We start from the raw sequence: 57671 nt of genomic DNA on the forward strand, positions 1-57671 counted from the left end.
CATTTGCTAAAACTACAAGCGAAAAAAACAACCTGGGTACTGCTGACAGAACTACTACTGAGAAAAACAATTTAGGCACTGCTGACAGAAACGGCGAAAAAAACAATTTAGGTACTGCTGACAGAAACGGCGAAAAAAACAATTTAGGTACTGCTGACAGATTCTTATCTTAACTATATAACTTAAATAAAATTAACACCATGAAAAAAATAGTAATAATAACCGGGATAGTTTTAACAACAGGATTAACTGCATTTTCATTAACCAGGAAAGAAAATAAAACAGAAGAAGTAAAAGTGAAAGTAGAAAATCTGGATAACAAAGCAACTACTCAAAGCGCCAATGTAATATTAGCTACTGCTGATTAATTACCGGGTAACTATCATTTTCTTGCTCAATAACTGCCCGCCAACCTGCATACTATATATATATATACCCGGATCAAGATTATTTAAAGAGACACTAATGGTTCTATAACCGGCATTTTGATAAGAATCATATATATTCTTAATAAGCCTCCCGGTCATATTATACAAATTTATCTGCACACGCCCCGCCTGCGATAAACTGAACCCGATAGTAGTACGGTCGATAGAAGGATTAGGGTAATTTTGGTTAAGGCCTATAACCAACAATTTATCATCAATTGCACGATTAATTGCATCAAACCACACATAACTTATTAATTTATATCCCGCAGCATTAGGATGCACATAATCCTGGTACAAGGTAAAATCACGGCCCAACGCCCGGTTTATATCTGCAAGGTAAACATGATACTCGTCCACCAATCTTTTATATAAGGCATTTATTTGGTTTACATATAAATTTGCCGTTTTATAGGTTTGATTATTTTTATCATTAAAAAACTGTATGGTACCTATTATAGGTATAAGGTTATGCTTTAATGATGTTTCTATATAATACCGCATATTCTTTTCGGTATCGCTAATTTTAAATTTCTTAGCAGCCAAACCCAACGCGTCATTCGATCCCATTAATATCAGTACAAACCCCGTACGTCCGGCAATGGCTCCCGGAAACCTTGCTAAACCCTGTGTTGTTGTTTCGCCAGCAATACCGTTTGTGGTAACACTAACAATTTCACCGGTATAACATGACTCAATATTGTTCAGTAAATCTGTCTGGAAAGAAAAACCACCTACGCCGGCTACCGTACTCGCTCCGAAAGTAGTTACATTAATACTATCCTTACCATAAAATTTAGCAGCAGCACTACAACTAGGAATTTGTGCGTAACCGGAGAAAAACAAAATGGAAAGAATAAATGAAAGAAAAATTATCTTACGATAACTCATTTATTACAATTAAAATCAACGTGTAAATATATATAAACGTTCAATCAAATACATTAACCTACGCTAAGTATTTATTAACCAAATGTATAATTGCAAAAACCTGACTTATAAGTCTAAATATCAATATCCTCCTGTTCTTATATAAACATGAGTTATATTTGTTCAAAATTGACAGCAATGCAGGATATAAAACAATATATAGAGCAACACAAACAACGTTTGTTAGATGAACTTTTTGAACTATTGCGTTTCCCATCGGTTAGTGCCGACCCCAAATATAAACCTGACGTATTAAAAACTGCCGATTATGTAGCAAAAAAACTAAGCGAAGCGGGTGCAGACCATGTTGAAATTTGCCAAACTGCAGGCTATCCTATTGTTTATGGCGAAAAAATAATTAACCCATCCAAACCAACGGTTTTAGTTTACGGTCATTATGATGTGCAGCCACCAGATCCGTTGGAACTATGGAAAACACCGCCGTTTGAACCAACAATACGCGATGGTAAAATATATGCGCGTGGTGCATGTGATGATAAGGGTCAGTTTTATATGCATGTAAAAGCTTTTGAGTTGATGATGCAAAACGGCTCACTACCTTGTAATATCAAATTTATGATAGAAGGCGAAGAGGAAGTTGGATCTAACAACCTGGGTATATTTGTAAAAGCTAATAAAGAAAAGTTGAAAGCTGATGTGGTACTGATATCTGATACCTCGATGATCAGCATGGAACACCCGTCGCTTGAAACCGGTTTGCGTGGCTTATCCTATCTCGAAGTTGAAGTTACCGGCCCTAACCGCGATCTGCATTCGGGTGTATACGGGGGGGCGGTAGCCAACCCCGCTACTATATTGGCTAAAATGATTGCTTCTTTGCATGATGAGAATAACCATGTTGCAATACCCGGCTTTTATGATGAGGTAATTGCATTGACAGATGCCGAGCGTAAAGAAATAAACGCCGCACCGTATAACGAAGAAGAATATAAAAAAGACCTTGGTGTTGCCGAGCTATGGGGCGAAAAAGGCTATACCACTTTTGAGCGCACCGGCACCCGCCCTACTTTGGAAGTGAACGGAATTTGGGGAGGATATATTGGCGAAGGTGCAAAAACCGTGTTACCATCAAAAGCCAATGCAAAAATTTCTATGCGTTTAGTACCTAACCAGGGTTCTGAGAAAATTACACAGCTTTTTACCGATCATTTTTTAAAGATAGCCCCGCCATCAGTAAAAGTAAAAGTTACACCGCACCATGGCGGCGAACCCGCTGTAACACCTACCGATAGTATTGCCTACCGTGCCGCGCAATTAGCTATAACAGAATCATTTGGTAAAACGCCAATACCTACACGAGGTGGCGGCAGCATACCTATTGTTTCTTTATTTGAAGCAGAATTAGGTATAAAAACTGTATTAATGGGTTTTGGATTAGATAGCGATGCACTGCATTCGCCTAACGAGAAGTATGATATTTTTAATTATTACAAAGGGATAGAAACCATACCGTTGTTTCATAAATATTTTGCGGAATTGAGCAAATAAAGATTAGTTATTAGAGATTAAAGATTAGGTGCATATTGGAAACTAATCTTTAATCTCTATTCTTCAATCTTTAAATCACAAATTTTTCACATTTCTCTAAAAACTTATCATCTGCGTCTGCTCCTATTCCCGGAGTATCTGCAATGTTTAAGAAATACCCATCATAAGTAGCTCCACCAACACATGGGTCTACCAAGTGGCCCAGCATGCAGGTATCCATATCATAAAATTTAATATTGGGACTACTGTAAACAAAATGCAGTTTTGAGCTTAGCGCGATACGGCTTTCCAGCATCCCCCCCATCATGCAGGGGATTCCGTTAACTGCCGCCAGGTCATGTATTTGTTTTGCTTCATATATGCCACCCGCTTTGGCCATTTTTATATTAACGTAATGGCACGAGCCACTTTCTATCTGCTTACGGGCATCATGGTGATTATAAACGCTTTCATCAGCCATAATTTTAACCGGCGACAGTTTCATCAGCTCCGGCAATTTATCATCATACCAGGTACGCATGGGTTGTTCGCAAAACTCTATATTGTATTTCACCAAAGTTTGCAGCGCAAAAACCGCATCTCCAAAGCTCCAGCCCTGGTTAGCATCAATGCGTATCTTTATTTCATCACCTACCGCTTCGCGTATTTGTTTAATGCGTTCTACATCCTCCACCGCATTTTTGCCCAATTTTACCTTTAATATAGTAGCACCGGATTTTTTAAAAAAAATCGCCTTTTCGGCCATTACTTCTGGCCTACCTATTCCAATGGTTATATCGGTCTCCACTTCGCGCTTCTCTCCGCCTAAAAATTTATAAAGTGGCAGTCCTGCATTTTTAGCGGCAATATCATAAAGTGCCATATCAAACGCACTCTTTATGGTACCGTTACCGGCAACAGCATCATGCAATTGTTGTAAGCGTTCGGGAATATTCAGCGCATCCTTACCTTTCCATAATTTAGCAAAATCTTTAGCTATAACCAGGCAGGTATCCTGTGTTTCGCCAACAATCATCGGGAAGGCAGAACACTCGCCTACCCCGTAAAACCCGGCATCGGTATGTACCCTTATAAAAGTATTTTGCGCATGATTCATCGTACCAGTAGCTATGGTAAATGGCTCCATAGGGATACTGAAACGGTATATATCTATATGTGTAATGGTTATTTGTTCTTTCAAAGCATTAAATTTATTTTTTTAATAGTACGAATAAAGTAACAATATACGTTAGTAGTTGACACATTCATACTATTGCACTATATTTGCTGTACCCAAATATATAATATTCAATTTTAGCCGCCTTTATCCTAAACATTACAGGTAAAAGTTGCCTGGCTAACTTAAAACTTTCTAAAAAAACAATGACATGGCTCTAGAAAACACGCCTGCAAATTTTGATTATAACTCGACCAGGAACAAGCTTATCCTGTCTGAATATGGCCGCAACGTACAAAATATGGTTAAATATATTGTAGCGCTACCCACAAAAGAAGAACGCAACCGCTACGCACAGGTGGTAATAGACCTGATGGGCTTTTTAAACCCGCACCTGCGCGATGTTGCCGATTTTAAACATAAGCTATGGGATCATCTGCACATTATATCTAACTTCCAGATTGATGTAGATTCGCCCTACCCTAAACCAACCGAAGAGGCTATACATATTAAGCCCGAGCCATTAAGATATCCAAACCAGCGTATCCGCTATAAACACTACGGTAAAACTATCGAAATGATGATAGAAAAAGCCAAAAGCATTGAAGAGCCCGAACGCCGTAAACACATGGTACAGGCTATTGCCAACTTCATGAAAATGGCCTATGTGCAATGGAACAAGGATTCGGTAGCTGATGAAACTATCCTGGCCGATTTGGTTGCACTGTCAAAAGGAGAATTGAAAGTTGATGAAACCATTAATTTGAACAAAGTTGAATATCGCCCGCAAACACATACACAAAACAATAATAACAATCGTGGCGGACGCACCAGCAACCAAAGCAACCGTGGTGGCAGCGGCGGTGGCGGCGGACGTACCAACAACAATCCGCGTAATAATAACAACCAAAATAACCGTAACCGTAACAGCGGTGGAGGCGGCAAAAAATATTAATAATTAAATTTATGCATAGATCATAGTTAATGGGCTCTATCTATGCACTATTAGCCTATTATTATAAACCGATCATCCTAATCATAAATTTATTTATAATCTTTGTTCAGTTCAGGATCATCCCGTGAACTATGAACCATTAACTATCAACCTATGACTCACGCTTTCGAAATACAGGGTGGCAAACGTTTAAAAGGCGAAATAACTCCTCAGGGTGCAAAAAACGAAGCTTTACAGATTTTGTCGGCAGTGTTGCTAACGGATCAAAAAATAACTGTCAGCAATATTCCGGATATAAAAGACGTAAATAAACTGATAGAGCTTTTAGGTGATATGGGCGTTAAAGTTGATCGTCTTGCTGAAGATACTTACACCTTTGAAGCTACTAATATAGACCAGGATTTTTTTTTGTCTGATGCTTTTAAAGCTCAGGGCGGTGGTCTGCGTGGCTCTATAATGATAGTTGGGCCGTTGCTGGCACGTTTTGGCAGGGCATCCATACCGAAACCCGGTGGCGACAAAATTGGCCGCAGGCGTTTGGATACCCACTTTTTAGGTTTTGAAAAGCTGGGCGCACAGTTTAACTACAACCCCGAAAATGGCTTTTTTAATGTAGACGCGTCAAATTTGAAAGGCACCTATATTTTATTAGACGAAGCTTCGGTAACCGGTACGGCCAATATTGTAATGGCGGCTGTTTTGGCTAAAGGTATCACCACAATTTATAATGCAGCCTGCGAACCTTATTTACAGCAATTATGTAAAATGCTTAACCGCATGGGTGCCAAAATAAGCGGCATTGGCTCTAATCTGTTAACTATTGAAGGTGTAACCAAATTGGGCGGCACAGAACATAGAATGTTACCCGATATGATTGAGATCGGCTCATTCATCGGCCTTGCTGCCATGACCGGATCTGAGATCACCATAAAAAATGTACACTACCCGGAATTAGGTATGATACCCGATGTGTTTAGGCGACTGGGCATCAAATTAGAGCTTAGGGGCGATGATATATATATACCCGCACAAGACCACTACGAGATAGAAACCTTTATTGACGGCTCTATCATGACCATTGCTGATGCACCATGGCCGGGCTTTACTCCTGATCTGTTAAGCATTGTATTGGTAGTTGCCATACAGGCCAAAGGTTCGGTACTGATACATCAAAAAATGTTCGAAAGCCGGCTGTTCTTTGTGGATAAATTGCTGGATATGGGCGCGCAAATTATTCTATGCGATCCGCACCGTGCTACGGTTATTGGCCTGGATAAGCAGGTTCAGTTGCGCGGCATATCCATGACCTCGCCTGATATTCGCGCTGGGGTATCCTTGTTAATCGCAGCATTATCAGCACAAGGAAAATCAACCATCTATAACATTGAGCAAATTGAACGCGGCTATCAGCATATAGATAAAAGATTACAGGCTTTAGGCGCTGATATAAAGAGAATATAATTTTTTTGAGGCTTGAAGGTTAAAGGCAAAAGGTTAAAGGTTGGCATATTGCAGTATCTTTAGCCTTTTCGCTTTTATCTACATGCGAATAACATCATATCAGAAGAAAAAGCCTTTTTACCTCCTAACCTTTCACCTCAAATTTCACCTTTCTACTTTTACCTCAATTTACTATCTTTATAAAAACCTATTATAAACTGCATGCCTTATCAGAACCGCAGATCAACCTATACCACTTTTATACTGGTATTTGTAGTTATTAAAGTAGTATTAAATCTTTTCGCAATTTCTCATTTCGGGTTTCAACGCGATGAGCTTTTGCACCTTGCTTTGGGCGATCATTTAGATTGGGGTTACAAAGAAGTACCGCCATTTATAGCGGTGCTGGCTAAGGTCACTACCGTAGTATTTGGTAGCTCGGTTTTTGCGGCGCGCATATTCAGTACCATATGCGCGGGCCTTATTGTTTGGTTAGTTGGCTTAGTAACGGTTGAGCTTGGCGGCAAAATGTTTGCTATTACGCTGGCTTGCTTAAGTTTCATTTTCGCCCCAGCATTTGTTGCCAGCGATTACTTGTTCCAGCCGGTGGTATTCGACCAATTATGGTGGATTTTAGCCGTATGGCTTATCATCAAATACATTAATCACCACTCTGTAAAATACCTTTATATATTAGGCGTGGTAATTGGCATTGGCCTGCTCACCAAATATACAATGGGCTTTTTTACTATTGCATTAATACTTGGGCTATTGCTTACCAAACAACGTAAACTATTGTTGAACCGCCATGTGTTAGGCGCAGCTGCAGTTGCTTTTTTAATATTCCTGCCCAACCTTATATGGCAATTTCAGCATCACTTGCCGATAATAACCCATATGAAAACGCTGCAAAAAAACCAGTTAAACTATATCAAGCCCGCTGATTTTATTATGCAACAAATAAGCGTTAATGGCATTGCTTTATTTTTATGGTTAATTGGGTTTGGCTTTTTGTTGTTTTCCTTCAAGCTGCGTAAATTTCAATTCCTGGCGTTTGCTTATGTGCTGATATTTATTTTCCTTATGGAAATGAGTGGTAAAAACTATTACATATTTGGCGCGTATCCTATGCTTTTTGCTGCTGGCGCTTATGCTTTTGAGCGCTGGATAAATGTTAAGCATACGGCCTTGCGTGCATTGGTAGTATGTTTATTTACTCTACCAAACTTAGTAATGTTTCCCATGCTATTACCGGTATTGCCGTTAAAGCCAACTTTATCTTTTTTTGATTTTGTTAATAAGCATACTCATTTTATGAAATTTATAACTGTTTGGGAAGATCGGAAAAACCATGCCACCAGCCAGGATTACGGCGATATGTTTGGTTGGGACGAGCTAACTCAAAAAGTAGCCAAGGTGTATTACAGTTTAACGCCCGAACAACGCAAAAACACCCAAATATTTGCAGATAATTATGGCGAAGCAGGTGCCTTACATCATTTTGGGAAACAATATAATTTACCCGAAACAGCATCATTAGGAAGCAGTTTTACTTTATGGGCGCCTGATAATTTGGATGCAAAATATATTATTTATGTAGATGACTGGGGCGGTAAAAATATAGCACGTTTAGCGCCGGTATTGGTTAGCTATAAAAAGGTAGACGAAATTGAAAATCCATTAGCCGTAGAAAAAGGCACAGGCATTTATTTTATTGAAACCAAACCCCAACTAAATATTGGTTATAAAAAGGAGCTGGCCCAGAAACGAATGGAATAAATTTGCGCATATGCAAATTTGCTGATGTGCAGACAATTTTCATTTATTTTTGCGTTTTAACTTTAATACATGCGCGGCTTAAAAACAATCCTCTTCCTCATCATATCAAACACCTTCATGACCTTTGCCTGGTACGGGCATTTAAAATTTAAAGATTACGAGTGGGGTAAAAACCTGGGGCTGATATCTGTTATCCTTATCAGCTGGGGACTGGCGTTTTTTGAATATATGTTCCAGGTACCGGCAAACCGCGCGGGTTTTAAGGGCGAGGGCGGACCCTACACCCTGGTACAGCTAAAAACCATACAGGAAGCTATAACCTTAATAGTTTTCATGCTCTTTTCCATTCTGTTCTTCAAAACAGAAAAGTTTGCCTGGAACCATTTGGTTGGTTTCGGACTAATAGTTTTGGCAGTGTTTGTGATATTTAAGAAGTGGTAGTGAATGTGTGGATTTGCAAATATGTAGATGTGCGGATGAATTGTTATATTGCTTATAATTAGTGTTACCTAAACTTATTCATTATGAGCCGCTTATTTTATTTGTTAATTCTTTGCTTATTTCTTTCCTCATGTATTGATAAACAAAAGCAGTTAGAGAATAAGAAATATATATTAGGTGATTGGATCAAAGTTAAGGCTATATCTAAACCTATAACACGTATTCAAGATAATGCTATCATTCTTATATCCCCTTCTCTCGAATTTATTACCTCTGGTTACTCATTTAATTTAGACAATACTTTTGAAAACAAAACAGGCTACTTTAAAGATAATGGCTGGAAATTTCTTTTAGGGACAAAATCTACATTTAAAATTACAGATGATAGCTTAAGTTTATTCAACTTAGACAATAAAAACTGGTATAGTTTTAAGCTCCTTAAATTATCGGCTGATTCATTGAAAATGGGAAGAGGGGAGGAATATTTCAATTTTGTACATCCACATGTTACAAGAGATCACATGCCAGATTTTGACAAAATAATTATATCTACATCCGGCTGTTTTGGCACATGTCAAATATCAAATACCATTATTCAATCTAATGGTGCAGTATTATTTGATGGCAAACACCATACAACTAAAATTGGGCTGTACAGGGGTTTGATATCTAAAGAACAGTATACAGAGATTCTTAATAATTTCAAAAAAGCTGCAATTGATTCATTGAAAACTCGCTATGAGGCAGGACATACCGACGATCAAACTATTACGGTTACTTTTGAAAAGAATGGCAAAATTTATAAAACTATTTCTGATTATGGCCGTAGTGCACCAACTCAATTTGTATGGGCATATTTACCTTTAGAATTTTTATATCAAACTATTTCTCTTAAACCACTCAAATTTCCTGAATTTTCTCAGGATACTACTTTAATAATGTCTCCCGTATTTAGCAAAGGAAAAATGGAGTTTGGTCTAACACAATCAGAAAATTTCTTACTCTATAACTATTTATTAGAAGGCAAACTATCTAATAAAGCTTTCCTGCCTCTATATAAAATAGAGGTGTTCTATCATCGTAATTCAATATTTAAACCCAATTCGTCTTATAACGCAATTACCGATGGCAGGTATTATAAATTCATTATTAAAGGGAAACCAATAACCATTGATATCGGGCTTAATTTTTATGAAGTGAATGCTACAAACATGCATTGGCGAGAAACAGAAAAGGAAAAATAATTAAAAGACGCTACAACACCTTTTACCTTTATCCTTTTACCTTAAAACCTCGATCAAGCCGATATCGCGTTAATAATATCGTACTGTGTAATGATCCCAATCTTCCCGTTATCTTCAACTAATACAGCAATATTATCATTATTTATCATGGCTGATATTCTATCTATTGATGTATTCAGATCAACAAACGGGAACGGCGCTGTAGTAATATTTTTTAATGGCTGAGATTTTAGCGATGGGTTTTCTAACAGCGCGTTCAATATATCACTCTCAGTTATTTTGCCGATAACCATACCCGCTTGTGTAACCGGTATCTGTGATATGTTTAGCGATTTTATGGTGTTGATAGCTTCCAAAACAGATTTTTCGCTATCAATAGTAACTATCTCCTGGCTTTCTTTTTTGGTGATGATATCGCGGGCGGTTAATTTCTCGTCTTTTAAGAAACCACGATCGCGCAGCCAATCGTCATTATACATCTTACCTAAATAACGTGTACCATGATCCGGGAAAATAATAACTACCACATCACCTTCTTTAAATCTATCTTTCATCTGCAATAAACCCGCAACTGCCGATCCGGTTGAATTACCTGCAAAAATACCTTCTTTACGGGCTATCTCACGAGTCATTAAAGCGGCATCTTTATCGGTCACTTTTTCAAAATGATCAATCAGGCTAAAATCTACGTTTGCAGGTAAAAAGTCCTCACCTATACCTTCGGTGATGTAAGGATATATCTCATTTTTATCGAACTCGCCTGTTTCTTTATATTTTTTAAATACCGAACCATAAGTATCAATACCTAATACCTGTATTTTCGGATTCTGCTCTTTTAAAAATTTCGCGACACCTGATATGGTACCACCTGTACCCACCCCTACAATTAAATGCGTTATTTTACCTTCGGTCTGCTCCCAAATTTCCGGGCCGGTTGATTCATAGTGCGCCTGTGTATTAGCAAGGTTATCATACTGGTTAGGTTTCCATGAATTCGGCACTTCCCGCTCCAATCGCGATGAAACCGAATAATAAGAACGCGGATCTTCCGGGTCTACATTTGTAGGGCAAACAATAACCTCGGCACCAAATGCACGCAGCGCGTCAAATTTTTCTTTTGATTGCTTATCTGTGCTGGTAAAAATACATTTGTAGCCTTTTATAACCGCGGCAATAGCCAAACCCATACCGGTATTGCCTGATGTGCCTTCTATAATAGTACCACCGGGTTTAAGCTTTCCGCTTTTTTCGGCATCCTCAATCATTTTAAGGGCCATACGGTCCTTTATAGAGTTGCCGGGATTAGTGGTTTCTATTTTAGCTAAAACCGTTGCCGGTATATCCTTTGCTACTTTGTTTAACTTAACCATGGGCGTATTGCCAATGGTTTCTAATATATTATTGTACCACATGTGTGTTGTAGTTGATTGGTGAGTAGTTGATTGTGTGACTAGTTGTCGATGCAAATTTAACTATTTACTTATTCAACCTATCAACTAACCTTAAAATCTTAAGTGTTTAACGGTAAGGCCGCCATTAATTAATTGCTTTAATGATTCTATCCCTATTTTTAAATGTGTTTCTACAAACTGCGAACTCACTTTAGAATCGCTTTCATTCGTTTTAACACCTTCCGGTATCATTGGCTGATCAGACACCAATAACAACGCTCCTGTAGGTATTTTATTAGCAAAACCAGTGGTGAAAATGGTAGCCGTTTCCATATCAACAGCCATTGCACGTAATTCTTTCAAATAGTTTTTAAATTTTTTATCATGCTCCCAAACACGGCGGTTGGTAGTATAGCAGGTACCTGTCCAGTAGTCCAACGAAAAATCACGTATAGTGGTTGATATAGCTTTCTGTAAAGCAAATGATGGCAATGCAGGCACCTCCGGGGGTAAATAATCATTTGATGTTCCCTCGCCTCTTATGGCTGCAATAGGTAATATCAGATCGCCTACATTATTTTTACGTTTTAAGCCGCCGCACTTGCCTAAAAATACAACCGCCTTTGGATGTATAGCAGTAAGCAGATCCATCACCGTTGCTGCTACCGAGCTGCCCATGCCAAAATTAATAATGGTTATACCATTTGCAGTTACGCTTTGCATTGGTTTATCCATACCCATAATCGGGGCATTATCATGCCATTCTGAAAATAGCTGGATATATTTTGAAAAATTGGTCAATATAATATAATTGCCAAATTCGTCTAACGGCCTACCCGTATAACGCGGCAACCAATTAGCCACAATTGCTTCCTTTGTTTTAAGTCCGGATTTTATGGGGCTTTGTACTTCTTTAACTTTAAGAACTGCTCCGTCTTTTTTTATATTTAATTCTTCATTCATAATAGCCCCCTCTCAATCTTCCCCGGTAGGGGAGATTTTAATTGTTTAATAGTTTATAAAATAAGTAAGCCCTCCCTACCAAGGAGGGTTGGGTGAGGCTTTTTATACAGCAAACCCCGGCGTTACACCAGGGTTTACAATCACTTATAACAAATATAGCTATTAACTATGTAGTTGTTGTTAAGCCACCTTTAATTTCTTAATGTCAGATTTTTCGAACTTTTCGTGGGCATAATCTAAAGTAATGTTCAGTTTCTTAACATCTTTTTTTGATGGGAACTCAAACATAGCATCTATCATTATAGCCTCACAGATTGAACGTAAGCCACGTGCACCTAACTTAAATTCCATTGCCTTATCAACAATAAACTCCAGCACATCGTCTTCAAAATCAAGCTTTACGCCTTCGTATTCAAACAGCTTTTTGTATTGTTTTAACAAAGAGTTTTTAGGTTCAGTTAATATATTACGGAGGGCTTCCCTATCTAACGGATTTAAATAAGTTAGCACCGGCAAACGGCCTATTAGCTCGGGTATTAAACCAAACGCTTTCAGATCCTGTGGTGTAATATACTTGTAAAGGTTTTTAAGATCAACCTCGCCATCATTACCCTTTAACTTGTAACCCACTGTTTGGGTACGCAAACGATTGGCTATCTTTTTATCAATGCCATCAAAAGCCCCACCACATATAAACAGGATATTGCTGGTATTAACGGTGATCATTTTTTGATCGGGATGTTTACGGCCACCTTGTGGTGGTACATTAACCATGGTACCTTCCAGTATTTTTAATAATGCCTGTTGTACCCCCTCGCCTGATACATCACGGGTGATAGAAGCATTATCGCTTTTACGGGCAATTTTATCAACCTCATCGATATATACAATGCCTTTTTCGGCAGTAGCTACATCATAATCTGCAGATTGCAATAAACGGGTTAAAATACTTTCCACGTCTTCGCCCACATAACCTGCTTCTGTAAGCACAGTAGCGTCGCAAATACAAAACGGAACATTTAACACTTTGGCCAGCGTTTTAGCCAGCAAAGTTTTACCTGTGCCGGTTTCACCTACCATGATGATGTTTGATTTTTCAATTTCCACCTCATCCTTATCTATGCGCTGGTTTAACCTTTTATAATGATTATAAGTAGCAACAGCTAATATTTTTTTAGCATCATCCTGGCCAATAACATATTGGTCAAGATGGCTCTTTATTTCGTACGGCTTTAATATAGCTGGCGAAGTTGGCGAGGTTTTAACCTTACGCACCTTTAACTCTTCGGCAAGTATCTCATTAGCCTGGTTAACACATTTATCACAAATATGTGCATCCAGCCCCGCTATAAGCATAAGGGAATCCTGTTTGCCTGCGCCACAGAACGAACACCTTATCTCTTTACTATTTTTATTCATTGTGATACTACTTGTTAAACAAATTTACTTAATTGGTATGATATATACAAAGTCTTAGCTTATAGTCAGTATTGAGACAAAAAATCATATACTTAAGACTTAGAACTACTAAATTACTTCTTTGTTTTATTGCCTCTTAAAATTTCGTCTATCATCCCAAATTCTTTTGCTTCATCTGCTATCATCCAATGGTCACGATCTGACGCGTCCCAAACTTTTTGGTATGGCGCACCGCTATGATCGGCAATGATCTGGTACAGCTCTTGTTTAAGCTTAGTGATCTCATGATAAGTGATCTCAATATCAGATTGCTGGCCCTGCGCACCCCCCGATGGCTGATGTATCATTACCCTCGCATGTGGCAATGCTGCTCTTTTACCTTCGGCACCGGCACATAATAATACCGCGCCCATTGACGCCGCCATACCTGTACAGATAGTAGCTACATCGTTAGATATAAATTGCATAGTATCATAAATACCCAAACCTGCGTAAACTGATCCACCAGGAGAGTTAATATAAATCTGGATATCGCGTTTTGCATCTGCAGATTGCAGGAATAGTAATTGCGCTTGTATAATGTTGGCAATGTTCTCATAAATAGCGTCGCCTAAAAAGATGATACGGTCCATCATTAAACGCGAGAACACGTCCATTTGGGCCACGTTAAGCTGACGTTCCTCTATAATATAAGGTGTCATACCGGTTATGCCGCCGGTTGCACCAACAATACCTGTTGGAGCAGTGCTTCTATTTACGCTGCCAATAAATTTATCTACATAAGTGCTGCTTATACGGTGATGTTTAACAGCGTATTTTCTGAATTCGTTTTTATCTGGATTACTGTTCATGTGTATGTATGTTTTATTTCTTGTGATGCAAGGAGTTCCCCGCTATAAATATAGTTTTTAGTTGAATATAATTTTCAATATAAAGTTTGCAAAAAGTAAAAATATTTGTCTGAAAAGAGTTAATACACCACGTCATTGCGAGTAACGAAGCAATCTTTTCACTGACAGGTATTGGCGTTTACTTTTGTTATGGCTCTTTACAACATTTTGGTGTTTCATTTGCATATGTAGAGATTATTAATGCTATAATTTTTTTTAATGGAATTAATGAACTTCCTATGGTCGGTTGTCTTCGTTCCTCGCAATGACGCGCCGGAGGGTGATAAAGGCTATATAAAACAAAAGCATCCGTATCCAGGATGCTTTTGATAAAAATATTTTAAAGATTACTTATTTCACCAACTCTTTAAATTCGTTGTAAAATATGTCTTTCTTATCTAAAGCAACTACACTCTTAATATAATCTAATGTTTTAAGGGCCTTTACTTCGTCAAATACTTTATTAGCATTCTCTTTATTTTGCAGGTATTGTACCGCATATTGCGAAAGCTGCTCATCACCGATAGGCTGCGGGCTGTACATTCTGAATTGCTGATCTAAACTTTGTTTTGCTGCCGCGAAAATTTCCTCGTATTTAATATCGATGTTATTTTCTTTTATGATCTTGTTTTCGATCAAGGTCCATTTAAGGTTTTGCGCAAAATCTTTATAGCCGCCTTCTAATTCCTCTTCGGTCAGTTTTTCATTAGTAGCCTTTAACCAACGTTTTAAAAATTCATCAGGTAAATTAAACTGAACTTTGTCTATGCTATAGTTATAGATATCGTTCTGCAATTTACGGTCAGAATCCTGGTTCATCATGGTCTCAATTTCCTCAGTAATTTTAGCTCTGAAACCTGCTTCGTCGGTTACTGCACTTTCACCAAATAATTTGTCAAAGAACTCCTGGTTTAAATCGCCTTCTTCTAAACGGTTAACGTTTTTAACGGTTAAGCGGAAGTTTGATTTTAAATCAGCTGCTATATCTTCATCAACACCTAATATGGCCGCTATTTTTGCCGCATCATTATTATATGCTTTTTGAATATCCAGTGTTAATTCATCATCTTTTTTTAAACCGATAAGAGACTTTTTAATTTTCTCATCCTGTACCTGGTCTAAACGAACCGATGTTGTATTCACAATGCCATCATCAAAAACAGAACCATCCGGCGAAAGCTGCGTTAATTGCGCATAAAGCACATCATCGTCTGCCGATACGTCAGGATTTGTCATTTTGCCATAGCTTCTGCGGATATTTTTAATACGCGAGGCTAAGGTTTCTTCATCTATCTTGATGTTATATTGAGTTATTTTATCTTTTGATGAAAAATCAATAGCAAACTCAGGAGCCAAACCAATTTCGTAGTTAAACTCAAAATTATCGGCAAAATCCCAGTTGTATTCTTGCTTATTATCAACCTTGGGTAATGGTTGCCCCAATACTTCCAGTTTTTGCTCGGTGATGTAATTGTTTAAGGTATCTGATAATAAAGTGTTCACTTCATCAACCAAAATACTTTTACCATACATCCTTTTTATATGTGCCGGAGGAACCATTCCCGGACGGAAGCCCGGCATTTTTGCTTTTTTAGCATGTTCCTTTATAGCTTTATCAACACGCGCCTGGTAATCTGCCGGGTCAATATTAATTTTTACAACTGCATTCAGGTTATCGATCTTTTCCTGTGTAATATTCATCTTTTTAATGGGTATTTTAATTTAAGTGCCTCGAAATATATGGCATAGCTCCCATAAATTTCGAGGCGCAAAAATACTAATTTATTTTTAATTCGAAGCCGTTAGGTTGGCTTGGAATTTCACTACGCTATTCTTAATAGGTTTTATAGTTTTTAAATAGGCATAGATAGATGAGAGGTCGCCCTCGCTCATTTGGCTGTATTGCCACCATGGCATTACTGTCTGAAAATCAGACTTCCCAACCTTCTGCGCTTTGCTTTTATCACTAAACGCTTTAAAGCGTGCTAAAAACACCTGTTTGTTCCAGCTACCTATGCCTGTTGTTGCATCTGAAGTAATATTTGCAGAACGCACGCTGCTACCCCCGGTTTTAAATTCCCTGCCACCGGCAAATTCCAGGCCCGGTAATAAAGTTCCTTTATCATCCTGCGAATGGCATTCTTTACATGCGGCCGACTGTACAAGGTATTCACCATATTTTAAAGTATCCCTGGTATCTGGTTTTTTGCCTAAGGTTGCTTTTTGAGGCATGGTATGTACCAATATGTTCAACGGAAAATCAAGGGTGGATTTTGGATAATCTGCACTTATAGGTTTTAATGTACGCAGGTATGCAATAATGGAGTAAATATCCTCCCTATCCATTTTTGAATAATAAGGCCATGGCATTAGTGGGAATATAGGAGTGCCATCCTTTTTAACACCGGTGGTAACCGCACGGAATATCTCACCATCTGTCCAGCTTTTTAAATTATATGGCGTTAAATTAGGTACGCTAACATTACCCGGAAAGCCTGCGCCGGCGTCAAATTTTTCACCGCCCGAGCCTAATTGGTTAGTATCAATAGGTCCGCCAAATTTTGTCCAATCGTGTGCAGAATGGCAATCCAGGCAGGAAGACACGTTGATAGCCAGGTATTTACCGCGCTCAACTCGTTGCGGAGTTATTTCTACTTTAATATTTTCTGGAGCACCTACATTAGGTAAGGCTAAGGTAATGTAAGCTATAGCGGCAATAATAATTACAACCATAGCTATCGCTACATAAGCAATAAGTTTAGCTATTTTTTTCATGGTGTGATTTGGTTTAAAGTTAAGGGAAGGCCTTAAAAAACATTCCACGCAGTATTTATTTGTTTTATTAATCGACTTTAGTAATTGATGAAACTCCCGATTTATCGTTATTAACGCTGGCTGGGTTGCCTTTATATTTTATTGATGATGCACCGCTGCTGCTTACGTTAAGCTCATGCAATACATTGATCTCGTACTCACTTGCGCCTGATGATTCAATGTTATAATTGCCCACCACAAAATCAAATGCGTGGATTTTACCACCACCGCTTAAATTAATATTATGTGAGCTGGCTTGTCCCCTTAAAGTAACGTCTGTAGCGCCGCTGCCTTCGGTACTTACGTTAGCTGCATTAAGTTCCATATTTACTTTGGCAGTGCCTGACAGATCAAAATGAAAGTTTTTAGTAACTAATTTACCATCAGTCGATATTTCAACCGCGCCTGATGACTTTATCTCTTCTAAATTATGAACCCCAATGGTAATAACCATTTCGCCCGCGTTACAAATATTTTTATTACCTGTTGATATATGTAATTTATTACCGCTAACGTTTGTCTTGATGTATTTCATCAGGTTATCATCGGCAGATACACTTAAATTTAAAGTGCTATCCTGCTTCAATATTATTTTAAACAAGCCAGATATATCTATTTTGCTAAAATTGTTCACTTTACGTATCTCAGAAACTACATGGCCAGAACCTTTTACACACCTGAATTTACATGATGACAGCCCCAATGTAAAGCCGGCAATAGCAATCAATATAAGTAAATAAGTTTTTTTCATGATATGAGTTTTATAATGAACGTTTATTTAAATATCTATTTTTTATTTAGACGACCAATATCCATATGAAGTTACATAAAAAAAGAGGCTGTATCATAAATCATGGTCAGCCTCTTTTTGCGTATCAAGCCAATCTTATACATTCATCAGATATCCAACGATCAACCGCCCCACCGGCCTTTATTATTGGTGTTCGTATAGTTTATTGAGATTAATAAACTATACAAACAAATATAAAGGAGATGGTGGCTTATATTAAAATTTATTTTTATTAATTAATAACAAGAATATTATAATATCCATATTGACAAAGAAGCCGGAAAATACCTCGCGTATTTTCCGGCCATAATTAACTGTTAACTGTCTTATTATTAGTCGATAATTAATAACGCAACATTAATCTATAAACGGCTAAAAAGTATAAATGTTTCAATTTTCATTGCATATTATTCTTAGTGGTTAATTAACTATTTTATAATTGACATAAATATGTAAATATGTGAAATTAAATTTCTTAGAATGAAACATTTAGTTGAGTTAATTGATTAAATTTAATATATCATTAATATATTATTATCAATTAACTAATCTAACTCCTATATGAAAAGGGTTTTACTATTAAACTTGTGCATTTTAGTATTAGCAGTTCCTCGGCTATATGCACAAAATCATACCGTAACCGGGACAGTTACGGCTAAGGATGATGGCATGCCATTAATTGGTGTATCGGTAGTGGTCAAAGGAACTACCATTGGGACACAAACAGACGTACAGGGCAAATATTCACTAAATGTGCCCAATGATGCTATATTAGCATTTAGTTCTATAGGCTATATCAGGCAGGAACTTCCGGCGACAGGCAGTGTGGTTAACGTAACTTTAACTCCTTCAAGTTTAGAACTTGGTGAAGTTGTTGTTACCGGTGCGTTAGGAATAACCCGAACCCGAAATCAACAAAGCTATGCCGCGCAGGAGGTAACGGGAGAGGAAGTGAGTAAACAGCGTTCGGCCAATTTTATTGATGGCTTATCCGGCAAAGTAGCCGGCCTGGAAATCCGCCAAAATAATACGTTGGGGGGGTCAACCAATGTGGTGCTTCGTGGTACCAAATCAATAACAGGTAATAACCAGGCTGTTTTTGTAATTGACGGGGTGCCTGTCGGTAACGCAAATACGAATACCAGTATTCAGCAAACCGGCAGTGATGGGTTAAGCCGGCAGGATTCAGGTAACGGCGGATATGACTACGGCAGCCCGGCTTCGGATATTAATCCGGATGATATTGAAAGTGTAACGGTTTTAAAAGGTGCAGGAGCATCGGCTTTATACGGTTCGCGTGGCAGTAACGGAGTGATCTTAATCACAACAAAAAAAGCCAAAAAGGGCTTGGGTATTGTTGTCAACTCAACTGTAAGTGTAGGATCAATAGATAAATCTACGCTCCCTAAATATCAACGGCAGTACGGAGCAGGTTATGCACAATATTTCAATACCGGGAATGTTTTTGGTAACCCTAATGCCCAGGTTGCGCCAACCGGCGACGATGCTTCAAACGGCACCGCATTTGATCCAAATTTGATGATTTATCAATGGGACGCCTTTGATCCTACATCACCAAATTATGGCAAGGCAACACCGTGGGTTGCCGCCAAAAATGACCCCTCTACATTTTTTTTGAAACCGGTTTCTACTATTCAAAGCATAATGATCACCAATGGGGGTGATAATGGCACATTCAAACTGGGCTATACAAAAAGCATTGAAAACGGTATTATACCCAATAATAAGCTGAATAAAAATTTAGTGGATTTTGCCGCAACCTATAATATCACCCCTAAATTAACCTTGGGTGCTAATATAAATTTTTATAATACAAACGGTACCGGCAGAGGCGGAACAGGTTATGATGGCACTAACTCTGACAACCGTAACGTAATGGCTGGTTTCAGGCAGTGGTGGCAAACAAACGTAGACGTTCAGGAGCTAAAGGCAGCTTATGACAGAACGCATCAAAACGTAACCTGGAATATGGCCGACCCTATTAACGGCAACACAAACCCGGCTTTTTGGAACAATCCTTATTGGGTAGTTAACCATAATTACGAAACCGATACCCGTAACAGGTATTTAGGTAATATAAATTTGAATTATAAGCCTACTACCTGGTTAACCATTACCGGCAGAGTATCATTAGATACTTACTCAGAACTTGATGAGGAACGATACGATGTTGGCAGTATAGGGGTTCCTTATTATTCAAGGTTTAACCATAATTATGCTGAGACAAATTTTGATTTGTTGGCCAATGTAAATAAAGACATTACAAAAGATCTTAATTTAAAAGCGTTATTAGGTACCAATATCAGGAAGGCTAAAGACAATAGTGTTAACGCCTCCACCAACGGTGGATTGATAATTCCCGGATTATATTCGCTATCCAATACCTTAAATTCACCGTTATCTCCAATTGAGATCGATTCAAGAAAAGAGGTTGACGGTATTTTTGCAGGAGCCACGCTTACCTGGAAAAACATGATAACTGCTGACGGAACTATAAGGAGAGATAAATCATCAACCTTGCCCAAAGCAAATAATACCTATTATTACCCTTCGGTATCAGTTGGTTTTATTTTTTCAGAACTGTTAAAAAAATATGAATGGCTATCCTACGGAAAAATAAGGGCCAATTACGCACAGGTAGGTAGTGATGCACCATTATATAGCGTTAATGACACTTATACAATTGTTCCGCCATTTGGCGCTAATCCGCAAACAGTTTTGAGTACAACTAAAAATAACCCTGATTTAAAGCCAGAACAAACAAAAAGCAAGGAAATTGGATTAGAATTAGCTTTTTTCAAAAACCGACTGGGATTTGACGGAAGCTATTACAGCACCAATACATTTAATGAAATATTGCCCGTTAATGTTTCAGGAGCAACAGGTTATAGTTTTAAATTTTTAAATGCGGGTTCTGTACAAAACAAGGGTATTGAACTTTCTTTAAATGGTTCACCTATAGTAACCAATAGCTTTAGCTGGAAAATTACATTAAATTTTACCGCTGCTAAAAATAAGGTAACTTCATTATATACAGACGCTACTGGCAAGCAAGCCAGCAATTTGCAATTGGCCACTTTCCAGAATGGTGAGACGTTGAATGCTCCACTGGGTGAGCCCTTTGGTACTTTAAGAGGAACTGATTATGTATATAATGCCAGTGGCCAAAAGATTGTAGGTGCTGATGGGCAATATGAAATATCGCCAAACTCAAACAACAATATAGGCAACATCAACCCCAATTGGACCGGCGGTATAAACAACAACTTTACGTATAAGAATTTCACTTTGAGCTTTTTAATTGATATCCGGCACGGCGGTTCATTATTCTCGAATGACCTGGCTTATGGATTGGCTGATGGCATTTATCCGTTAACCGCTTACACAAATGACCTGGGAAATCCAGTTCGAAATACTTTGGCTAATGGCGGTGGTTTTATACGCCCCGGTGTTTTAGAAAATGGACAGCCCAATAACATTAGGGTAACCGCTTATAACTACGGTGATTTTGGTGACGGCTCTGGTATATTACCACTAAAAGCATTTGTATACGATGCTAGCTACGTGAAGTTACGAGAAGCCATTATCGGCTATACATTGCCGAAAACTGCCTTGAATAAACTGGGCCCTGTTAAAGAGGTTACTTTTCAGCTTATTGGCAGGAATTTATGGATAATTCATAAAAACCTACCTTATGCCGATCCTGAAGATGGATTATCTTCCGGTAACCTGCAGGGGATACAAGAAGGTGCTTACCCAACAGTACGCACTATAGCATTTAATTTAAAAGTACGTTTCTAATCAAAGCAGTTATGAAAAAGATAGCATTAATTTTTGTACTCGTATCGATATTACCGGCCTGTACAAAAGATCTGACCAAACTGAACGTCGATCCTAAAAACCCATCAGTCGTACCATCATATAGCTTATTTACTAACGCTGAAAGGGCGTTAACTAATACGGTAACCTCATCAAGCGTGAACTTAAATATTTTTCGTTTAATTGAACAGCAATTTACCGAAACTACCTATTTAAATGAAACGCAATATCAGCTCACTTTCCGTAACCAGCCAGATGCTATGTGGACCGCCCTGTATAGTGGCGCTTTGGGAAATTTCCAACAGGCAAAAACATTTATGGCAAAGGATGTTACTGATCCTGGCAAACAAAAAAACGATATTGCTATTACAGATATTCTGCAGGTTTACACTTATTACTACCTGATAACAACCTTTGGAAATGTACCTTATTCAGAAGCGTTGGATATAAACCAACCATTTCCAAAGTACGATGATGCAAAAACCGCTTACTATAATTTATTAACCCGGCTGGATGCTGATATTGCGGCATTGGATGTAGGGTCAGGTAGCCTGGGAAGCGCCGATGTAATTTATAATGGTGATCCTGCGAGCTGGAAGAAATTTGCCAATACGCTCAAACTAAAAATGGGTATCACTATATCTGATTTTGATAATACAAAGGCAAAAGCTACTGTTGAATCAGCCGTTACTTCGGGGGTATTTACTTCAAATAGTGATAATGCACTGTTTCAATATGTTGCCACGCCGCCAAATACCAACCCCGTTTGGGTTGATTTGGTACAAAGTCAAAGGCACGATTTTGTAGGCACCAGCCAATTCATTACCCTCTTAAATCCTGGTACTCCCGCCCAAGACCCGAGGCTGCCTTACTATTTTGCTCAAAACTCGCAAGGGGTATATGTGGGTGCCAGTAATGGCTCAGGTAATGGAGGTCTTGTTTATAGCCAGTATTCATTACCTTCAGGCCCGCTAATTACACCAGGATCAATTGGAAAAGTAACCAATCCGGATTTTCCGGGTTTATTATTAGACTATGCCGAAACGGAATTTAACCTGGCAGAGGCTGTACAACGAGGTTATAGCGTTGGCGGCACCGTTCAGTCGCATTACAATGCCGGCGTAACTGCTTCAGTAGCTTATTGGACAGGATCAGCAACTGCCGCTGCTGCTTATCTGCTGTTACCTAATGTTGCTTTTGCCACTGCCCCAGGCACAACTCCACTCCAAAAAATTGCCGGCCAGGAATATTTGGCACTATATAACAGGGGATGGGATGCCTGGATAGTAAACAGGAGGCTTGATTACCCCGCATTGGTTCCGCCGCCTAATGCATTTAGCGCATTTCCGGTTAGGTTCACCTATCCTATCAGCGAACAAAATGTAAATGTTGTGAATTACAACCAGGCCGCTACCGCAATAGGTGGAGACTTGGTGACAACCAAGCTTTTCTTTGATGTATTTTAACTATTTGAAAGTTAAAACAAGAGGCCGTATCATAAAACAAATGATGCGGCCTTTTTTAAAATATAATGAACTTTTGCAAAAGTGCGTGCTGATTACAGGCTTGCCATGTCATCAGCTGCCGTTGGACGGGCAGCATATTTGGTTGTTAATTTTTCGATGCGGTTAACTGCTGTTAAGTCGGTTTTATTTACAGTTGATGATTGGCTGTAGTTTAATTCGTAATCATTTACTGTTCCGCTTAAATCAGCTTTTGCACGGTCATTTACTGTGATGTTAGCAGCAAAAGCATTTAACTTTAATTGTGCAGAAGCATTGTTGTTTAACTTAACATCCAACGCAACGGTTGAAAATGTTCCGTATGATTTAACAGCAGCATTATCATTTACAGTAATTGAACGCAGATCGCTAACGGTAACTAATACTACCAATTTATCTGCAGTGTATGATGATATACGCAATACACCTTCTTTGTCTTGTACTAATGCATTTTGTGCATAGTAGTTGTCATAAACTTTCACCTGGTCCTTATCGCCATTAGTGATATAAACTTCAACATTACCTGATACTTCTATTTTGTTAATGTTGCTTGATGTTGCTACTACAACGGCTTCGTTATTGTTGTTGTTTACAGAAGCATAGGTTAAACTTGTTGTGCTTAATACAATGGCTACCATTGTGATAAGACTTATAATTCTTGTTTTCATTTTATTAAGTATTTGTGTGATTAACTTTTTTATTATTTTAAATACATCAATAAGACGATACCAATTACTAAAGGTTACAGCGAGATAGTGTAAAAACGACACAATGCCTGTTTTACTCGGTGAACTACCTGTATGTGTCGGTGAAAACCCAATAAAAATTAAAGTGCTATGACACGCAAAACGAGATAAATGGAAGTTTTTATAGTCTAAGTGACGTTTTACAGGTAATACTTTTCGCCGTTAAATTTTATTTTACCGGCATCAAGCAGCAGGCGGATGGTATTGAGCCGCTCTTTTTCTATACCGTTTTTAATGGAAGTGACCAATGAGTCAATATCCAGCGGCGAATTGCTTAGCAATTCGGCTATTTCATTAGTGATATCATCAAATACTTCAGACGCGTTGAGTTTGCGCTTTTCTTCCAGGCATACATCACAAATACCGCACTTGTCACTATTGGGTTCGTCAAAATAAGCCAGCAGCAATTGGCTACGGCATTTTTTATGGGCGCAATAAGCAAACACTGCTTCCATTTTTTTAAGATAGGTAGCTTTTCGTTGTTCAATGTATTGCTTGTTAATATATACATTGTTGGGGTGCTGCCTTGATTTTAAATAAGTAACCTGCGGCTGATCGTTTTGGGGAAGATAGCTCAGCACATTATATTCTTGTAACTGTTTTAAACCTTCTATTACCTGTTGCACGCTCATATTGGCGCGTCGCGCTATATCAAATTCCTTTAGCCGAACGTAATTTTCAAAAGCTCCACCGTATGATCGTAACAGCGTTTTAATAAAAGCATCCCAGCCCTGGTTCTGTATCTGGAAATTATATAACTGCTCATTTAACACCTCAAATCTAAAACGCGATGGCAAAAACACACTTTCATTGAATGCCAGGTATTCGTCTTGCTCTAAAAACTTTAACGCATTTAAGGTTTTAATAACATCCAGTTTGTATTGCGCGCAAAAACCACCCAGGTCAAGATCAAAACTTATGCCCGCCCCCGCACCGTAAGCCACGTGGTAATAGTTGGATAAACAATGATAAACCAGCTTTATCTCATCCACTGTCGGAAAGCTTAACTCAAATATCTTATGCTGCCGTGCCCTGTCGGCATTATTATATAGTAAAACCGCATAAGCTTTTTTTTCATCGCGCCCTGCCCTGCCGGCTTCCTGGTAATAGGCCTCCAGGCTTTCGGGCACATCTTTATGTATTACAAAGCGCACATCCGGTTTATCAATACCCATCCCGAAGGCATTGGTAGCTACAATAATTCTTGTTTTATTATTTTTCCAGCTCTCCTGTTTTTTCGAGCGTTCATCAGGCGTTAGGCCCGCATGATAGTAATCAGCCTTAATTCCGTTATCATTATAAAACTTAGCTATTTCTGCACATTCGCGCCTGCTGCGCACATATATAATACCACTGCCCTTTACACCGGTGGCAACATCCAGCATTTTGCGGAACTTATTCTCTTCGTACTGTACCACATAGCTGATATTTTTACGCTCAAAGCTTTTTTGAAAGACGATGCCTTTTTTAAACTGTAGCTTTTCCTGTATATCAATCCTAACTTCGGCAGTTGCCGTAGCAGTAAGTGCCAGTACAGTCACATCCGGATGCAACTCACGCAAATCAGCGATATGTAGATATGATGGCCTGAAATCATATCCCCATTGCGATATACAATGCGCCTCATCAACCGCGATCAGGTTTACCTTCATGTATTTGATACGCTCGCGCACCAACTCAGACAATAATCGCTCGGGAGATAAGTATAAAAACTTAACCGTGCCATAAATACAATTATCCAGCGCTATATCAACCTCGCGCTTGCTCATGCCCGATACTATGGCAACAGCTTCAATGCCTTTTTCCTTTAAATTCTCTACCTGGTCTTTCATCAAAGCGATGAGCGGTGATACTACAATACATATCCCCTCTTTAGCCATAGCCGGCACCTGAAAGCAAACAGACTTACCTCCGCCCGTAGGCAGCAGCGCCAAAGTATCATGCCCCAACAATACAGACTGGATGATATCCTCTTGCATTGGACGAAAGGCATCATGGTTCCAGTAAGTTTTTAGTATTTCCTGTATCGTCATTGTTATGAGAGTCTCAAAACTATTAAAATTAACATGATTTATCGATTTGATTAGGATTTTATGGATCAAAGTATTATCTGAAAATTATATAAATCTTAAAATCCATAAAATCTTTAAATCGTGTTCAGATTAAAATGCAGCAATAGTTTTATCTTAGCGCCTATAAAGTATTAATTGATGAAGCTCCTTAATATAACGATAATATTTTTAATCATAGTCTGTAATGTACAAGCCCAAAAATGGAACGTTGATAACCCTCCCGGCCAGGCAAAAAAAGTCACCATAAATACCAACGAGGGTACCTGGATGAATTTAGATGTAAGCCCCGATGGTAAAAGCATTGTATTTGATCTGTTAGGCGATATCTATACCATACCTGTTACCGGCGGCAAGGCTACTTTATTAACCGGCGGCAAGGCCTGGGATGTACAGCCGCGATACAGTCCTGATGGTAAATTAATATCCTACACCAGCGATAAGGAAGGTGGCGATAATATATGGATAATGAATGCCGATGGCAGCAATAAACACGCTATCACCAAAGAAAGCTTTAGATTATTAAACAATGCCAGCTGGACACCCGATGGGCAATATGTTGTAGCACGCAAGCATTTTACCGGTACGCGTTCGCTTGGCGCCGGCGAAATGTGGCTGTATCATAAAAACGGCGGCGAGGGCGTACAACTAACCAAACGCAAAAACGATCAGCAGGATGCAGGCGAGCCAACAGTATCGCCTGATGGTAAATTTATTTATTGGAGCGAGGATATTACCCCCGGGCCGAAATTCGAATACAGTAAGGACCCAAATTCCGGCATTTATGCCATCAAGCGCCTAAACCGCGAAACCGGCGATATTGAAACCGTTACCGGTGGCGCAGGCGGCGCGTGTCGTCCGCAAATATCGCCCGATGGTAAGTTGCTTGCCTTTGTGAAACGGATCAGGCTTAAATCGGTTTTGTATCTGCGTAGAATTGAAACGGGCGAAGAATGGCCGGTGTATGATGACCTGTCGCACGACCAGCAGGAAACATGGGCTATATTTGGTGTATATCCAAATTTTGGCTGGACACCAGATAGCAAGGATCTTATATTTTATGCAAAAGGCAAAATTTGGAACCTGGATATAAATACACTCAACCCGGTACAAATTCCTTTCGAAGTTTCGTCGCAGCAAAACATTACCGAAGCGCTGCATTTTCCGCAAAAGGTTTTCCAGGATGAGTTTCCTGTTAAGATGATACGCCAGCTTACTACATCGCCCGATGGTAAATTTGTAGCCTTTAACGCGGCGGGCTACATCTATATTAAGGAGTTGCCAAAAGGCGAACCAATGCGCATAGATACCACCAAAGATTTTGAATACAGCCCCCAATTTAGCCCGGATGGAAAATCGTTGGTTTATGTTGATTGGAGCGACGCTTTAAAAGGTTCAATAAATAAAATAGATTTGACCACCCATCAGATAACAAGAATTACTACCGAAAAAGGATTTTACTATACCCCAAAATTCAGTAACCATGGCGATAAAATAATTTATCGTAAAGGCGAAGGCAATGAGAGCCTGGGATTTGCTTTTGGCACTAATCCCGGTATATATATTATCCCATCAGCAGGTGGCACCGCGCAAATGGTTATTAACAATGGCATAAACCCGCGTTTTTCTACAGATGACATTAAAATTTATTACCAAAGCAGCGAGGGCGGTAAGAAAGCCTTTAAGGTAATGGATGTTAGCGGTGCTAACCCAAAAACATTATATACCTCTTCCTACACCACTCAATTTGAACCAAGTCCTGATGGTAAATGGCTGGCTTTTACCGAGCTGTTTAACTGCTACATAACTCCAATGGTGAATACCGGTAACGCTCAGGACTTATCAGCAACTAACAAATCTTTGCCTTTAAGCAAGCTTACCCGTGATGCAGGCACCTACCTGCACTGGAGCAAGGATAGTAAAAAACTAATGTGGACGTTAGGGCCAAAGTATTTTTCACGGGATATTCGTAATGCGTTCTCGTTTGCAAAGGGTGATACTGATAAAACACCTGTTATAGATACCGTTGGTATTGATATGGGCCTGAAACTAAAAACCGATGTACCCGATGGCAAGATAGCCTTCACCAACGTGCGTATTATTACCATGAAGGGTAATGAGGTTATCGAAAAAGGCACCATTATCATCGACCATAACAAGATAGATGCTATTGGTAAATCTGTCGATATACAGATACCGGCAGATGCCAGGGTCTATGACGTTACCGGCAAAACAATTATGCCGGGTATAATAGATGTGCACGCGCATTTACACCCCAGCCCGGATGGTATTTCGCCGCAACAGGATTGGAGCTATTTTGCCAACCTATCCTACGGTGTAACCACCTCGCATGATCCGTCGAGCAATACCGAAATGGTATTCAGTCAATCGGAAATGTTAAAGGCCGGGCGTATGGTCGGCCCGCGGGTGTACTCAACCGGTTCTATATTATATGGTGCCGATGGCGATTTTAAGGTGGTAATTAATAGCCTGGATGACGCGCTTTCTAACCTGCGCCGGTTAAAGGCGGTAGGTGCATTCTCTGTGAAAAGTTATGGCCAGCCGCGGCGTGAACAGCGCCAGCAAATTGTTGAGGCCGCACGCCTATTGCAAATGGAAGTAGTGCCCGAGGGCGGCTCAACCTTTTTTACCAACATGAATATGATCGTGGACGGGCAAACCGGTATTGAACATAGCATACCTGTTTGGCCTGTTTATAAAGATGTTAAAAGCTTATGGAACGATAGTAAAACCGGCTATACCCCCACTTTAATTGTTAGCTATGGTACCCAGTTTGGCGAAAACTACTGGTATGACCGTACCGAAGTTTGGAAGAATGAGCACCTGCTAAACTTCACCCCGCAATATATAGTAGATTCACGTTCGCGGCGCAGGACTACTTCTGAATATGGAGAATATGGCCATATAGAGATATCCAAATATGTAAAGCAAATTGCCGATGGTGGTACCAAAGTTAACCTGGGCGCCCATGGGCAATTGCAGGGCCTTGGCGCGCATTGGGAAATGTGGATGCTGGCACAAGGCGGTATGACTCCGCTGCAGGTAATACGCTGTGCAACCATTAATGGTGCATCATATTTAGGCATGGATAAAGAAATAGGTTCGTTAGAGAAAGGCAAGCTGGCAGATCTGATCGTATTGAACCAAAACCCGTTGGACGATATCCGCAACAGCGATAACATAAAATATGTAATGATAAATGGCAGGCTGTACGATTCGGACAGTATGAACGAGATAGGCAATCACGATAAGCTGCGCATGCGTTTTTGGTGGCAGCTAAACCGCGGCGACAGCGTGAACCTGCCGGTTGGTAATACCGAGACGTATTTGTTTATGAGTGAACATGGAGATTAGCGCATCTTGTTACACTCGCGGTGAAACAAAATGTAACAAGTGAAACAAGATTTTGACTTAAACTATTGATTATAAAATATTTACAAAAAAGTGATGTAACAAAATGTAACAACTTATTCGTCAGTATTTTTAGGCGTAATTTTAATATTGTTCATTGATAATCAAACAATTACAAATTGCTAATTTTAGGAGTGGTGAAACAAGTTATTTGAAACAGATGAAATAAAGTCACCGACAATATAGTACCGCCATTATACCAGTTGCTGCTGCCAGTTTAAGCGTCCACGTTTAAATTAAAAATCCTGCCTGCAAGCGTCTACGCTTGCAAATGTTAACATTCAAGCGTAGACGCTTGAATGGGCAGATTAATTAATACTAAATAGCAAACGCCCAAAGCTTTTCAACTTTGGGCGTTGCTACACATTTAATCTATCACAATTATTTTCTTTCACTCTTCTCACGGTGTGAGAATCCGCCCCAACCTCCGCATAATAGTATATTGTCTTTAATTTTATTATAAATAGTAGCGTTAACTGTGCTGCTAATTATAATTGCACCATTTGTACGTACGGCGGCATCTAATTGGGCAGCAGCCATTCCGCTTATCAGTTTAGTTAAATTTAGTTTGGCTAAAGTCGCAACGTCTGTTTTACCATCAATGGTTATATTTTCGGCTTCCACCTTTATTAAGGCATCATCGTTATAGTCAAGCTCTATAGGTACAACTACGCCGCCCTGAGTGGTAAAGTTCCCTTTTAAAGTAAGCGGTATAGCCGCTGTTGTGCTTTTTACCAGGAGAACCCGCAATTCAATTTCGGTATAAGTGCCGGTATCAATTGCTGCGCTTATTGAAGCAGGGCTAATTGCAAACAGATCAATGTTTGTTAAATTTTTACTGGTGATCTCAATAGCCGTATTTTTCTTTTTGGCTTCTAATTTAAAGGAAGCGATGTTAGCCGTGCCTGATGTCCAGGTAATACTGGCTGAAGTAGCGTTTGTGCTAACCGAATTGGTTGTCATACCGGGTGTTGTAATTGATGCCGGAAGCAAATTACTTGGGTTTGTGGCGCTAAGCGCAAAAGTGACTTGTGTTGCTGATGTAGTAACCGCGCTATTATCCTTTTTACAAGCGTTTAAGGATAAAATGAATGTTAATACTGCAATGCTTTTAATACAATTTGATAAGTTCATTTTTAAATGGGTTTTACTGTAATACGTTTGTTACAAATAATAGTTTCTTTATTTTTAATAGCGTTTAACTCAAAAACCAAATAAGTGCTGATTATCAATTACTTGAGTAATAATTTATTTTTAAACAATAATAAATATTTTCCATTTTGAGTGAGCGGAATAAATGCCTGCTTCATTTTTGTCCACAAAATCCCTCTAACAAAAAAGCCCCCGATAAATCGAAGGCTTTAATATATCTAAAGGTCAACTACCTTTTCGCTATCTCCACATAATCCTTATTAACAGCACCTACATATATTTGGCGCGGGCGGCCTATTGGCTCTTTATTCTCTTTCATTTCTTTCCATTGTGCTATCCAGCCCGGTAAACGGCCAAGTGCAAACAAAACGGTAAACATATCAGTAGGGAAACCTAACGCGCGGTAGATGATACCTGAATAAAAATCAACATTAGGATATAATTTACGCTCAACAAAGTAAGGGTCCTTTAATGCTACTTCTTCCAGTTTCTTAGCAATTTCCAGCACTTCATCATTAATACCTAATTTCTCTAATATATCATCACAGGCCTTTTTAATGATCTTGGCACGCGGATCGAAATTTTTGTAAACACGATGACCAAAGCCCATTAAACGGAAAGGGTCATTTTTATCTTTTGCTTTGTTTATCCATTTATCGGTATCGCCCCCATCTTCTTTAATTTTCTCCAGCATTTCAATTACCGCCTGGTTGGCGCCACCATGCAGCGGTCCCCATAAGGCAGATATACCTGCAGATACAGAAGCATAAATATTAGACTCGGACGAACCTACTATACGCACCGTAGATGTTGAGCAGTTTTGCTCATGATCTGCATGCAGTATTAATAAGGTATTCATAGCATTTACTACCACAGGGTCAACCTCAACATCCTCGGTACGCTGACCAAAGGTCATGTTAAGGAAGTTAGTAACATAATCGTATTTATTTTGAGGATAAATAACGGGATGACCTAATGATTTTTTGTATATCCATGAAACTACAGTAGCCATTTTAGCCAGCATTTTAATAATGCTAAGGTTAAGCTCGTCTTTGCTTTGATTAGGTTTTAAAGATTCAGGGTAAAAAGCAGATAATGAACACACCAATGACGACAATTGCCCCATTGGATGAGATTTTGACGGAAAACCATCAAAAAACTTCTTCATATCCTCATGCACTAAGGTATGGCGGCTTATTTCATATTGGAAATCTTTCAGCTGCTCTGCAGTAGGCAAAGCTCCATATATCAGCAAATAAGCAACCTCTATAAAGGTTGATTGCTCTGCTAATTGTTCAATAGGATAACCACGGTATTTAAGTATACCCAGCTCACCATCTAAAAAAGTGATGGCGCTTTGTGTAGCGCCTGTGTTTTTATAACCAACATCAAGGGTTACATAACCGCTTTGATCTCTCAATTTTGAAATATCAATAGCTTTTTCCCCTTCTGTACCCTCTATTATTGGAAGATCGTATATTTTATCACCTATTTTTAATTGTGCTAAGTCTGACATAGATAGATTTTTGTATTTGCAACAAATATATGCAAATCTGCGTATAATTTAGCTGTAACTATGGTTGGTCAATTGTAAAAAAGTTGTCTTATAAAACTTATTTACAATCAAATCTATCCAATTGGTATATTCGTAGTTAAAATCCACTAAAAAATATAATTATTAATGGCAACAAATGGCCCGCCGGTATTGCTAATTTCTATTTACTATAATATAGGCTTACCGTTAATTGCACTTACGGTTATAGTTTTTTTTATGATTATTACCTATCGGCGCAGCATCAGGAAAGCCGTTGAGTATTACACTGCCAATTTGCCTAACTCTCCGCACCAGCTTAATGCCCTTATTAACTCTCTTAATGATATTATATTTGAGTTTAATGAAGATAAAGTTTGCCTGAATGCCTGGTTCAATGAATTTACCGACAGGGTGATTAACCCCAAAGAACTGGTTGGTAAAAAACTGGAAGATATTTTAGGGCATGAACGTGCATTAAAATTTAATACCGCGCTTGATTATGTTATCAGCACCCGAAAATCGACAGCTGTTGAATATCTTTCTGACCATGGTACAGGCAACTGGCTCATTGCAAAGCTAACACCGGTATTAGATCGGAGTGGAAATTATATGCATCGTATTTCGGCTTCGGTTACTGATATATCTGAACAGAAAAGATATGCCGATGCTTTAAAAGAAAACGAGACATTATTACTTGAGGCGCAGGCAATTGCTAAAATAGGCAATTGGTGGTACGATAATAAAACAAAGCACACCTATTGGTCTGCCAGTTTAGTAGCCATACTGGAAATTAATGGCGTACCCGAGGGTGTTAGCGAGTTTGATTATTATTTAAGCCTTACGCACCCGGATGACAGGGATAATTACCGTGATTTTTTGATGAACCTCACCGTATCGGGCGAGAAGCAATATGAGCACCGTATAATTACACCAAATGGAAACCTGAAATATATTAAGATTGTAAAAGGGGATATCACTTTTGATGAGCACGGAAACATGCTGCGCATATTTGGCATTTTGCAAGATATAACCCAGGCCAGGCTATCAGAAAAAGCGATAAAAAAGGGCCGTACAGAATTAATTGAAGCACAAACCATTGCAAAAATAGGTAACTGGAATTGGGATACTTCGTCGCGTAAATTGGCATGGTCTGATGAAATTACCCATATTTTTGAGGTTGAGCCCCTTTTGTTTGCTCAACCTGGTATAATGCGTTTTCTTTTAAAATTTGTACACACAAACGATAAGTTTATTTTACGGCATTTATTTAAAGGCGCTACCAATAATGCCAACTACACCTGTGTTTTTCGTATAGTTACCCCTAATGGTACCATTAAATATATAAGCGTAATTGTTAGTACGCTGCTTAAAAACGAAGATGGCAGCATATGTGAAATTATAGGCACCTTACAGGATGTTACCGACAGGAAACAGGTAGAAATAGACTATAAACGAACCGAAAATAAATATAAGCTGGTATTAGAAGCTATTAAATTAGCAGCAGTATCATTAGATAACAAGGGCAATATTACTTTTTGTAACCCGCACCTGGCTAATATATTAGGATATACTCCAAAAGAGATATTGGGCATGAACTGGATGGATCAATTCATTCCGCCTAAATTAAATGAGATGGTTAATAACTGGTTTGTAAGCAACACCATTCCTACACAATATATTAATCCGGTAGTATGCCGTAATGGCGAAGAGCGCATTATTAGCTGGCAAAATACAATAAGCTATGATGAGAATGGCTTACTTAAAGAAACTACTGCTATTGGCGAGGATATTACCGATCAGCAAAAGGCAACCCGGGAGCTAATATCAGCAAAAGAGATCGCAGAAAGATCATCGCGTTTTAAATCTGATTTCTTATCAATAATGAGCCATGAGATAAGAACACCGATGAACGCGGTTATTGGCACCACCAATTTATTGTTAAGCGAGGACCCTAAGCCCGAGCAATTAGATTATTTGAATATCCTCAAATTCTCTGGCGAGAATTTGCTTGATATTATTAATGACATACTTGATTACAATAAAATTGAGGCTGGTAAATTAGAGCTTAACCACTTAAAGTTTAATATTCATCACCTTGCTCAAAAAATAAAGCAATCCTTCCAGTCAAAAGCAATAGAAAAGAAATTAACTATTGATTTGCTTATTGATGAGGTTATTCCTGAATATATAACCGGCGATCAAACCCGCCTGAGCCAGATTTTAAATAACCTGATAAGCAATGCGGTTAAATTTACTCATAAAGGCATAATATCCATCCATTTACAAGCCGAAAAAGCAGATCGTAAGCAGATTACCATTAAGTTTACAGTTGCAGACACCGGCATTGGTATATCACCCGAAAACCTGGGAATTATATTTGATCCGTTTACACAAGAGCCAATAATTAATAACAGCAATACCGGCGGTACCGGGTTAGGTCTGGCTATTACCAAACGATTGGTAAATCTTCATAAAAGTGATATTTCTGTTATAAGCGAGCCTGGTAAAGGCACTTCATTCACTTTTACTATTTCATTTATGCTGCCGCAAAACGAGTTAAATGCACCAACTGATACAAACAATTCGCCAATGCTTAACTTATATGGAATGAACGTATTGGTAGTTGACGATAATAAAATGAACCTGCTTATTGCTTCAAGATTCTTAAAAAAATGGCAGGCAAATGTTGAAGAAGCGATAAATGGACAAATAGCTGTTGACATGGTTAACAATAAAGCTTATGACCTTATTATAATGGACCTGCAAATGCCTGTAATGGATGGCTTTGAAGCTACACGGATCATAAAAAGCAGTAATGCCAATATACCAATTATAGCACTTACCGCTGATGCAATGCCCGAAACTTATGCTAAAGCGTTGGCTGCAGGCATGAGCGATTATTTAACCAAACCATTTGTACCGGCTACATTCTTTGAAAAAGTTTCCCAATATTATAAGCAGGTTATTTGAGGGTGAATCTTTGATTATTAAAGATTAGGCCTGTCAGGTTATAAATTCACACCCCTGCTTAACGTTATGTATCTTCAATTTTCAATTAGATCGTATCGCTTCAACAGGATCAAGTTTTGATGCAAACCAGGCAGGCACAATACCAGATATTATACCAATACCAACAGACGTACCCAGACCTATAATTATGTTTTTCATGTAAAGCACAATAGCAATATCTGCCACCCATTTTACTAAAAATGTGCCGCCATATACCATTAATAATCCTATCAGTCCACCCATGAGGCAAAGAATAATAGCCTCTATTAAAAATTGCAATAAGATAAAGTAGTTTTTGGCCCCCAACGATTTTTGAATACCTATAATATTGGTACGCTCTTTTACAGAAACAAACATAATATTAGCTATACCGAACCCGCCTACCAGTATAGAGAATAAACCAATTATAAAACCGGCAATGTTAATTACTTTAAATACAATATCTAATTGATCAGAAAGCATGGTGCTTTCATTTAAGGCAAAATTATCCTCCTGGTTTGATCTTAAGCTGCGAATAGAACGCATTAAGCCTTTTACTTCGCCTTTTACTTCTACTATTGGGATGCCGCCTTTACCCCTTACAACAATCGAAGGGCGATATTTTTCATTTTGAACATCAATTAAATTATGAGCAAAATTTAGCGGCAGTAAAACTTCTTTATCGGCAGATATACCCAGCATGTCTTTACCTTCTTTGGCAAACACACCTATAATGGTTACAAACCTGCCCATTACTTTTATTTGCTTACCAACAGCAGTGCCTCCCGGAAATAAATTTTCGGCAATATCATTTCCTATTATAGTAACAGGGGCACCTGTTTTTGATTCCATTTCTGTAAAATACCGGCCATCCTGAAAATCAAAGTTCCAGGTTTTATTATGGTCTTGGGTAACCGCGTCAATTTGTGCACCATCAACTGTATTACTTCCGTATTTTATAGTACGGTTATCAATACCAATTTCGTAAGAGATAGCTTCGGCTGTTTGGCTGCGTCTTTGCAATTCATCAAAATCCTTTAATTTTGATACCGGTCGCTGCATAAACTTCCACCAGGGATATTCGCCATCTGATACCCATGGCCATTTTTCAACATAAACACTATTACTACCAAGTTTATTTACACTTGTTTGCAGGTTATCACGCAGCGTATCAACCGCCGAAAAAACAGCAATTATGGTAAATATACCTATAGTAACCCCCAATAAAGACAACAGTGTACGCAGCCTGTTTTGTCGCAGGGCATCATAAGCAAACAGAAAGCTTTCTCTGAAAAGTTTTAAAAATATCATATATTTGGATTACACCGGTTTTTTATGATTTCACGGATTTTGTAAACCCTATTATAAAAATAGTGTTATACATTAGATGATTAGTTTGCTATTAAGTTACATTATTTTTCGGTTAATAAATCTGTAAAATTAAGACAGCCATTAACAATCGATGTAATCAAACAATATAATCAGCGTAATCCATAATTATATTTGTACATTTGCGCCCTGAAAATTCATATATATAAGCATGAAATTATCTCAATTTAAATTCAATTTACCCGAATCATTAATTGCACACACACCCGCCGCTACCCGCGACGAATCGCGTTTAATGGTATTACACCGTGATTCTGGCAAGATTGAGCATAAAGTTTTTAAAGACGTTCTGGATTATTTTGATGACCAGGATGTTATGATACTTAACAATACAAAAGTATTCCCTGCCCGCATGTACGGCAATAAAGAAAAAACAGGAGCTACTATTGAAGTATTTTTGTTGAGGGAGCTAAATAAAGAGCTCCGTTTGTGGGATGTTTTAGTTGATCCGGCACGTAAAATACGTGTAGGTAACAAATTATATTTTGGTGATGATGATTTGTTAATTGCCGAAGTTGTTGATAACACCACGTCGCGCGGCCGTACTATTAGGTTTTTGTTTGATGGTACCGAAGAAGAGTTTCGCCGTAACGTAGAAATATTGGGTGAAACACCGCTTCCTAAATACATAAAACGTAAAGCTACTGCCGAAGATAAGGAACGCTATCAAACCATTTTTGCTAAGCACGAAGGCGCTGTTGCGGCTCCTACCGCAGGCTTACACTTTAGTCGCGAACTAATGAAACGCCTTGAACTTAAAGGTGTTGAATTTGCCGAAGTTACCCTGCATGTTGGTTTAGGAACTTTCCGCCAGGTTGAGGTTGAGGATCTGACCAAGCATAAAATGGACTCAGAGCAAATTATCATTGAGCAAAGGCAAGCTGATATAGTAAACCGTGGTATTGAACGTAAAAAACGTATTTGTGCTGTTGGCACCACCAGTATGCGCGCTATTGAGTCGGCCGTATCTGCAAGCAAGACTTTAAAACCGGTTAATGACTGGACCAGCAAATTTATATTTCCGCCATACGAGTTTAGTATAGCAAATTCAATGATCACCAATTTCCACACACCAGAATCAACGTTGTTAATGATGGTATCTGCATTTGGCGGTTATGAACATGTTATGAATGCTTATGAAGTGGCTATAAAAGAAAAGTATCGCTTTTATAGTTATGGCGATGCAATGCTGATTATATAATTAAGATTTGAGATATTAGATGTGGGATTTGAGACAAACTCAAATCCCATTTTTTTTATAATTTAGCTACCCATGAGCAATCCCGATCTCAAGTCTCAAATCTTAAATCCCAAATCTAACTACGCCATTATAGTAGCCGGTGGTTCGGGTAGCAGGATGCTGTCGGTAGTGCCGAAGCAATTCTTATCGCTTAATGGTATTCCGGTTTTGATGCATACCATGTTGGCTTTTTACCAAAGCCAATCACAGCCACAGCTTATCCTGGTACTTCCTGCTGATTTTCATGACTATTGGAAGCAACTTTGTAAAACCCATAATTTTACTATTCCGCACCAGCTAATAAATGGTGGCGAAACACGTTTTCATTCTGTTAAAAATGGGTTAAAACTGGTGCCGGACAACGAGCAGGCGCTTATAGCAGTGCATGACGCAGTAAGGCCACTTACCAATCGCGAGATAATTGATGAGTCATATCAAAGTGCGGCTAAACACGGCAATGCCATTACAGCCGTTAAAAGCCGCGATTCGGCAAGGCAATTAAAAGGCGACACTTCTACCCATTTAAACCGCGACGAAATTTACCTGGTACAAACCCCGCAAACTTTTCAATCGGCCCAACTTAAAAAAGCATATCAACAACCCTATCATACTAAATTTACTGATGACGCAAGTGTGGTTGAAGAAATGGGCGTTAAAATAAATTTAATTAACGGCAGCTATCAAAACATTAAAATAACTTTCCCTGAAGATATTGCTATTGCAGAATTATTGTTGAAAAGCAAATAGACTACAGAAATCTTAGCCGTTACCTTTTGGCGTATCATAATAAACTAATTTACCACTTTTATCGCTTATAGCCGCCCACGTATCTATATCAAATTCTATTAATGCCACAGCACAGGGAGGTACACTATGTATTTTACCTGTTAAATGGTAAAGCACTTGCCCTATGCCGGGGTTATGGCCAACCAGTCCAATAAAATTATGAGTATCAATTAATTGGCTAATTATATCAACAAGATCATCCTGACCGGCCTCATAAATACTGCTAATCTCTTCGGCCGCCGGTATAGATAAATGTTGCGAGAAAACATTGGCCGTACTAATTGTACGCAAAGATGGGCTTGATACCAGTAGCTGCGGAATATGTGAATGTTGCTTTAACCGCCCGGCCATTATGGCGGCATCTTGTAAACCCGACGGCTTTAACGGCCGCTCAAAGTCTGGGTATCCGGTTTCGTGGGTGGCTTTAGCATGCCTTATTAATAATAGTTTTTTCATAGTAAATTTGTTATTTAAACAGGTAGCCCAAACCAATGGAAAACTCCCTGTTCTTAACAACACTAGTACCCGAATCTTGTTGGGTGGTTGATGCAATATTATTTATCCCCAATGAGTAAGCCAGGTTAAATGTTAGTTTATTACGAAATTCAAAACCGGTTGAAAAGCCCAATCCGGCATCAAATTTTTGAGCGTCATCCGCTTTACCAAATTTAACATTATCAGATGTACTACTTCCGGGAGTTTCATAACCCAGCTTACCACCTAAACCCATTGCTATATAGCCTCCGGCTCCAATATAGAAAACTCCAAGATCAGTAAATTTAAACTTCCTTAAAACATTAACCGGTAGCTCCAGATAAGTTAAATGAGTGGTAGTGGTTAACGCATCATTATATACAACAGAACCCTTACCGGCTATACCTATACCTGCCTCCAGCCAAAATCCATTGTTAACCGGCATTTGTGCTGTCCCCCGTATATTAAATGTTTTTATAGAACCCGCTGCAATAATATACGCATTATTAATTTTTTGATAAGCCAACCCACCCGAAATTTTTGCACCATAAGTTATTTGCGCATCTGCATATAAACAGGTTATTAAAAACAGGAAGATAATTATTATTGCTTTTTTCATAATGCTAAACTACTTGTTTACAAATTCTGTTATAGCATTTTCATTAATATCATACATACATTTAAAGTGCCCCAGGGGGCAGGCAGGCAATCCAAATTTAGAGCATGGCCTGCAAGGCAATTCAACATCTGCCACTAAAACTTCTTTCACTTTATAGGGCTGTACACCTAATAATTGGGGCGCGGTACCTCCCCATACAGATACAATGGGTTTATCAAACGCCTCGGCTATATGGGTTAACCCGGTATCAAAGCCAATAATATTTGTTGCTTTTGATACCAAAAATACCGATTCATCCAACGAGGTTATACCGCAGGCATTGTAAATTTTAGCACCAAGCATGCCTGCTATTATATCGCCGTTTGCTTTAACATCGTTACCACCCAGCAAAACAACGGGGCTATTAATTTCACTGCATATATTAATTATCTTTTCATTAGGCATGCGTTTAGTGAAATGTGTGGCTCCTATTATGAAAACTATATATGCTCCCCGGTGCGAAACAGGCAGCAATTTATCCAGCTGATGATCTGCTTTAATGTAATAATCAATAGGTTGCTCATCGTTTTTTACATTTAAAAACTTTACAGCTTCCATATACCTATCAACCAAATGAACGGGTGGCACCAGATTTAAATTTAGTTTTAAACTTAACCATTTGCGGATGACTTGTTTTTTATAAGTTGATGAGCGAATACCTGTTCTGAGCTTAATTAACGCGGTACGCAGGTTATTATGCAGATCTATAATGTAATCATACCGCTCTGCCTTTATATCTTTTATCGTATCAGACAGATTGGGCTTTAATAAAAGCAGTTTATCTACGTAAGGGTTATTATCGTAAATGTATTTAAAGGCTGGCTTGGTTATAAAATGAACTTCGGCACCGGCTAATTGCTTTTTAAGGCATCGCACAACAGGCGTTGTGTAAATTATATCGCCCATAGAGCTAAAGCGGATAACCAGTATTTTCATTTTGCTACAGCTTAAGTAACCTGGTTCCTTATTCTTTGAATAATAGACGTTGAGGAATATCCGTCAACAAAATCAATGGTTTTTACTTCTCCTCCGTTAGCTATTACTTCTTTAGCGCCAACTATATTATCGATAGTGTAATCGGCGCCTTTTACTAATATGTCCGGCAATAAAGCAGTGATCAAATTAAGTGGTGTATCTTCTTCAAATACAACAACAGCATCAACAAAAAACAATGCCGCCAATAATGCCGCGCGGTTATTCTGGTCATTTATAGGGCGGCCATCCCCTTTAAGGCGCTTTACAGAGCTATCGGCATTCAAGCCTATAATTAGCTTATCGCCCAATTCTGCCGCCTTTGCCATATAGGTTATATGGCCAATATGCAGCAAATCAAATACCCCATTTGTAAATACTACCTTTTTACCCTCAAATTTCCAGGCAGCTATACGGTGTTTAAGCGTATGCAGATCGGTAATTTTGTTTAACAGTGTTTTTTCAAGATTGATCCTCATAATGTAAATATAAGCAGCAGTTAAAAAAGATCATCTACAGCTTTACACAATATATGCCCTATAAGAATATGCATTTCTTGTATACGTGCAGTAATAGTTGATGGTATGATGATATTAAGATCGCATAGCCCATTCATCTGGCCACCATCCCTGCCCGAAAGCCCTAATGCGTTACAATTGATAGCTTTTGCCGTTTTAAAAGCATTTAGTACCCCCTGGCTATTGCCGCTGGTAGATATGCCAATAAACAAGTCGCCCGGCTGGGCCAGCGCCTCCAGCTGGCGCGAAAAAACGTACTCATAACCATAGTCATTCGCAATGGATGTTAGTGCAGATGTATCGGTGGTTAAGGCAATCCCCGGCAATGCTTTCCTGTCTTTTACAAACCTGCCACTTAGTTCGGCAGCAATGTGCTGCGCATCTGCAGCGCTGCCGCCATTGCCGGCAATTAAAACCTTATTACCGTTTTTTATTGCAGTAGTTATCATATCACAGGCTTTCTCAATATCAGTCGCAAGCGTATCAATTACCTTTTGTATAATATTTTGATGATCCTTAAGTTCTTCAATAACCATTTTATTAAATTTATTTTTTCTTCGTTTTAAACACTTGCGTTATTTCCTGCAATGATAAGGCATTCAAACACCTTTCCTTGTACAATCCGCCTTTTCTGGCAACTATTATTCCGTAATGCATATCTAAAAATTTTTCAATGCGGTGTGCATCCGGGTTGATTGATAACCAAACACCTTTATCCAATGCGTATTGGTGCCAGCGCCAGTCGAGATCAAGACGTAACGGATTAGAATTAACTTCTATCACTACATTATTGGCGGCACAGGCATCAATTACCTTTTTATAATTGATAGCATAACCATTGCGGCTTAATAATAAACGCCCCGTTGGGTGACCAAGTATAGTGGTATACGGATTCTCAATTGCTTTTATCAATCTTTCGGTTGCCTTTTCTTCGCTCATTTTTAAATTGGAATGAACAGAGGCTACTATAAAATCAAACTTCTTCAATATCTCATCCGGGTAATCCAGCGAGCCATCATTTAAAATATCCGATTCAATGCCCTTGAATATATGAAAACCATTTAATTTTTTATTCAAATGATCTATCTCTTCCTGTTGTTGCAGCACCCGCTCAATACTTAGGCCTTTGGCGTAAAAAGCGCTTTTGCTATGGTCGCACATGCCCAGGTATTCCAGTTTCAGCTCATCGCGGCAATACACGGCCATTTCTTCTATCGAGTTAACACCATCGCTCCAGGTGCTATGGTTATGCAATGTACCTTTCAGGTCATTGTAAGATATTAGTCGCGGCAATTTATCATTGGCAGCTCTATCAATAAATGTGATGCCTTCACGCAGTTCGGGCTTCATAAAAACAAGTCCTGCTTTTTGATAGATAAGCTCTTCGTTTTCGGGCTGGTCAGCTTCATCTGCACTGCGCTCTAAAACAACCTTTACATGTTCATCATCGCCGGTCTTAAGGAATAGTGTTTTAAAAAAATATCTTTTCTCTACTACAAAAATGGTAACCTTTAAACCATTGTCGGTTTCGCCAACCAAACAATTTTCTTTTATGATTTTATTGTGCAGTATGTCTGAATGTGAAATAGTTTGAAAAGCAATTTCCTGGTCACGGCTGCCCACAATCAAAACAAGTTCTGTAATGATCTCGCAAAGCCGCCTGTATTCGCCTGCAAACTCTATTAACGCATTCGAAAACATACTTTTTATTTGGTCTGTCAGCTTATCAGCTTCGGGCTCAACCTGCGCATATAAAAATTTACCGCTGCTGGCCATGGTAAATTCAATAACCTTACGTATCTCATCCTGAGTTTTCAGGCCAAAGCCTTTAGCTTCTATCAGGCGGTTTTCGTTACAGGCATAATACAACTCGCCTATAGTTTCAATACCCATATCATGCCAAATGGTTGATACCTTTTTAGCGCCAATGCCTTTTATATGCATCATTTCTACAACACCGGGCGGCGTGGCGGCCAAAAGCTCATCCATCTCTACCATGGTGCCGGTATTTAAAAGTTCTACTATTTTAGCTGCAAGGCTTTTGCCTACTCCATCTATCTTTTCTAATTCCTCGTAGCTTTTATCCTCAATCTTAAAAGGCAGCTTATCCACCTTAAAAGCAGCGTTAGCTATTGATTTAATTTTGAAAGGATTGATATCATGCAGCTCCATTAACTGTGATAACAAACGAAGTTTATGAGCTATGGCTTTGTTTTCCATGGTGGATTTGTAACAAAAGCTAAGCGGAGTGCTTATAATTATAAGGTTGCAAATTAAGCTCCTTAGTTTTCTCGGCGGCTAAATGCAGATTAAATTTGGTCTGCATATTTGCCCAAATATCAGCTGTACCACCAAATACTTTTGCAATCCTAAAAGACATTTCAGGAGTAATATCTGATTGTTCATGAATAATTTTATTCAAACTTTGGCGAGAAATACCCAACATTTTGGCAGCTGCAGTAACAGTCAATTCGTTAGCAGTAATTACTTCTTCTCGCAAAACTTCACCGGGATGTATATGTCTCATTTGTCTTTTCATGGCGTTCTTAATGATAATCAATGTAATCAAGATCGTATGCATGTTGCCCGTCAAATCGAAATATAATACGGTAATTCTTATTTACCTTAATGCTCCAAAAATCTTTTAGATCACCTGAAAGCTTATGGATATTCCAATTCTGAAAGGCTCCAAAATCATCAGGCACTTGTTGGGCACTATCAATAATGTCTAACATTCTTTCGATGCGATTAGTTTGGTCAGCAGGTAATTTACTACTTTTCCCTTGCTCCCATAGCAGCCGAAGTTCTTTGTGCTTAAAACCTTGGATCATGCAAATTGTAAACTGTAAATTTACAATTGTCAATTTTAAAATACAACTTTATAATTAAACATTTGTAAGCCGGACATAATGTTGTTTGGTATTGAAATCCAAATTCACTATGTATTTTAGGAATTTAGGTTATTTCACCACCACATCATATTCCATCCTGGCAAGCGGGGTACGCATCATTGAGGTCATTTTTTTAATTTGCTCATACACACGGTAGTTCTCGCCAAGCTCTGATTGAAGTATACGGGTTTTCATCTCTACACCAAAGCTTTGTCCCAATTTGTTGAAAACACTTTTTTGTTCGGGATAGGCAACCAGTCTGTAATCTTTAAGCTTAGCCTTTTTTGCTGCTGATTTCACTGCATCCTCAATATTACCTAAACGATCTACCAAGCCAATATTAACAGCTTGTGCGCCCGTCCAAACGCGGCCCTGCCCTATTGTATTAATATATGCCTGTGTTTTATGGCGTCCTGCTGCAACTGCTTTTGTAAAATCATCATAACCATGGTTTATTTCGCTTTGCAGTATGGCTCTTTCTTCGGGTGTTAGCGGACGGGTAGTATTACCCAAATCGGCAAATTTACCGGTTTTAACACCATCAAAAGTTACACCTAACTTATCATTAAACAGTTTTTGCATATTTGGCAAAATGGCAAAAATGCCTATCGAACCGGTTATGGTATTAGGTTCGGCAAATATAGAATCGGCAGCACACGAGATATAGTAACCGCCGGATGCCGCGACATCGCCCATAGAAACTATTATAGGCTTTACCTTTTTGGTAAGCATTACCTCACGCCATATCACGTCTGATGCCAATGAACTGCCCCCCGGTGAGTTTACACGCAATACTACCGCCTTTATCTTTTTATCCAATCTTACCTTGCGCAAAGCTTTTGATATGGCTTCAGAACCAATACTATTATCATTACCCTCGCCACCACCAATATCGCCCGAAGCATAAACCACCGCTATACGATTGGTGGAAATCTCTTTCATATCCTCTTCGCTCTTGCTATATTCTGCTATATCAACACTTTTTATATTGTCTTTAGCCTTAACGCCTAAACGTTGTTTAAATTCATCTAAAATCTCGTCTTTATACTTTAAACCGTCAACCAGTTTATATTTCAAAGCATCTTCGGGTTCTTTAATACGCATCTGATTTGCATAAGCAAATAATGAGTCTTTGCTTATGCCCCTGCTTTTACTAATGCCGGTTAAAAAATGATCATATAATGATCCCAGGTATGAGGTAACCTGCAAGCGGTTGGCATCACTCATCCTGGTAAGTACCAATGGCTCAACAGCGCTTTTATAAGTGCCTACTTTAATTATCTGTGCCTCTATACCCAATTTATCCAAAGCACCTTTTAAGAAAGTGATCTCTGAGTTAAAGCCATTAAATTCCATAATGCCTTTAGGATTGATATAAACTTTATCTGCAACGGATGCCAAATAGTAAAATCCCTTTGTATAAATCTCAGAGTAAGCAATAATGAATTTGCCTGATCTTTTAAAGTCTATCAGGGCGTTGCGTATTTCTTCCGTAGTGGCTTCGCCTGATAGCATATAGCTTTCATCTAAAAATATCCCCTTTATTTTATTATCGGCTTTTGCCTTTTTTATATTGGCTAAAATATCTTTAAGCCCTATTGCTTTATCGCCGTCAAACCCTAAAAAACTTAATGCGGCCAGTGGATTGTTTGCAGTACGCTCTGTTATAGGATATTTTATAGCTATATGTAAAACCGAGTTAGCATCAACCACTACCGTATTATCACTACCAGCTGCTATAATACCTATAAAAACTAAAATTATAATTACGGTGGTTAATATGATGCCAACGAATGTTGCTAATACAAATTTGAAAAATTGCTTCATTTACTATTATAAATATTTATATCTATGCAAACTTAATAAAACCATGCGGTATAATATTAAGAGCCACATCTATAATATTTGTTACAACAATGAATAACGTATTTTTATTATTAGGCAGTAATTTGGGAGATAGGAAACTATTTTTGCAACAAGCTATAAGGCATATAGAATATGATATTGCTCCAACTATAAAAATATCATCAGTTTATGAAACACAGTCATGGGGAAAAAGTGATGAACCTGATTATTTAAATCTTGTTATCGAGCTGCAAACCGAACTATCGGCCCAAACCATACTTGAAAAAATATTAGCTATTGAAAATGTGATGGGGAGAAAGCGGGAAGAGAAATGGGGACCGCGTATTATTGATATTGATATTTTATATTATAACGCGGCTATTATTGATGAACCTGGCTTGCAAGTACCTCACCCTGAATTACATAACCGCCGGTTTACTTTAGAGCCGCTGGCAGAAATAGCGCCTGATCTTATTCACCCGGTTTTACACAAGAGCAGCTTACAATTGAAAAAAGATTTGAAAGATAACTTAATTGTAAAAAAATTATAAATTTGAGTTTATATAACTCCTTATATGTCAAACACATCACCCGATCTTGATCTTTCCCTATTGCATGAAATTGCAGATGGCAGCAATGAATTTATTATTGAGTCGATAGATATGTTTTTACAGCAAACCCCATCCTCATTACAGGATATAAGCAATGCATTAGAGGAAATGGATTGGGCAACGGCATCATCGGCAGCACATAAGCTAAAAGCTACCCTGGGATTTTTTGGCATGTTAAATAGCCAGGCATTAATTCAACATATTGAATTAAGCTGCAAAACGGGTGCGCCAAATTCCGCGGATGTATCAACCAAGTTTGACGAGGTGCGGGAATTAATAGCTGCTAATACCATCGCCCTATTAAAGATAAAAGAAGAAACTGAAGCTAAGCTTTAAATCTGCTCTATTGTATAGCTATAGCTCTCCATAATTAAATTAGCCAATAAATTTTTACAGGCCAACTCAACTTTTTCATGAGCAATTGCTGCGCTATCGGCTTCTATTTGCAGGGAGATGTGCTTGCCAATGCGTATGTTTTGTATTTCGGCCAGGCCCAAATTTTTCATACTTCCGGTTACGGCTTTTCCTTGTGGGTCAAGTATTTCTTTTTTGGGCATTACGTCTATTTCAGCCTGGAATGTTGTCATCTGCTATTTTAAATTGAATTATGGATAAAGTGATATAGATAAATATAACCACCGGAACTGCAACAAATTTAAAAAATAGTATCAATATTGCCGAAAACAACAGCAGTAAATAGCGATATATATTTTTGTTGAAGTCTTTGTTTTTAAACTTAAGCGACATCAGCGGCAGTTCGGCTACTAACAGCGCGCACATAACCACTACAAATACAGTTAAACCGTAAGGGTTTAATATATAAACCGCCAAATTGCTGTATTGCTGAATTATTAGCGGAAACGAAGCAATCAATATAGCGTTGGCCGGTGTTGGTAAACCAATAAATATTTCGGCCTGGCGGCTATCTGTATTAAACTTAGCCAGCCTGAGTGCCGAAAATACGGGTATTAAAAAGGCGCTAAAGTTTAAAAACATACTTACATGAGGTATCTGCGGCGCCTGTAAAAACAGCTCGTATAATATAACTGATGGCAAAACGCCGAAACTAACCATATCAGCCAGCGAATCCAGTTCTTTGCCGATACCCGAAAAAGATTGGAGCACACGCGATGCAAAACCATCAAAGAAATCAAAAATAGCTGCTAAAAAAAGCGCGTAGGCTGCAAATATTAAATTTTCCTGGAATGCAAAAACAATACCAACACACCCGCTAAACAGGTTTGCACAGGTAATGGCATTGGGTAGGTGTTTTTTAACCCGCTTCTTCATTTCGGTGGGAAGGTATCAAACTTATATTAAGTGTTTATTATTTGCAGGTAAATATACCTGCAAATAGCAAACCAAAATTATTAAGAATTCATGGATATTAAGAACTCTTCGTTAGTTTTTGTACCTCTTATCTGGCTTTGTAAGAATTCCATCGCCTCAATTGAGTTCATATCAGCCAAGTGGTTACGCAGTATCCATATACGTTGTAAGGTTTCCCTGTCTAACAACAAATCATCACGACGGGTACTTGAAGCAGTAATATCAATAGCCGGGAACACTCGTTTATTTGATAATTTACGATCCAGCTGTAACTCCATGTTACCTGTACCTTTAAATTCTTCAAATATAACCTCGTCCATTTTTGATCCGGTTTCTGTTAAAGCGGTAGCAATAATGGTTAATGAGCCGCCATCTTCAATATTACGGGCCGCACCAAAAAAGCGTTTAGGCTTGTGCAACGCGTTAGCATCAACACCACCTGATAATATTTTACCTGATGCAGGTGCCACTGTATTATAAGCACGCGCCAAACGGGTTATAGAATCTAATAGTATAACTACGTCATGGCCGCATTCAACCATGCGCTTAGCTTTTTCTAATACAATGTTAGCTATCTTCACATGACGCTCTGCTGGCTCATCAAATGTTGATGAAACAACTTCGGCACGTACGCTGCGGGCCATATCGGTAACCTCTTCAGGGCGTTCGTCTATCAGCAGGATGATCAAATATACTTCAGGGTGGTTCTTGGCGATAGCGTTGGCCACATCCTTTAATAACATTGTTTTACCTGTTTTAGGCTGTGCCACAATTAAACCACGCTGCCCCTTACCTATCGGCGAGAACAGGTCCATAATACGGGTTGAGTAATTACCCGGATCTGTAAACAAGCTCAGTTTTTCTGATGGGAAAAGAGGTGTTAAGTGATCAAACGGAACACGGTCACGCACTTCGGCAGGTATACGGCCATTAATGGCTTCTACACGTACCAATGGGAAATATTTTTCACCTTCTTTTGGCGGGCGTATGCTTCCGCGAACGGTATCGCCGGTTTTAAGGCCGAATAATTTTATTTGTGATTGCGATACGTAAATATCATCAGGAGACGTCAAATAGTTGTAATCAGACGAACGCAGGAAACCATAACCATCCGGCATAATTTCCAATACACCTTCGTTTACAATAACATTATCAAAATCAAGATTAATAGCAGGATCCTGGCTTTTTTGATTATTAACCCGGCGCTCAAATTTCTGCGGGCGACTATCAGTAGCAGGTTCTTCAGCCATGGCCAACGGCATTCCGCTTTCCTGTTGCTCTGCATCCGGTTCAGTTACTGCCGCAGTTATCGCTTCTTCGCCTTCATCTGTCTGCGGCTCATCATCCTGCAGGTCAAATAAATTTGTATCATCTAACGGCACATCCACCCGCGGCAGATTAGTGTTTTTTATGGTACGTATTCGATTACGTGTTTTCTTTTCGCCGCCTTCTTCTGTATTGGATACAGTAATTTCGGCGTAGTTATTTTCTACGGTATTTTGTTGTGCTCTTGCAGCATCAATTAATTGCTGCATTTGTACAATATTGGTTATTAGCTCAGGCTTTCTAAGTGCATCGGCATCAGCTATACCTAAACTTTTAGCAATTTCGCGCAACTCAGAAACGAGTTTGTCGTTCAATTCGATTTTATCAGACATGATATGAATTATAGTTCAAAAGGATTTTTATTACGATAGTTATTCGTGAGTCTTAAATGTATTATGCTCAGGTTGTTTTGAAAGAAATTTATTTGCAGCTTGTTTTGCAATGTTTAAAACCAGTAACCTTATATGATAAATAACGTGGAATTTTAAAATTGTTTCTTTAGTGCAAGAAAAATTCAAAGGATAACACTGCAATTTTAAGCAAATAATTTAAAATATCAAACTTTTTAAAAAAATATCTTTAAATAAGCCAACAGTTAAAGTAATTTTTAGTTTTTTTGAGCCTACAAAAAATCCAGCACCCTTCCATGATTACACGCCCGCAACTGATAGACCAGATCAAACAAAAAAAATCCTTTTTATGCGTAGGGCTGGATACTGATCTTGATAAGATACCCCAATTTTTAAAACAATACCCCGACCCTATACTTGAGTTTAATAAACGCATAATTGATGCTACCAAAGACTTGTGTGTGGCTTATAAACCAAACTCGGCTTTTTATGAAAGTTATGGTGTTAAAGGGCTGCAAAGCTTGATTGATACCTGGAAATATTTGCCCACCAATTGTTTAAATATAATCGATGCCAAGCGCGGCGATATTGGCAATACCTCTGATAAATATGCCAAAGCTTTTTTTGATGAAGCAACGTCAGGAATGAGCTTTGATGCCATTACGGTTACGCCTTATATGGGGAACGACAGTGTTACCCCTTATTTAAAGTATGATGGTAAATGGGTTATTATACTCGCCCTTACCTCATCCGTAGGCAGTAAAGATTTTCAATATTTAGAAACCGGCGATGGCTATCTGTACGAAGCTGTGATTAAAAAGGCCAATACCTGGGGAGGTGCCGATAGGATAATGTATGTAGTTGGCGCCACAAAAAACACCGAGTTTACCGCTATACGCAAATATGCTCCCAATAACTTTTTACTGGTACCCGGCGTAGGCGCACAAGGCGGCAGCCTGGAAGATGTATGCAAATATGGCATGACCAAAGATTGCGGCCTTTTAATAAATGCCTCGCGCTCCATCATCTACGCCGGTAATGGTGAGGACTTTGCAGATGCCGCGCGTGCCGAAGCATTGAAGATGCAGCAGCAAATGCAGGTGGAGTTGGAGAAAGCGGGAGTGATTTAATAAACTGTTCCCCAGCGTCATTGCAAGGACGTTCGGGGAGGAAATTAGGAAAACTCAACCTTCCTTTGCGGGAATTTCTCCGCATAATTAGCTACCAGATTTTTAATATAATCATTACCCGGGTATGGCGTAATATAGTTTTTAAGCTGCTGTAAGCTCTCTACATCAAAATAGTGCGAGATATACCCCATGCCATAAAACTTGCCTTTCTCGACCAGTATACAGCTATGCTCGTCGTCGGTACGGCCCTCATCGCGGATGGCGAAGGTGGGCAGCGCCTTGTTTAGTTCGGCAATGGCGAGGTCTACTTTTTGGTTATAGCTATCGGCTGTTTCTATTCCGGTGCAGGCGCATTGATCCTGCGCAGTGCCGGTACACGGTTCTGTATTATTTTGAATGAAGCAAAGCTTAGGGCAAAGCTTAAAGGTATCAATCAATTGGTTCAATATGGCACGGCCCTCCAGTATGGAGTTGCAGGTATAAATTGCCCCGGTGTATTTACGGTGCTTATCAACCGCCAAACGCATATAGCCACGCTGATCTTCGAACATATATAAGCCATAAGCATGTTCAAAGCGTTTTAATGAGCGGTTATATTTTGGCCACAGGCGCTTTATCTCTACAGCCTCTAATACAAAAGCTATCAGCTCTGTACCGCAAACCTGGTGAGTTATCTGATGAATATTGCGCATAAACTCCTGCCGCTGCAGGCCCGGGTTATTGCCCGTAAAATGACTGCTTACCCGTTTCTTTATATTTTTGGCCTTACCTACGTATATCACCTTCCCTTTTTGATCATGGAAATAATATACGCCCGGTGTTGACGGCAATTGCTGTACCGCGGTTTTTGGCAAATTCGGCGGCAGTACCTGTTCTTTAGAGTCTTGTTTCAGGGCCTGTTTAATATGATCCTCTTTATCGTTACGTAGCAGCAGGCTAAATAATTCGGATGTAGCGTCCGCGTCGCCCATGGCGCGGTGACGGCTTTCGTTATCAATACCTAAATGCCGGCAAAGCTTGCCTAAGCTGTAGGATGGTAGTCCCGGTAATATTTTTCGGCCCAGCCTAACGGTACATAATTTGTTGCTCTGCAGCTCATACCCTGCCACGGCTAAATGATAGCGCACAAAAGAATAATCGAAATTTACGTTATGGGCAACAAATATTTTGCCGTGCAGCATATGGTAAATATCGGCAGCCACATCTTCAAACGGCGGGGCTACGGCTACCATTTCGTTGGTAATGCCGGTTAGGGCGCGTATGTAAATAGGTATGTCCCTGCGGGGATTTACAAGTGTGCTAAAGCGTTTGGTTACTTTTTTACCATCATGTAAGCAAATAGCAATTTCGGTTATACCATTTGCGCTGGCATGCCCTCCCGTGGTCTCGATATCTACAATTGCATACATGATGTTAAATTTACTAACAAATTTAGTGATTAGTTAATTAGAGATTGGAGATCAGTTGAAATATATATTTTATTTATAGTCAATTCGAACGATAATGAAAAAGAGCGTTGTACCACAAAAAAAGACCCACGATAAATCGCGGGCCATATAACTAATCTCTAATTAACTAATCTCTAATTAACTAATCTCTAATCACTACTTCTTTTTCGCCTGCACTTGCTGCTGATTACGCATCATCTCTTCCATTTTGGCACTGAAACCTGATTTTTTCTTTTTGTCTTCAGGTTTCTTTTTGTTTTCCTGTATCTGGGCATGTATCTTTTTATCATCAACCATTAAGCGGATAAGATATTGCTGTAAGAAAGTAAGCATGTTTGCCAGGAAATAATAATAATTCAAACCTGCCGGATAGCCGTTCAATGCGCCAAGGAAAATGATCGGGGTAATGTACCCTATGTATTTCATCTGCCCGCTTACGCCCGATATCTGGTTGTTAAAGTAGGTATATATCAGGGTTGATATTGTCATCAGCAAACACATTAAACTTAAGTGATCGCCAATAAAAGGTATGCTGAAACCAAAGTTTACTATCGAGTCATAAGTCGATAGGTCATGCATCCATAAAAACCCTTGTCCGCGCAGCTCAAACAAGCCCGGGAAAAAGCGGAAGAACGCGATAACAATAGGCATTTGTATCAATAGCGGTAAACATCCGCCCAACGGGTTTACGCCTGCTTTTTTGTAAAGCTTTAAGTACTCCTGTTGTAATAATGTAGGGTTATCTTCGCCAACTTTAGCTTTAATTTCATCCATCTCCGGCTTTAATACCCGCATCTTGGCCATTGATAAATATGACTTGTAGGTAAGCGGTGATAAAACTAATTTCAGGATGACGGTTAATGCCAGTATTATTAAACCATAGTTCCAGTTAAATTGGGTCAATATGTTAAACACCGGTATTACCGCAATACGGTTAACATATTTTAACGGACCCCAGCCCAGGTTAATTTGTTTTTCTAAACCATGACCCTCGGCCTCTAACGTTTTGTAATGATTAGGGCTGAAATAAAAATCAAACGGGAAAGTACCGTCGGCGCTGCGCGCCGATGTTAAATTAGCTTTAAGCTGTTTAATATCCGCATGGTTAGTAGTATCGGTACTTACGGTAAGGCTTGATTTGGTAAACCCTTCTTTAGTTAATAATACACTCGAAAAGAAGTGTTGCTTAAACGATACCCATTGTAATTTTTTATCATTAATATCTTTCTGATTGTCCTTCGTATCACCCAGATCATTATAATCATTCTCTGTATCCAGGTACTGTATCATGGTATACTGGTGGTCAAGCGTAAGGCTTTTTTCAAGCCTGTGCAGGCTGCTCTCCCAATTTAAAGTAATACTGCTGCTGTTGGCAATTACATTATCTAAACCGGTAGGTTTAATAGTAAAGCCAACTTTATAACCATCGCCTTTTAAGGTATATATATAATCAATATACTGCGTTGGGCTATAGCTTAAACGCATGGTTATTGACGACGAATCTTTACCTGTAACCTGCAAACCTGCGGCGCTTGGGGTAAAATACCTTTCGTTAGTATTGATATTAGCCACACCTGCTGCAAAACTAAAACCAAACTTGTTTGCATCGCCATCAAATAATATCAGCGGTTTTTTATCAAACGTTTTAAAGTTTTTTAATTCGACCGAGTATATGCGGCCACCAAGTGTGGTTAACTTAATGCGGAGGTCCTTATTCTCTAAGGTGATCAATTTTTCGCTGCCTTTTAATGTAGCGCCAAACGGGCTTTTTAATGCAGCGGTATCAATTGTTTTAGCAGCCTTTGCAGTATCAATTGTTGCGGTAACAGGTGTTGTTTTTATACCTGCTCTTTTTAGTGAATCCTGGTGTTGTAGTGCTTTTTCTTTTTTGATCTCAGTGTCGCTCGGTCTTAAAAACCAAACTGAACCGGCTATAATGACCATGATCAGGAATAATCCTGTAAATGTATTTCTATCCATTATCTATTGTATCGTACTCAAATTAACTATTTCTTGCGGGCATAAGCCAGCGAAGCGGCGACAAAGTTAATAAAAAGTGGGTGCGGATTTGCAACTGTTGATTTTAATTCGGGGTGAAACTGTGCACCCACAAAAAACGGGTGATTTTTTAGCTCAACTATCTCCACCAGATTGTTCTCCGGGTTAAAGCCCGATGGTGTTAATCCGGCAGTTTCATATTGTTTTAAATAGTCGTTATTAAACTCATAACGGTGCCTGTGGCGCTCGCTTATATGCTGTTTACCATATATGGCGGCGGCTTTGCTTCCTTTTTTAAGGTCGCAGGCATAAGCGCCTAAACGCATGGTACCGCCTTTGTTTACCACTTTCTTTTGCTCCTCCATCATGGCAATTACCGGGTTTGGTGTATCCGGGTTCATTTCTGTACTGCTGGCATCTTTTAGTCCTAAAACATTACGGCCAAATTCAACCACCGCGCATTGCATCCCTAAACAAATACCAAAAAACGGAATATTATTTTCGCGCACATAACGTATGGCTTCTATTTTACCTTCAAAACCACGCTCACCAAAGCCCGGTGCAACCAGTACACCATGCAGGCCCAGCAACTTATCAATAGCGTTGCCCGGTGTTAATTGTTCTGATGGGATATATTCTACCCTTACTTTACATTCATTTTTTGCACCCGCGTGGATGAATGACTCGGTGATAGATTTATAAGCATCGGGCAGTTCTACATATTTACCAACTAACCCAATACGTACTTCGGATGTTGGATTTTTTAAGCGGCCCAAAAAGTCTTTCCAGTTTTCTAATTGCGGCTCTGTTTTATGAGGCAGCTTTAATTTTGTTAATACCGTTTTATCCAATTGCTCTTTCAACATCAGTAAAGGCACATCATAAATAGTTGACGCGTCAATTGATTCGACAACTGCATTGATGTTAACGTTACAAAATAAAGCGATTTTTTTTCTGATATCCATATTCAGATGATGCTCTGTACGGCAAACCAAAATATCAGGTTGTATACCATATTCCAGCAACATCTTAACAGAGTGCTGGGTTGGTTTGGTCTTTAATTCGCCGGCTGCTGCAAGGAAAGGTATTAGCGTAAGGTGTATCACTAATGAATTGCCCGAGCCCACCTCCCATCTAAACTGCCTTACCGCTTCTATGTATGGTAACGATTCAATATCGCCTACGGTACCGCCTAATTCGGTTATTACAATATCATATTTACCATCTTCGCCCAGTATACGGATGTTACGTTTTATCTCATCAGTAATATGCGGAACAACCTGTACTGTTTTTCCTAAAAAAGCGCCTTCGCGTTCTTTGTTGATTACATTTTGATAGATACGCCCTGTAGTAATGTTGTTGGCTTTGGACGTTGGCGTGTTTAAAAAACGCTCGTAATGGCCAAGGTCAAGGTCGGTTTCGGCGCCATCTTCGGTAACATAGCATTCCCCATGTTCGTAAGGGTTCAATGTTCCCGGATCGATGTTAATATAAGGATCGAATTTTTGAATGGTTACGCTGTATCCGCGCGATTGTAGAAGTTTGGCCAATGAAGCCGATATAATGCCTTTCCCCAACGAAGAGGTCACACCGCCCGTAACAAATATGTATTTAGTCATGATTTTTTTGAATATTGGCAGCAATTTTAAGCCGCTGCTAATTGTTTGTGTACGGGATACAAAAGTAAGAAATTTTTTGGGGTTTGGTTTACAAAATCACAATTGTTGAAAAGGTTTAGTTATTTAAAGGTATCCTGGTTTTATTTTTAAACAAAAGAAGAAATAATTTCTTTCTACATAACTATAAGTCGACTACAACATGAAAAAAATATTGCTGCTAATAGCATTGCTCTTTATTACCGAAACCAATTACGCGCAGAAAAAACACCGCGACGAGTACCAAAGTTACCTGTACTCGCTAAATTTAATATCGAAGCTGTTTTCAAGAGTATTAGACAATGTTGAAATCATAGCTCATCGACCGGATAGGGTCAGCTTTAAAAATTTAGCGGTTGATTTTAATAAGAAAGTGAATGTGCTGCTGATAAACCAGAACGGTTTAATAAACCTGATAAATAAAGGGGGCTTTAACGATCATCACTTTAATAACTCGTTGCGGATAATGGAAAAGAATATTACCGACCTTAAAAAAATACTGATCAATAACCGAGGCTTAATTGATAATTTAAAGATAAAAGACTTTAACACAGCCGAAGTATACGACCATTTGGATATGCGGCTCTATGAAAATGATGAACTGTTGCGGGAAATACATAAAAACCGCAGCAGCAAAGCATTTAAACACAAGGTGGTTGATAATTTAACCCAGGCGGTAGTGGTGCTGAACGAATGCCATAGCAAGGTGGCAGCGCTGTATAGTAAGGTGAAATAAGCCGAACAAATACAGTGTATATGGGTGTATATGGTGTATACACTACCGTATACATATACACACCTAAGTTACTTAGGTATACTATAAATTATTAATGCGGATAAGCTTGCACCCAACCCTGCTGCCATACCCCGGTATTATAAAAATGGATAAAGCTTCGGGCCTCATCAAAAGTAAATACCTTATCGTGCGTATAAACATCATAAACATTTTTGTTGTCCATTAACATTTCTTCAAGCTCGTTTTTAGGTACTTTACCCGGTTTAGCGGGGGCTATTTTAGATCTCTTTAATTCTACTATTTTACCGTTCCATTTGGCTATATACCATACTGCCTTGTAACTGTCTGTTATGTTATTTGATACCGTATCTTCGTATAAATTTATCTTTCCTGTTTCAAGCGCTTTTAAAAACACCGGCTTTTTTTCATTAGGCCTGTATACCGACTGGAAATGCGCATTTTTACTGCGGAGATAATATCCCTTTATGTCTTCGGGCCTTAATGGCTGCGGGTCATCATCCATCGGTGTATAAGTATCTTTACCCAAAAATGGAATGGTTATTACACAAGCTACTGTATCGTCTTTGGGCGTTATCACATAATCAGAAACCCTTTTCCCTTTTTTCTGCGCATTTACATCAGTTGCAAATAACACGGCTATGCCGGCAATAAACAAATTTTTAAATAATGCTTTCATTATGTTCAGGTTAAAGGTGTATAACGGTACAGGTATTGTTATAGTGTGGTTGGTACTTTAATTATAATTATTTAAGTAATTCCAGGTCCTCGGGTGTGTCTACAGCGTAAGTTTCCAAATCTGTTTCGGCAACTTTTATGCGATAGCCATTCTCTATCCAGCGCAGTTGCTCCAGGCTTTCGGCTTTTTCTAAGGCCGATATGGGC

48 protein-coding genes (1 of these 48 running past the window's edge) are annotated in these 57671 nt (G+C 38.9%); 17 read left to right on the top strand and 31 right to left on the bottom strand.

Annotated features, from left to right (window positions below):
• Window positions 1-200: 200 nt before the first annotated feature.
• On the top strand, window positions 201-368 hold the full coding sequence (locus JWR23_RS07185; protein ID WP_299514765.1) for a hypothetical protein: 168 nt from the start codon (window positions 201-203) through the stop codon (window positions 366-368).
• Here the strand turns inward: JWR23_RS07185 and JWR23_RS07190 are convergent, their stop codons facing one another.
• Window positions 369-1319 (bottom strand): SGNH/GDSL hydrolase family protein, encoded by a 951-nt coding sequence (locus JWR23_RS07190; protein ID WP_299514767.1) that lies wholly within the window; start codon window positions 1317-1319, stop codon window positions 369-371.
• Between the two features lie 177 nt (window positions 1320-1496).
• Between JWR23_RS07190 and JWR23_RS07195 the strand changes: the two genes are divergently transcribed.
• Entirely contained in the window at window positions 1497-2867 is a 1371-nt protein-coding gene (locus JWR23_RS07195; protein WP_299514921.1) for a dipeptidase, read from the top strand.
• Window positions 2868-2937: 70 nt separating this feature from the next.
• Here JWR23_RS07195 and JWR23_RS07200 read toward each other — a convergent pair whose 3' ends face one another.
• Window positions 2938-4035, bottom strand: coding sequence for a mandelate racemase/muconate lactonizing enzyme family protein (locus tag JWR23_RS07200; RefSeq protein WP_299514927.1), 1098 nt, complete (start codon window positions 4033-4035; stop codon window positions 2938-2940).
• 199 nt (window positions 4036-4234) lie between these two features.
• On the opposite strand from JWR23_RS07200, the gene JWR23_RS07205 reads away from it, so the two are divergent.
• The 5 genes from JWR23_RS07205 to JWR23_RS07225 all read left to right on the top strand — a co-directional run bounded on the left by JWR23_RS07205 (window position 4235) and on the right by JWR23_RS07225 (window position 9882).
• A complete protein-coding gene (locus JWR23_RS07205; protein WP_299514769.1) occupies window positions 4235-4978 on the top strand; it encodes a DUF4290 domain-containing protein in 744 nt (247 codons plus the stop codon).
• A 153-nt stretch (window positions 4979-5131) separates the two neighbouring features.
• Window positions 5132-6439, top strand: coding sequence for a UDP-N-acetylglucosamine 1-carboxyvinyltransferase (gene murA / locus JWR23_RS07210; RefSeq protein ID WP_299514770.1), 1308 nt, complete (start codon window positions 5132-5134; stop codon window positions 6437-6439).
• 201 nt (window positions 6440-6640) lie between these two features.
• Window positions 6641-8197 (top strand): glycosyltransferase family 39 protein, encoded by a 1557-nt coding sequence (locus JWR23_RS07215; protein ID WP_299514771.1) that lies wholly within the window; start codon window positions 6641-6643, stop codon window positions 8195-8197.
• A gap of 69 nt (window positions 8198-8266) precedes the next feature.
• Window positions 8267-8638 (top strand): DMT family protein, encoded by a 372-nt coding sequence (locus JWR23_RS07220; protein WP_299514773.1) that lies wholly within the window; start codon window positions 8267-8269, stop codon window positions 8636-8638.
• An 83-nt stretch (window positions 8639-8721) separates the two neighbouring features.
• The gene (locus JWR23_RS07225) at window positions 8722-9882 is read left to right on the top strand and encodes a DUF6438 domain-containing protein (protein WP_299514775.1); all 1161 of its coding nucleotides are present in this window, start codon (window positions 8722-8724) and stop codon (window positions 9880-9882) included.
• Window positions 9883-9935: 53 nt separating this feature from the next.
• Here JWR23_RS07225 and JWR23_RS07230 read toward each other — a convergent pair whose 3' ends face one another.
• The 7 genes from JWR23_RS07230 to JWR23_RS07260 all read right to left on the bottom strand — a co-directional run bounded on the left by JWR23_RS07230 (window position 9936) and on the right by JWR23_RS07260 (window position 18110).
• Complete coding sequence (locus JWR23_RS07230) at window positions 9936-11294, bottom strand: pyridoxal-phosphate dependent enzyme (RefSeq protein ID WP_299514777.1); 1359 nt, start codon at window positions 11292-11294, stop codon at window positions 9936-9938.
• Window positions 11295-11384: 90 nt separating this feature from the next.
• Window positions 11385-12236: an AMP nucleosidase gene (locus tag JWR23_RS07235; RefSeq protein ID WP_299514780.1), complete on the bottom strand. Its 852-nt coding sequence runs from the start codon at window positions 12234-12236 to the stop codon at window positions 11385-11387.
• 180 nt (window positions 12237-12416) lie between these two features.
• Window positions 12417-13655 carry an ATP-dependent Clp protease ATP-binding subunit ClpX gene (gene clpX, locus JWR23_RS07240; RefSeq protein ID WP_299514783.1) on the bottom strand — a complete coding sequence of 413 codons (1239 nt, stop codon included), beginning with the start codon at window positions 13653-13655 and terminating at the stop codon, window positions 12417-12419.
• Window positions 13656-13768: 113 nt separating this feature from the next.
• Window positions 13769-14506 (bottom strand): ATP-dependent Clp protease proteolytic subunit, encoded by a 738-nt coding sequence (locus JWR23_RS07245; protein ID WP_299514786.1) that lies wholly within the window; start codon window positions 14504-14506, stop codon window positions 13769-13771.
• Between the two features lie 390 nt (window positions 14507-14896).
• Window positions 14897-16246, bottom strand: coding sequence for a trigger factor (gene tig, locus JWR23_RS07250; protein WP_299514789.1), 1350 nt, complete (start codon window positions 16244-16246; stop codon window positions 14897-14899).
• 87 nt (window positions 16247-16333) lie between these two features.
• Window positions 16334-17320, bottom strand: a complete 987-nt coding sequence (locus JWR23_RS07255; RefSeq protein ID WP_299514792.1) for a c-type cytochrome — start codon at window positions 17318-17320, stop codon at window positions 16334-16336.
• 67 nt (window positions 17321-17387) lie between these two features.
• Window positions 17388-18110: a head GIN domain-containing protein gene (locus JWR23_RS07260; RefSeq protein ID WP_299514794.1), complete on the bottom strand. Its 723-nt coding sequence runs from the start codon at window positions 18108-18110 to the stop codon at window positions 17388-17390.
• Window positions 18111-18710: 600 nt separating this feature from the next.
• Here JWR23_RS07260 and JWR23_RS07265 point away from each other — a divergent pair.
• On the top strand, window positions 18711-21971 hold the full coding sequence (locus tag JWR23_RS07265) for a SusC/RagA family TonB-linked outer membrane protein (protein ID WP_299514797.1): 3261 nt from the start codon (window positions 18711-18713) through the stop codon (window positions 21969-21971).
• Window positions 21972-21982: 11 nt separating this feature from the next.
• A complete protein-coding gene (locus JWR23_RS07270) occupies window positions 21983-23455 on the top strand; it encodes a SusD/RagB family nutrient-binding outer membrane lipoprotein (RefSeq protein ID WP_299514800.1) in 1473 nt (490 codons plus the stop codon).
• A 92-nt stretch (window positions 23456-23547) separates the two neighbouring features.
• Here the strand turns inward: JWR23_RS07270 and JWR23_RS07275 are convergent, their stop codons facing one another.
• Window positions 23548-24159 carry a DUF2807 domain-containing protein gene (locus JWR23_RS07275; RefSeq protein WP_299514803.1) on the bottom strand — a complete coding sequence of 204 codons (612 nt, stop codon included), beginning with the start codon at window positions 24157-24159 and terminating at the stop codon, window positions 23548-23550.
• A gap of 218 nt (window positions 24160-24377) precedes the next feature.
• On the bottom strand, window positions 24378-26270 hold the full coding sequence (locus JWR23_RS07280; RefSeq protein WP_299514806.1) for an ATP-dependent DNA helicase RecQ: 1893 nt from the start codon (window positions 26268-26270) through the stop codon (window positions 24378-24380).
• A gap of 177 nt (window positions 26271-26447) precedes the next feature.
• Here JWR23_RS07280 and JWR23_RS07285 point away from each other — a divergent pair, with 177 nt between their 5' ends.
• Window positions 26448-29681 (top strand): amidohydrolase family protein, encoded by a 3234-nt coding sequence (locus tag JWR23_RS07285; protein WP_299514809.1) that lies wholly within the window; start codon window positions 26448-26450, stop codon window positions 29679-29681.
• A gap of 438 nt (window positions 29682-30119) precedes the next feature.
• On the opposite strand, the gene JWR23_RS07290 is transcribed toward JWR23_RS07285, so the two are convergent.
• Together JWR23_RS07290 and JWR23_RS07295 are read right to left on the bottom strand one after the other, a co-directional pair.
• Window positions 30120-30872, bottom strand: coding sequence for a hypothetical protein (locus JWR23_RS07290; RefSeq protein WP_299514812.1), 753 nt, complete (start codon window positions 30870-30872; stop codon window positions 30120-30122).
• A 247-nt stretch (window positions 30873-31119) separates the two neighbouring features.
• A complete protein-coding gene (locus JWR23_RS07295) occupies window positions 31120-32406 on the bottom strand; it encodes a citrate synthase (protein WP_299514815.1) in 1287 nt (428 codons plus the stop codon).
• 165 nt (window positions 32407-32571) lie between these two features.
• Between JWR23_RS07295 and JWR23_RS07300 the strand changes: the two genes are divergently transcribed.
• Window positions 32572-35394 (top strand): response regulator, encoded by a 2823-nt coding sequence (locus JWR23_RS07300; RefSeq protein WP_299514818.1) that lies wholly within the window; start codon window positions 32572-32574, stop codon window positions 35392-35394.
• A gap of 81 nt (window positions 35395-35475) precedes the next feature.
• Here JWR23_RS07300 and JWR23_RS07305 read toward each other — a convergent pair whose 3' ends face one another.
• Complete coding sequence (locus JWR23_RS07305) at window positions 35476-36723, bottom strand: ABC transporter permease (RefSeq protein WP_299514821.1); 1248 nt, start codon at window positions 36721-36723, stop codon at window positions 35476-35478.
• A 229-nt stretch (window positions 36724-36952) separates the two neighbouring features.
• On the opposite strand from JWR23_RS07305, the gene queA reads away from it, so the two are divergent.
• Window positions 36953-38002: a tRNA preQ1(34) S-adenosylmethionine ribosyltransferase-isomerase QueA gene (queA, locus tag JWR23_RS07310; RefSeq protein WP_299501907.1), complete on the top strand. Its 1050-nt coding sequence runs from the start codon at window positions 36953-36955 to the stop codon at window positions 38000-38002.
• Between the two features lie 72 nt (window positions 38003-38074).
• Window positions 38075-38788 carry a 2-C-methyl-D-erythritol 4-phosphate cytidylyltransferase gene (locus tag JWR23_RS07315; protein ID WP_299514824.1) on the top strand — a complete coding sequence of 238 codons (714 nt, stop codon included), beginning with the start codon at window positions 38075-38077 and terminating at the stop codon, window positions 38786-38788.
• A gap of 12 nt (window positions 38789-38800) precedes the next feature.
• Here JWR23_RS07315 and JWR23_RS07320 read toward each other — a convergent pair whose 3' ends face one another.
• The 9 genes from JWR23_RS07320 to sppA all read right to left on the bottom strand — a co-directional run bounded on the left by JWR23_RS07320 (window position 38801) and on the right by sppA (window position 46167).
• The gene (locus JWR23_RS07320) at window positions 38801-39283 is read right to left on the bottom strand and encodes a histidine phosphatase family protein (protein ID WP_299514826.1); all 483 of its coding nucleotides are present in this window, start codon (window positions 39281-39283) and stop codon (window positions 38801-38803) included.
• A 10-nt stretch (window positions 39284-39293) separates the two neighbouring features.
• Complete coding sequence (locus JWR23_RS07325) at window positions 39294-39920, bottom strand: outer membrane beta-barrel protein (protein WP_299514828.1); 627 nt, start codon at window positions 39918-39920, stop codon at window positions 39294-39296.
• 9 nt (window positions 39921-39929) lie between these two features.
• Window positions 39930-40895, bottom strand: coding sequence for a glycosyltransferase family 9 protein (locus JWR23_RS07330; RefSeq protein WP_299514831.1), 966 nt, complete (start codon window positions 40893-40895; stop codon window positions 39930-39932).
• Window positions 40896-40906: 11 nt separating this feature from the next.
• Window positions 40907-41410 carry a D-glycero-beta-D-manno-heptose 1-phosphate adenylyltransferase gene (gene rfaE2 / locus JWR23_RS07335; protein ID WP_299496659.1) on the bottom strand — a complete coding sequence of 168 codons (504 nt, stop codon included), beginning with the start codon at window positions 41408-41410 and terminating at the stop codon, window positions 40907-40909.
• A gap of 20 nt (window positions 41411-41430) precedes the next feature.
• Window positions 41431-41985 (bottom strand): D-sedoheptulose 7-phosphate isomerase, encoded by a 555-nt coding sequence (locus tag JWR23_RS07340; protein WP_299514833.1) that lies wholly within the window; start codon window positions 41983-41985, stop codon window positions 41431-41433.
• A 10-nt stretch (window positions 41986-41995) separates the two neighbouring features.
• Window positions 41996-43669, bottom strand: a complete 1674-nt coding sequence (locus tag JWR23_RS07345) for a DNA polymerase/3'-5' exonuclease PolX (protein WP_299514836.1) — start codon at window positions 43667-43669, stop codon at window positions 41996-41998.
• Window positions 43670-43688: 19 nt separating this feature from the next.
• Window positions 43689-43988 carry a HigA family addiction module antitoxin gene (locus JWR23_RS07350; RefSeq protein WP_299514839.1) on the bottom strand — a complete coding sequence of 100 codons (300 nt, stop codon included), beginning with the start codon at window positions 43986-43988 and terminating at the stop codon, window positions 43689-43691.
• Window positions 43989-43995: 7 nt separating this feature from the next.
• On the bottom strand, window positions 43996-44280 hold the full coding sequence (locus JWR23_RS07355; protein ID WP_299514842.1) for a type II toxin-antitoxin system RelE/ParE family toxin: 285 nt from the start codon (window positions 44278-44280) through the stop codon (window positions 43996-43998).
• 129 nt (window positions 44281-44409) lie between these two features.
• Window positions 44410-46167, bottom strand: coding sequence for a signal peptide peptidase SppA (gene sppA, locus JWR23_RS07360; protein WP_299514845.1), 1758 nt, complete (start codon window positions 46165-46167; stop codon window positions 44410-44412).
• A gap of 89 nt (window positions 46168-46256) precedes the next feature.
• Here sppA and folK point away from each other — a divergent pair, with 89 nt between their 5' ends.
• Together folK and JWR23_RS07370 are read left to right on the top strand one after the other, a co-directional pair.
• Entirely contained in the window at window positions 46257-46736 is a 480-nt protein-coding gene (folK, locus tag JWR23_RS07365) for a 2-amino-4-hydroxy-6-hydroxymethyldihydropteridine diphosphokinase (RefSeq protein ID WP_299514848.1), read from the top strand.
• Window positions 46737-46760: 24 nt separating this feature from the next.
• Window positions 46761-47132, top strand: coding sequence for an Hpt domain-containing protein (locus tag JWR23_RS07370; protein ID WP_299514851.1), 372 nt, complete (start codon window positions 46761-46763; stop codon window positions 47130-47132).
• Here the strand turns inward: JWR23_RS07370 and purS are convergent.
• The 3 genes from purS to rho form a co-directional block, all read right to left on the bottom strand.
• Window positions 47129-47383 carry a phosphoribosylformylglycinamidine synthase subunit PurS gene (purS, locus tag JWR23_RS07375; RefSeq protein ID WP_299514854.1) on the bottom strand — a complete coding sequence of 85 codons (255 nt, stop codon included), beginning with the start codon at window positions 47381-47383 and terminating at the stop codon, window positions 47129-47131. The two genes, JWR23_RS07370 and purS, sit on opposite strands and share 4 nt — an antisense overlap.
• Window positions 47364-48086, bottom strand: a complete 723-nt coding sequence (locus tag JWR23_RS07380) for a CDP-alcohol phosphatidyltransferase family protein (protein WP_299514857.1) — start codon at window positions 48084-48086, stop codon at window positions 47364-47366. Before JWR23_RS07380 ends, purS begins: the two co-directional genes overlap by 20 nt.
• Window positions 48087-48166: 80 nt before the next feature.
• On the bottom strand, window positions 48167-49783 hold the full coding sequence (rho, locus tag JWR23_RS07385) for a transcription termination factor Rho (RefSeq protein ID WP_299514860.1): 1617 nt from the start codon (window positions 49781-49783) through the stop codon (window positions 48167-48169).
• 317 nt (window positions 49784-50100) lie between these two features.
• Between rho and pyrF the strand changes: the two genes are divergently transcribed.
• A complete protein-coding gene (pyrF, locus tag JWR23_RS07390) occupies window positions 50101-50931 on the top strand; it encodes an orotidine-5'-phosphate decarboxylase (RefSeq protein ID WP_299514932.1) in 831 nt (276 codons plus the stop codon).
• Between the two features lie 44 nt (window positions 50932-50975).
• Here pyrF and JWR23_RS07395 read toward each other — a convergent pair whose 3' ends face one another.
• The 3 genes from JWR23_RS07395 to JWR23_RS07405 all read right to left on the bottom strand — a co-directional run bounded on the left by JWR23_RS07395 (window position 50976) and on the right by JWR23_RS07405 (window position 55996).
• Entirely contained in the window at window positions 50976-52340 is a 1365-nt protein-coding gene (locus JWR23_RS07395) for an exonuclease domain-containing protein (protein ID WP_299514863.1), read from the bottom strand.
• A gap of 195 nt (window positions 52341-52535) precedes the next feature.
• Window positions 52536-54359 carry a membrane protein insertase YidC gene (yidC, locus tag JWR23_RS07400; RefSeq protein ID WP_299514866.1) on the bottom strand — a complete coding sequence of 608 codons (1824 nt, stop codon included), beginning with the start codon at window positions 54357-54359 and terminating at the stop codon, window positions 52536-52538.
• A 26-nt stretch (window positions 54360-54385) separates the two neighbouring features.
• Entirely contained in the window at window positions 54386-55996 is a 1611-nt protein-coding gene (locus JWR23_RS07405; RefSeq protein WP_299514869.1) for a CTP synthase, read from the bottom strand.
• A gap of 199 nt (window positions 55997-56195) precedes the next feature.
• Between JWR23_RS07405 and JWR23_RS07410 the strand changes: the two genes are divergently transcribed.
• Window positions 56196-56768, top strand: coding sequence for a hypothetical protein (locus tag JWR23_RS07410; protein WP_299514872.1), 573 nt, complete (start codon window positions 56196-56198; stop codon window positions 56766-56768).
• Window positions 56769-56859: 91 nt separating this feature from the next.
• Here JWR23_RS07410 and JWR23_RS07415 read toward each other — a convergent pair whose 3' ends face one another.
• Window positions 56860-57465 carry a hypothetical protein gene (locus JWR23_RS07415; protein WP_299514875.1) on the bottom strand — a complete coding sequence of 202 codons (606 nt, stop codon included), beginning with the start codon at window positions 57463-57465 and terminating at the stop codon, window positions 56860-56862.
• Between the two features lie 67 nt (window positions 57466-57532).
• Window positions 57533-57671: the end of a 3-deoxy-manno-octulosonate cytidylyltransferase gene (gene kdsB, locus JWR23_RS07420; protein WP_299514877.1), read on the bottom strand. It continues 587 nt past the right edge of the window; the window shows 139 of its 726 coding nt (coding positions 588-726); its start codon lies off the right edge, out of view — the gene reads right to left on this strand; its stop codon occupies window positions 57533-57535.

This window comes from Mucilaginibacter sp., from assembly GCF_028288205.1.
Taxonomy (GTDB): Bacteria; Bacteroidota; Bacteroidia; order Sphingobacteriales; family Sphingobacteriaceae; genus Mucilaginibacter.

Excerpts from the sequence above, each read along its gene's own strand:
- JWR23_RS07185 (WP_299514765.1), top strand. The coding sequence starts at position 201 with ATGAAAAAAATAGTAATAATAACCGGGATAGTTTTAACAACAGGATTA.
- JWR23_RS07190 (WP_299514767.1), bottom strand. The coding sequence starts at position 1,319 with ATGAGTTATCGTAAGATAATTTTTCTTTCATTTATTCTTTCCATTTTG.
- JWR23_RS07195 (WP_299514921.1), top strand. The coding sequence starts at position 1,497 with ATGCAGGATATAAAACAATATATAGAGCAACACAAACAACGTTTGTTA.
- JWR23_RS07205 (WP_299514769.1), top strand. The coding sequence starts at position 4,235 with ATGGCTCTAGAAAACACGCCTGCAAATTTTGATTATAACTCGACCAGG.
- murA (WP_299514770.1), top strand. The coding sequence starts at position 5,132 with ATGACTCACGCTTTCGAAATACAGGGTGGCAAACGTTTAAAAGGCGAA.
- JWR23_RS07215 (WP_299514771.1), top strand. The coding sequence starts at position 6,641 with ATGCCTTATCAGAACCGCAGATCAACCTATACCACTTTTATACTGGTA.
- JWR23_RS07220 (WP_299514773.1), top strand. The coding sequence starts at position 8,267 with ATGCGCGGCTTAAAAACAATCCTCTTCCTCATCATATCAAACACCTTC.
- JWR23_RS07225 (WP_299514775.1), top strand. The coding sequence starts at position 8,722 with ATGAGCCGCTTATTTTATTTGTTAATTCTTTGCTTATTTCTTTCCTCA.
- JWR23_RS07230 (WP_299514777.1), bottom strand. The coding sequence starts at position 11,294 with ATGTGGTACAATAATATATTAGAAACCATTGGCAATACGCCCATGGTT.
- JWR23_RS07235 (WP_299514780.1), bottom strand. The coding sequence starts at position 12,236 with ATGAATGAAGAATTAAATATAAAAAAAGACGGAGCAGTTCTTAAAGTT.
- clpX (WP_299514783.1), bottom strand. The coding sequence starts at position 13,655 with ATGAATAAAAATAGTAAAGAGATAAGGTGTTCGTTCTGTGGCGCAGGC.
- JWR23_RS07245 (WP_299514786.1), bottom strand. The coding sequence starts at position 14,506 with ATGAACAGTAATCCAGATAAAAACGAATTCAGAAAATACGCTGTTAAA.
- tig (WP_299514789.1), bottom strand. The coding sequence starts at position 16,246 with ATGAATATTACACAGGAAAAGATCGATAACCTGAATGCAGTTGTAAAA.
- JWR23_RS07255 (WP_299514792.1), bottom strand. The coding sequence starts at position 17,320 with ATGAAAAAAATAGCTAAACTTATTGCTTATGTAGCGATAGCTATGGTT.
- JWR23_RS07260 (WP_299514794.1), bottom strand. The coding sequence starts at position 18,110 with ATGAAAAAAACTTATTTACTTATATTGATTGCTATTGCCGGCTTTACA.
- JWR23_RS07265 (WP_299514797.1), top strand. The coding sequence starts at position 18,711 with ATGAAAAGGGTTTTACTATTAAACTTGTGCATTTTAGTATTAGCAGTT.
- JWR23_RS07270 (WP_299514800.1), top strand. The coding sequence starts at position 21,983 with ATGAAAAAGATAGCATTAATTTTTGTACTCGTATCGATATTACCGGCC.
- JWR23_RS07275 (WP_299514803.1), bottom strand. The coding sequence starts at position 24,159 with ATGAAAACAAGAATTATAAGTCTTATCACAATGGTAGCCATTGTATTA.
- JWR23_RS07280 (WP_299514806.1), bottom strand. The coding sequence starts at position 26,270 with ATGACGATACAGGAAATACTAAAAACTTACTGGAACCATGATGCCTTT.
- JWR23_RS07285 (WP_299514809.1), top strand. The coding sequence starts at position 26,448 with ATGAAGCTCCTTAATATAACGATAATATTTTTAATCATAGTCTGTAAT.
- JWR23_RS07290 (WP_299514812.1), bottom strand. The coding sequence starts at position 30,872 with ATGAACTTATCAAATTGTATTAAAAGCATTGCAGTATTAACATTCATT.
- JWR23_RS07295 (WP_299514815.1), bottom strand. The coding sequence starts at position 32,406 with ATGTCAGACTTAGCACAATTAAAAATAGGTGATAAAATATACGATCTT.
- JWR23_RS07300 (WP_299514818.1), top strand. The coding sequence starts at position 32,572 with ATGGCAACAAATGGCCCGCCGGTATTGCTAATTTCTATTTACTATAAT.
- JWR23_RS07305 (WP_299514821.1), bottom strand. The coding sequence starts at position 36,723 with ATGATATTTTTAAAACTTTTCAGAGAAAGCTTTCTGTTTGCTTATGAT.
- queA (WP_299501907.1), top strand. The coding sequence starts at position 36,953 with ATGAAATTATCTCAATTTAAATTCAATTTACCCGAATCATTAATTGCA.
- JWR23_RS07315 (WP_299514824.1), top strand. The coding sequence starts at position 38,075 with ATGAGCAATCCCGATCTCAAGTCTCAAATCTTAAATCCCAAATCTAAC.
- JWR23_RS07320 (WP_299514826.1), bottom strand. The coding sequence starts at position 39,283 with ATGAAAAAACTATTATTAATAAGGCATGCTAAAGCCACCCACGAAACC.
- JWR23_RS07325 (WP_299514828.1), bottom strand. The coding sequence starts at position 39,920 with ATGAAAAAAGCAATAATAATTATCTTCCTGTTTTTAATAACCTGTTTA.
- JWR23_RS07330 (WP_299514831.1), bottom strand. The coding sequence starts at position 40,895 with ATGAAAATACTGGTTATCCGCTTTAGCTCTATGGGCGATATAATTTAC.
- rfaE2 (WP_299496659.1), bottom strand. The coding sequence starts at position 41,410 with ATGAGGATCAATCTTGAAAAAACACTGTTAAACAAAATTACCGATCTG.
- JWR23_RS07340 (WP_299514833.1), bottom strand. The coding sequence starts at position 41,985 with ATGGTTATTGAAGAACTTAAGGATCATCAAAATATTATACAAAAGGTA.
- JWR23_RS07345 (WP_299514836.1), bottom strand. The coding sequence starts at position 43,669 with ATGGAAAACAAAGCCATAGCTCATAAACTTCGTTTGTTATCACAGTTA.
- JWR23_RS07350 (WP_299514839.1), bottom strand. The coding sequence starts at position 43,988 with ATGAAAAGACAAATGAGACATATACATCCCGGTGAAGTTTTGCGAGAA.
- JWR23_RS07355 (WP_299514842.1), bottom strand. The coding sequence starts at position 44,280 with ATGATCCAAGGTTTTAAGCACAAAGAACTTCGGCTGCTATGGGAGCAA.
- sppA (WP_299514845.1), bottom strand. The coding sequence starts at position 46,167 with ATGAAGCAATTTTTCAAATTTGTATTAGCAACATTCGTTGGCATCATA.
- folK (WP_299514848.1), top strand. The coding sequence starts at position 46,257 with ATGAATAACGTATTTTTATTATTAGGCAGTAATTTGGGAGATAGGAAA.
- JWR23_RS07370 (WP_299514851.1), top strand. The coding sequence starts at position 46,761 with ATGTCAAACACATCACCCGATCTTGATCTTTCCCTATTGCATGAAATT.
- purS (WP_299514854.1), bottom strand. The coding sequence starts at position 47,383 with ATGACAACATTCCAGGCTGAAATAGACGTAATGCCCAAAAAAGAAATA.
- JWR23_RS07380 (WP_299514857.1), bottom strand. The coding sequence starts at position 48,086 with ATGAAGAAGCGGGTTAAAAAACACCTACCCAATGCCATTACCTGTGCA.
- rho (WP_299514860.1), bottom strand. The coding sequence starts at position 49,783 with ATGTCTGATAAAATCGAATTGAACGACAAACTCGTTTCTGAGTTGCGC.
- JWR23_RS07395 (WP_299514863.1), bottom strand. The coding sequence starts at position 52,340 with ATGTATGCAATTGTAGATATCGAGACCACGGGAGGGCATGCCAGCGCA.
- yidC (WP_299514866.1), bottom strand. The coding sequence starts at position 54,359 with ATGGATAGAAATACATTTACAGGATTATTCCTGATCATGGTCATTATA.
- JWR23_RS07405 (WP_299514869.1), bottom strand. The coding sequence starts at position 55,996 with ATGACTAAATACATATTTGTTACGGGCGGTGTGACCTCTTCGTTGGGG.
- JWR23_RS07410 (WP_299514872.1), top strand. The coding sequence starts at position 56,196 with ATGAAAAAAATATTGCTGCTAATAGCATTGCTCTTTATTACCGAAACC.
- JWR23_RS07415 (WP_299514875.1), bottom strand. The coding sequence starts at position 57,465 with ATGAAAGCATTATTTAAAAATTTGTTTATTGCCGGCATAGCCGTGTTA.